Annotated in this window: 53 protein-coding genes, 1 tRNA gene and 1 pseudogene (2 of these 55 cut by a window edge); 16 read left to right on the forward strand and 39 right to left on the reverse strand. The window is 34.2% G+C overall.

The window, feature by feature from the left end:
- The 5 genes from I862_RS00525 to I862_RS00545 all read right to left on the reverse strand — a co-directional run.
- Positions 1-179 carry the 5' portion of a hypothetical protein gene (locus I862_RS00525; protein ID WP_038537707.1) on the reverse strand. 1,102 nt of this gene lie to the left of the window's left edge, so the window shows 179 of its 1,281 coding nt (coding positions 1-179); its start codon is at positions 177-179; its stop codon lies beyond the left edge, outside the window.
- A 119-nt stretch (positions 180-298) separates the two neighbouring features.
- A complete protein-coding gene (gene gstA, locus I862_RS00530) occupies positions 299-910 on the reverse strand; it encodes a glutathione transferase GstA (RefSeq protein ID WP_038537709.1) in 612 nt (203 codons plus the stop codon).
- 21 nt (positions 911-931) lie between these two features.
- Positions 932-2,098: a carboxylate-amine ligase gene (locus tag I862_RS00535; protein ID WP_038537712.1), complete on the reverse strand. Its 1,167-nt coding sequence runs from the start codon at positions 2,096-2,098 to the stop codon at positions 932-934.
- 186 nt (positions 2,099-2,284) lie between these two features.
- Positions 2,285-4,396, reverse strand: coding sequence for an esterase-like activity of phytase family protein (locus I862_RS00540; protein ID WP_038537715.1), 2,112 nt, complete (start codon positions 4,394-4,396; stop codon positions 2,285-2,287).
- 195 nt (positions 4,397-4,591) lie between these two features.
- A complete protein-coding gene (locus I862_RS00545; RefSeq protein ID WP_038537717.1) occupies positions 4,592-5,329 on the reverse strand; it encodes a M48 family metallopeptidase in 738 nt (245 codons plus the stop codon).
- Positions 5,330-5,627: 298 nt separating this feature from the next.
- Between I862_RS00545 and I862_RS08335 the strand changes: the two genes are divergently transcribed.
- The gene (locus I862_RS08335) at positions 5,628-6,587 is read left to right on the forward strand and encodes a bifunctional GrpB family protein/GNAT family N-acetyltransferase (protein WP_075260568.1); all 960 of its coding nucleotides are present in this window, start codon (positions 5,628-5,630) and stop codon (positions 6,585-6,587) included.
- A gap of 23 nt (positions 6,588-6,610) precedes the next feature.
- On the opposite strand, the gene I862_RS00555 is transcribed toward I862_RS08335, so the two are convergent.
- The 4 genes from I862_RS00555 to tig form a co-directional block, all read right to left on the reverse strand.
- Positions 6,611-7,216, reverse strand: coding sequence for an NUDIX hydrolase (locus I862_RS00555; RefSeq protein WP_158499231.1), 606 nt, complete (start codon positions 7,214-7,216; stop codon positions 6,611-6,613).
- Between the two features lie 193 nt (positions 7,217-7,409).
- Positions 7,410-8,714: an ATP-dependent Clp protease ATP-binding subunit ClpX gene (gene clpX / locus I862_RS00560; protein ID WP_052646266.1), complete on the reverse strand. Its 1,305-nt coding sequence runs from the start codon at positions 8,712-8,714 to the stop codon at positions 7,410-7,412.
- Positions 8,711-9,346 carry an ATP-dependent Clp endopeptidase proteolytic subunit ClpP gene (gene clpP, locus I862_RS00565; protein ID WP_052646563.1) on the reverse strand — a complete coding sequence of 212 codons (636 nt, stop codon included), beginning with the start codon at positions 9,344-9,346 and terminating at the stop codon, positions 8,711-8,713. Before clpP ends, clpX begins: the two co-directional genes overlap by 4 nt.
- A 74-nt stretch (positions 9,347-9,420) precedes the next feature.
- The gene (gene tig, locus I862_RS00570) at positions 9,421-10,758 is read right to left on the reverse strand and encodes a trigger factor (protein ID WP_052646267.1); all 1,338 of its coding nucleotides are present in this window, start codon (positions 10,756-10,758) and stop codon (positions 9,421-9,423) included.
- Between the two features lie 125 nt (positions 10,759-10,883).
- On the opposite strand from tig, the gene I862_RS00575 reads away from it, so the two are divergent.
- From I862_RS00575 to I862_RS00595, 5 genes are all read left to right on the forward strand, one after another.
- Positions 10,884-13,235, forward strand: a complete 2,352-nt coding sequence (locus I862_RS00575; RefSeq protein ID WP_038537726.1) for a heavy metal translocating P-type ATPase — start codon at positions 10,884-10,886, stop codon at positions 13,233-13,235.
- Positions 13,232-13,870 carry an HAD family hydrolase gene (locus tag I862_RS00580; RefSeq protein ID WP_052646268.1) on the forward strand — a complete coding sequence of 213 codons (639 nt, stop codon included), beginning with the start codon at positions 13,232-13,234 and terminating at the stop codon, positions 13,868-13,870. Before I862_RS00575 ends, I862_RS00580 begins: the two co-directional genes overlap by 4 nt.
- 72 nt (positions 13,871-13,942) lie before the next feature.
- Positions 13,943-14,149, forward strand: a complete 207-nt coding sequence (locus I862_RS00585; protein ID WP_038537730.1) for a hypothetical protein — start codon at positions 13,943-13,945, stop codon at positions 14,147-14,149.
- A 154-nt stretch (positions 14,150-14,303) separates the two neighbouring features.
- Positions 14,304-14,879, forward strand: a complete 576-nt coding sequence (locus tag I862_RS00590) for a hypothetical protein (RefSeq protein WP_038537733.1) — start codon at positions 14,304-14,306, stop codon at positions 14,877-14,879.
- A 549-nt stretch (positions 14,880-15,428) separates the two neighbouring features.
- On the forward strand, positions 15,429-15,944 hold the full coding sequence (locus I862_RS00595; RefSeq protein WP_038537735.1) for a hypothetical protein: 516 nt from the start codon (positions 15,429-15,431) through the stop codon (positions 15,942-15,944).
- 21 nt (positions 15,945-15,965) lie between these two features.
- On the opposite strand, the gene radC is transcribed toward I862_RS00595, so the two are convergent.
- Positions 15,966-16,670, reverse strand: a complete 705-nt coding sequence (gene radC, locus I862_RS00600) for a RadC family protein (protein ID WP_038537738.1) — start codon at positions 16,668-16,670, stop codon at positions 15,966-15,968.
- 3 nt (positions 16,671-16,673) lie between these two features.
- Positions 16,674-18,194 (reverse strand): acyl-CoA carboxylase subunit beta, encoded by a 1,521-nt coding sequence (locus I862_RS00605; RefSeq protein ID WP_038537741.1) that lies wholly within the window; start codon positions 18,192-18,194, stop codon positions 16,674-16,676.
- Positions 18,195-18,402: 208 nt separating this feature from the next.
- Between I862_RS00605 and I862_RS00610 the strand changes: the two genes are divergently transcribed.
- The 5 genes from I862_RS00610 to tmk are packed head-to-tail and all read left to right on the forward strand — an operon-like array spanning position 18,403 to position 23,189.
- The gene (locus I862_RS00610) at positions 18,403-20,052 is read left to right on the forward strand and encodes a hypothetical protein (protein WP_038537743.1); all 1,650 of its coding nucleotides are present in this window, start codon (positions 18,403-18,405) and stop codon (positions 20,050-20,052) included.
- Complete coding sequence (locus I862_RS00615; protein ID WP_038537746.1) at positions 20,049-20,693, forward strand: hypothetical protein; 645 nt, start codon at positions 20,049-20,051, stop codon at positions 20,691-20,693. The genes I862_RS00610 and I862_RS00615 overlap by 4 nt, the downstream gene beginning before the upstream one ends.
- Positions 20,686-21,834: a hypothetical protein gene (locus tag I862_RS00620; protein ID WP_158499232.1), complete on the forward strand. Its 1,149-nt coding sequence runs from the start codon at positions 20,686-20,688 to the stop codon at positions 21,832-21,834. The genes I862_RS00615 and I862_RS00620 overlap by 8 nt, the downstream gene beginning before the upstream one ends.
- 21 nt (positions 21,835-21,855) lie before the next feature.
- The gene (locus I862_RS00625; RefSeq protein ID WP_052646269.1) at positions 21,856-22,569 is read left to right on the forward strand and encodes an ABC transporter ATP-binding protein; all 714 of its coding nucleotides are present in this window, start codon (positions 21,856-21,858) and stop codon (positions 22,567-22,569) included.
- Between the two features lie 8 nt (positions 22,570-22,577).
- Entirely contained in the window at positions 22,578-23,189 is a 612-nt protein-coding gene (gene tmk / locus I862_RS00630; protein ID WP_038537752.1) for a dTMP kinase, read from the forward strand.
- A gap of 61 nt (positions 23,190-23,250) precedes the next feature.
- On the opposite strand, the gene I862_RS00635 is transcribed toward tmk, so the two are convergent.
- Positions 23,251-23,481 carry a ChaB family protein gene (locus I862_RS00635; protein WP_038537755.1) on the reverse strand — a complete coding sequence of 77 codons (231 nt, stop codon included), beginning with the start codon at positions 23,479-23,481 and terminating at the stop codon, positions 23,251-23,253.
- A 153-nt stretch (positions 23,482-23,634) separates the two neighbouring features.
- Between I862_RS00635 and I862_RS00640 the strand changes: the two genes are divergently transcribed.
- Positions 23,635-25,344: an ATP-binding cassette domain-containing protein gene (locus I862_RS00640; RefSeq protein ID WP_038537758.1), complete on the forward strand. Its 1,710-nt coding sequence runs from the start codon at positions 23,635-23,637 to the stop codon at positions 25,342-25,344.
- A gap of 545 nt (positions 25,345-25,889) precedes the next feature.
- Here I862_RS00640 and I862_RS00650 read toward each other — a convergent pair.
- The 13 genes from I862_RS00650 to I862_RS00705 form a co-directional block, all read right to left on the reverse strand.
- Positions 25,890-26,690, reverse strand: coding sequence for a BON domain-containing protein (locus tag I862_RS00650; protein WP_052646270.1), 801 nt, complete (start codon positions 26,688-26,690; stop codon positions 25,890-25,892).
- A 55-nt stretch (positions 26,691-26,745) separates the two neighbouring features.
- Positions 26,746-26,991, reverse strand: coding sequence for a BON domain-containing protein (locus tag I862_RS00655; protein WP_052646271.1), 246 nt, complete (start codon positions 26,989-26,991; stop codon positions 26,746-26,748).
- A 289-nt stretch (positions 26,992-27,280) separates the two neighbouring features.
- Positions 27,281-28,210 (reverse strand): NAD(P)H-quinone oxidoreductase, encoded by a 930-nt coding sequence (locus I862_RS00660; RefSeq protein WP_052646272.1) that lies wholly within the window; start codon positions 28,208-28,210, stop codon positions 27,281-27,283.
- 20 nt (positions 28,211-28,230) lie between these two features.
- Positions 28,231-28,539, reverse strand: coding sequence for a flagellar FliJ family protein (locus I862_RS00665; protein ID WP_148299451.1), 309 nt, complete (start codon positions 28,537-28,539; stop codon positions 28,231-28,233).
- 110 nt (positions 28,540-28,649) lie between these two features.
- Entirely contained in the window at positions 28,650-29,387 is a 738-nt protein-coding gene (locus I862_RS00670) for a nucleotidyltransferase family protein (RefSeq protein ID WP_038537769.1), read from the reverse strand.
- Positions 29,377-30,399: an aminoglycoside phosphotransferase family protein gene (locus tag I862_RS00675; protein ID WP_038537771.1), complete on the reverse strand. Its 1,023-nt coding sequence runs from the start codon at positions 30,397-30,399 to the stop codon at positions 29,377-29,379. Before I862_RS00675 ends, I862_RS00670 begins: the two co-directional genes overlap by 11 nt.
- Positions 30,374-30,874: a redoxin family protein gene (locus tag I862_RS00680; RefSeq protein WP_038537774.1), complete on the reverse strand. Its 501-nt coding sequence runs from the start codon at positions 30,872-30,874 to the stop codon at positions 30,374-30,376. The genes I862_RS00675 and I862_RS00680 overlap by 26 nt, the downstream gene beginning before the upstream one ends.
- Positions 30,861-31,610: a lipoyl(octanoyl) transferase LipB gene (lipB, locus tag I862_RS00685; RefSeq protein ID WP_199398808.1), complete on the reverse strand. Its 750-nt coding sequence runs from the start codon at positions 31,608-31,610 to the stop codon at positions 30,861-30,863. The genes I862_RS00680 and lipB overlap by 14 nt, the downstream gene beginning before the upstream one ends.
- A gap of 87 nt (positions 31,611-31,697) precedes the next feature.
- The gene (locus tag I862_RS08340) at positions 31,698-31,874 is read right to left on the reverse strand and encodes a hypothetical protein (RefSeq protein WP_158499233.1); all 177 of its coding nucleotides are present in this window, start codon (positions 31,872-31,874) and stop codon (positions 31,698-31,700) included.
- Positions 31,875-32,100: 226 nt separating this feature from the next.
- Positions 32,101-32,331, reverse strand: coding sequence for a hypothetical protein (locus I862_RS00690; RefSeq protein ID WP_148299452.1), 231 nt, complete (start codon positions 32,329-32,331; stop codon positions 32,101-32,103).
- A gap of 196 nt (positions 32,332-32,527) precedes the next feature.
- Positions 32,528-33,274 (reverse strand): bifunctional 2-polyprenyl-6-hydroxyphenol methylase/3-demethylubiquinol 3-O-methyltransferase UbiG, encoded by a 747-nt coding sequence (ubiG, locus tag I862_RS00695; RefSeq protein ID WP_038537780.1) that lies wholly within the window; start codon positions 33,272-33,274, stop codon positions 32,528-32,530.
- Positions 33,271-34,137, reverse strand: a complete 867-nt coding sequence (locus tag I862_RS00700) for an RNA polymerase factor sigma-32 (RefSeq protein WP_038537783.1) — start codon at positions 34,135-34,137, stop codon at positions 33,271-33,273. The genes ubiG and I862_RS00700 overlap by 4 nt, the downstream gene beginning before the upstream one ends.
- Before the next feature lie 117 nt (positions 34,138-34,254).
- Positions 34,255-34,863, reverse strand: a complete 609-nt coding sequence (locus I862_RS00705; protein ID WP_084173744.1) for a uracil-DNA glycosylase family protein — start codon at positions 34,861-34,863, stop codon at positions 34,255-34,257.
- A 286-nt stretch (positions 34,864-35,149) separates the two neighbouring features.
- Here I862_RS00705 and I862_RS00710 point away from each other — a divergent pair, with 286 nt between their 5' ends.
- On the forward strand, positions 35,150-36,616 hold the full coding sequence (locus I862_RS00710; RefSeq protein ID WP_038537785.1) for a hypothetical protein: 1,467 nt from the start codon (positions 35,150-35,152) through the stop codon (positions 36,614-36,616).
- A gap of 5 nt (positions 36,617-36,621) precedes the next feature.
- Here the strand turns inward: I862_RS00710 and dxr are convergent.
- The 14 genes and pseudogenes from dxr to I862_RS00780 form a co-directional block, all read right to left on the reverse strand.
- Positions 36,622-37,768: pseudogene (dxr, locus tag I862_RS00715) on the reverse strand (1-deoxy-D-xylulose-5-phosphate reductoisomerase).
- Entirely contained in the window at positions 37,768-38,478 is a 711-nt protein-coding gene (locus I862_RS00720; RefSeq protein ID WP_158499234.1) for a phosphatidate cytidylyltransferase, read from the reverse strand. The pseudogene dxr and the gene I862_RS00720 overlap by 1 nt, the downstream one beginning before the upstream one ends.
- Complete coding sequence (locus tag I862_RS00725; RefSeq protein WP_038537788.1) at positions 38,441-39,139, reverse strand: isoprenyl transferase; 699 nt, start codon at positions 39,137-39,139, stop codon at positions 38,441-38,443. Before I862_RS00725 ends, I862_RS00720 begins: the two co-directional genes overlap by 38 nt.
- Positions 39,140-39,212: 73 nt before the next feature.
- Positions 39,213-42,263, reverse strand: a complete 3,051-nt coding sequence (galU, locus tag I862_RS00730; RefSeq protein WP_084173746.1) for a UTP--glucose-1-phosphate uridylyltransferase GalU — start codon at positions 42,261-42,263, stop codon at positions 39,213-39,215.
- Positions 42,264-42,297: 34 nt separating this feature from the next.
- A tRNA-Leu gene (locus tag I862_RS00735) sits at positions 42,298-42,384 on the reverse strand.
- Positions 42,385-42,642: 258 nt separating this feature from the next.
- Positions 42,643-43,968: a hypothetical protein gene (locus I862_RS08480; protein ID WP_199398809.1), complete on the reverse strand. Its 1,326-nt coding sequence runs from the start codon at positions 43,966-43,968 to the stop codon at positions 42,643-42,645.
- Positions 43,969-44,101: 133 nt separating this feature from the next.
- Positions 44,102-45,505: a dihydrolipoyl dehydrogenase gene (gene lpdA, locus I862_RS00745; RefSeq protein WP_038537790.1), complete on the reverse strand. Its 1,404-nt coding sequence runs from the start codon at positions 45,503-45,505 to the stop codon at positions 44,102-44,104.
- Complete coding sequence (locus I862_RS00750) at positions 45,502-45,951, reverse strand: hypothetical protein (protein WP_148299454.1); 450 nt, start codon at positions 45,949-45,951, stop codon at positions 45,502-45,504. Before I862_RS00750 ends, lpdA begins: the two co-directional genes overlap by 4 nt.
- 29 nt (positions 45,952-45,980) lie before the next feature.
- Positions 45,981-47,162 carry a 2-oxoglutarate dehydrogenase complex dihydrolipoyllysine-residue succinyltransferase gene (gene odhB / locus I862_RS00755; protein WP_038537795.1) on the reverse strand — a complete coding sequence of 394 codons (1,182 nt, stop codon included), beginning with the start codon at positions 47,160-47,162 and terminating at the stop codon, positions 45,981-45,983.
- 29 nt (positions 47,163-47,191) lie between these two features.
- Positions 47,192-50,032 (reverse strand): 2-oxoglutarate dehydrogenase E1 component, encoded by a 2,841-nt coding sequence (locus I862_RS00760; RefSeq protein WP_038537798.1) that lies wholly within the window; start codon positions 50,030-50,032, stop codon positions 47,192-47,194.
- 140 nt (positions 50,033-50,172) lie between these two features.
- On the reverse strand, positions 50,173-51,444 hold the full coding sequence (locus tag I862_RS00765) for an APC family permease (protein WP_038537802.1): 1,272 nt from the start codon (positions 51,442-51,444) through the stop codon (positions 50,173-50,175).
- Positions 51,445-51,833: 389 nt separating this feature from the next.
- Positions 51,834-52,355: an Hsp20/alpha crystallin family protein gene (locus I862_RS00770; RefSeq protein WP_052646276.1), complete on the reverse strand. Its 522-nt coding sequence runs from the start codon at positions 52,353-52,355 to the stop codon at positions 51,834-51,836.
- A gap of 159 nt (positions 52,356-52,514) precedes the next feature.
- Positions 52,515-53,723 (reverse strand): cation:dicarboxylate symporter family transporter, encoded by a 1,209-nt coding sequence (locus tag I862_RS00775; RefSeq protein WP_038537805.1) that lies wholly within the window; start codon positions 53,721-53,723, stop codon positions 52,515-52,517.
- A 113-nt stretch (positions 53,724-53,836) separates the two neighbouring features.
- Positions 53,837-54,124: a hypothetical protein gene (locus I862_RS00780; RefSeq protein ID WP_038537809.1), complete on the reverse strand. Its 288-nt coding sequence runs from the start codon at positions 54,122-54,124 to the stop codon at positions 53,837-53,839.
- 65 nt (positions 54,125-54,189) lie between these two features.
- Between I862_RS00780 and tkt the strand changes: the two genes are divergently transcribed.
- The 3 genes from tkt to I862_RS00795 all read left to right on the forward strand — a co-directional run.
- On the forward strand, positions 54,190-56,175 hold the full coding sequence (tkt, locus tag I862_RS00785; protein WP_038537813.1) for a transketolase: 1,986 nt from the start codon (positions 54,190-54,192) through the stop codon (positions 56,173-56,175).
- A 72-nt stretch (positions 56,176-56,247) separates the two neighbouring features.
- Positions 56,248-56,907: a hypothetical protein gene (locus I862_RS00790; protein WP_148299455.1), complete on the forward strand. Its 660-nt coding sequence runs from the start codon at positions 56,248-56,250 to the stop codon at positions 56,905-56,907.
- Positions 56,908-57,091: 184 nt separating this feature from the next.
- Positions 57,092-57,671, forward strand: the 5' portion of a protein-coding gene (locus I862_RS00795) for a UvrD-helicase domain-containing protein (protein ID WP_038537819.1). It continues 2,603 nt past the right edge of the window; 580 of the gene's 3,183 nt are visible here — the first part of the coding sequence; its start codon is at positions 57,092-57,094; its stop codon lies off the right edge, out of view.

Consider the following 57,671-nt stretch of genomic DNA (forward strand, 5'->3'; position numbering starts at 1 on the left):
TCTTTAGCTTTTCTAAAATCTTCAATTAACCTATCTACATCGCTTTTATCAAAGCCGAGAATACTTTCCCTCATGCCGCGAGGTAGAATTGCTTTAACAAAGTTACGGACACGGCCAATGCTTTTCTCTTCAGGAATTTGAATAATTTTATTTTCCTTATCACCATCGCTTCTTTTCATGGATATACCCCCATATATCTAATATATATAAAGGTATATTAAATTTATTAATATTTAGTTAATTGAGGGATTAATAATAAAAAAAAGGTTATTTTGAATATTATTGAGATAAGCATAATTTATGCAATTAGCTTTTCTTCTTTTAAAGAGCGTTGAACCGGCTCTCTAGCTAAAATTCTCTTTTTATAATCGATAAGGGAAGGCCAGTCGGAAATATCCAGTCCAACGTGTGAAAGCCAAGTTAATATTACAAATAAATAGCCGTCCGGAAGCATATATTCCTCGCCGAGTAAATAAGTATGGTTCTCTAAGTGTTTATTGATAAAATCTAATTTTTTTGCTAATAAGGGTATGAAAATTTCATCCTTTAAATTTTCCGGAACTTGAGAATTAAATAATGGCGAAAAGCTTTTATGCAGATCAGAAGTGATAAAATTTAGCCATTCAAGAACCCTGTATCTTAGTAATTCACCGAGTGAAGGTAATAAGTTATATGCTTTATATGTGTCTGATAAATATTGCTGAATGACTACGTTTTCGGTTAATAATTCACCGTTATCAAGTAATAATGCAGGCACAGATCCCTTGGCATTAATAGATAGAAAGTCACAACCGCTTTCCGTAATCTTTGTGTTAAGGTTAACCGCTTCATAGCCACAATTAATACCGATTTCGTTGATTAAAATTCTTACTACAAGAGAGCATGAGCCTTTTGAATAAAATAATTTCATCTAAATTACCTTTGTTAAATTTTACCACTTAGGTTGGTTTGCATTAAATTCTTCAACATTTAATTTTACTACTTCAACTAATGAATTTGTAGTTTCAAATACATGTTTCTGCCTTTGTGAGCTGGTTCCGTTTTTGCATATGTTTTTAATATCTTCGAAATATTTTTCATATTTTAGTTTGGTAATATACGGTTCAATTTTATTGACCCACTCCAGGATATCATCTTTTAAGGGCTTAGTATCACCTTCGGTATTTGTTACATAAATTGCTTCCATACCATGTCTGATTACGCGCCATTTATTTTCTCTCAGTAACCACATCGGCGGAGCAGGGAAACTATCAACCCAAGTGCCGTTATCCTTAAACCAATGCGCAAGTGCATGAATGAAAGCAACTATAGCGGTTGCTTCTTTTAGGGTGGCGGTGCCATCACATATTCTAATCTCTAATGTTCCGTAGTTAGGGCTAGGTCTTAAATCCCACCATAAATCCTTAAATGATTTAATAGCGCCACATTTTTGAAATGTTTTACAAAGGTGAACAAATTTTCTCCAGTTCATACCTTGGTTCGGGAGTCCTGAGGTCGGCATTGATTCAAATATTGTCGGCCTGCATGATGCAAGTCCGGTATCCATTCCCTGCCAAAACGGGGAGCTAACTGATAAAGCCAGCATATGGGGAATAAAATGCATGAAAAAATTATTAAATTGCATGCATTCATCACCGCTTTGCATTCCCAAGTGAACATGTAAGCCGTATATAGCCCACCTTCTGGTTAACCATTGATTTCTATCAATTAGATCTTTATATCTTTCCGCAGAATAAAGTTCGGAATCCTCATAGCGGGCAAAAGGATGCGCTCCAGTCGAGGATAATAGGATACCCAGTTTATTAGTAACGGAAGACAAGATATTTACGGTTGATAACAAATCCTGTTCCAACTCGGTTACTGTTTCACAAATATCACTATTTATTTCTAAAAAACTTTTGAATATTTCAGGTTTGATTTTATGGAAATTGCTAAACTCTTTTAAAATATCATCTACTCTTGGGCATAAGTTATAATTTGAAGGGTCAATCAGTTGAATCTCAAGCTCAGCTCCGAGAGTTAGAGGTTTTGAAGGTTTGAAAACGAGTTCATTTTTATTAAACTTATGAGTAAAAAAGTTTTTAAGGTTAGTTAGCATAAATATTTACTCGTAATTTATTTGAAATAATAGATTAATACTAACCTTTAAGAATTTCAATTATTAAATTGAAATAATTTTATAAGCTTGTAAATAAAGTTGAAATTGCTCCGAGAAGGATTCAAGATTTTTAATAGATAAGAATGTATTTTATAAAAAAATACATTCTTATCTTGAAATCAGTGCTTAAAAAGTATCTTGGTTAAGTACATCATTATCGATGTTTACTTGTAGTAGGAAGTCTTTTTGAAATGCGGCTCTGTTAGAATCAGTCGCCATTAAAACTATAGTTTTATCAGGAATCTGTCCTTCAAGCACGGTTACTGCTTCAAAATTATCCGCCCAGGAATATCTGGCGGCATCTTCTTCGGACGATACCGGGTTAACTTCTAACAATTCAATCCCTGAGATTGTTTCACCGCCTTCAACACCCGCTAACTTGGAAGCGCTTATATACTTCAGTTTAATCCAGTATTTTTCCGCTGTTTTAGCAAAATTTCTCTCAAACATTCTTTCAAGGACAAGCAATCCTCCGGTGCTTAAAAAAGTCATCCCTGACACTCCATATCCTGGAGAGCTTTGGTAATTGAATTCTTTAAGATTATTCAAAGTATTATAGTCGCTATTTACCGACCATAAATAGGCTTCATGTATTCCGGTGCTTTCATCCTGTTTTGCTCTGCCGTATTCGCTTATTGCAAGAGCCATACCTTGTTTTGAAATACCGAAAGCTTCTATGCCTTCATTTTTCGGTAAAGTTTTAATATTATCAGGATAGACAAAACTTTGCTTCTTATAGCCGTTCTCAAAATCACAGCCTTTATAAACACTAAAATTTTCAATATTTAAACCTTCATGAGAAACAATACAATCACCATTATAAAAGGTAACTTCTTCAATATCTCTAAGATTATAAGGTAAAAATTTACCGTTTTCATCTTTAAAGTTACTGATTACGGAATCCTTAAATCCTGTTATCACATCACCTTCTAGTACCGGCTGAGTTTTGACATAAGCGCCGCGATCGGAGATAAGTACTAAATTTCCTTCGCCGTCAACCGTTGCACCAGAAAACTCACCGAACCATTTCTCTTCACTACTAAATGAGGAAGCTTTTTGAGCATAGCCGTGTAAAACATTATTCTTAACTATATTTACTCCCTCTTTTAACGCTCTTGCACCTAAATGAGTATAGAGATGATATTCATTAATATCACTTAAGGTAAAGTTAAAATTTATTTCATTTTTCATATCCTGCTTATTTAGCCTTAAAAATTTTCCGACATATGGTAAAAAACGGGAAGCCATCTGTTGAGCACTTTCCAAAGCCTGCACCGGCCTATCCCAAAGCTGGCTTAATAGTTTATAAGGGCCGTAAATTGCCGGTTCTACTATCCATTCCTGTAAGTGTTGAAAGCTTGGAATATAGTTATATTCACTCGGTGCGGTCATTTTATCTCCTATAGTGGTTATTATGTTTTCAGCATAATGAATTATTGAGGTCTTATCTTGCCGTAAATCACCAAAATTTTCATAAATTTGGTGGGTAGCAGTGATAACCAGAGCGAGGGTTAAAGGCACAGCAACCAAATTAACCCCGGGAGTAGCTGCTACTCCATACAAGACAGGTATAACCGTTGAACTGAAAAGATTCACCATAAAAGCAGATGCAGCTCCTTCTATTGTGCCCTTGATTAATGCTGTGCCGAAATTAGGTAACACTCTATACAGCTCTTCATATATAAGCTTGCCTGCTTCTTTATAATCCTGCTCTAAAAATTTATTTTTTGCAGAGGCAATTATGTCTTGATCCATATCGTTTATAAATACATGACTTATTTCGGAAATTATTCCCGCAGGTATTTCAATTGCATATATTTGAGTATCGGCCGATAATATTTTATTGGTCACTCCGGTATCTGTATTATATTTTGCGGCATATTCGTAAGTAAAGCCATAATAAGAGCCAGTATGTAAAAAACTTTTAGTACCAATATTTTTAATTGCTCCGAAAATTATCCCGCCTGTAAGTGGCATCTTCAAAAATTCCTTCGCAATATAACGCCCAGTATAGCTTAATACGGCGCTTGGTACATGAGAAGCTAATGCATCCTTAGCTAAAAACTCTTTAGGTTCAGTGGTGTTGCTGCACAACCCTTTAATAAACCAATTGGAATCGATAGTATTTCCGCAAGTGTTATATTGTAGGCTATTAAGGAAATTGGTACCCATGCCGATTAGAATATCAAAGGCAATCGTATCGGAAATTTTTTCGGCTAATATTTGTGGTATGCTCATAATAATATATAATAAGTTGGTAGTTTGCCGGTACAGTGAGATAATAAATAATTCAAAGCAACCAACAATTGCGCACAATTATACCATTAAATCTATTTAAATAAACTAAAAGAATGCCTATATTTAACTATAAACATTACTATTTAAATAACTTAGTGAAGAAAATATTATGTTTTATTAAATATGATTTATTTTTTATGAATGTTTTTTCGGTATATAATGATGTAACAAATTCCCGTTTTCTTTAAGCCAAAGATCAGCTTCCTTACATCTTGGGTTTACTTCCGCTAATAAACTCCAAAAACGCTGATTATGACTCATCTCAAGTAAATGACATAACTCATGTGCAACAACCGACTCAATTACGAAAAGCGGAGCGAATGCAAGCCTCCATGAAAACGATATTCTTCCTCGCGAAGAACAGCTGCCCCATCTGCCGCTCTGATCTCTTAAAGATATATTAGCATATTGTGCACCCAATTTTTTGCAGATTTCATCGGCATAAATATAGATTTTTTCTTTAAGCAACATTGAAAGATGTTTTTTGATTTTGCCTAACGAATTATTATCAATTTTTGAAACCAAAATTTTATTATTTTCAATTTGAACTTTCTTTGAAGCAGTGTAAGTCGCTTCAATAGTATGCGGGATGCCGAAAACCATTATTTCATTTCCTACAGGTACGGTAGATTGAAATTTTTTTAAATTTTCTCTAATCCATTCTTCTTCAGTCATTAAGAAGTTATGCGCATGCTTAATGTTTACTGATACTGGAGTGACAAGGCGTACTCCTCTAAGACCGACATGAATTCTAAGCTTTTTGGCACGTGCGCTTTGCCTTAACTTTACTTGTATAACATCAGAACCATTAATTAATTCAATCGTTTTTATTTGGTTCGCAACTAAGGGGGCAGTAATATTCTTTTTCTTCATGTTTATTTTAGATCAGTTAATTTATAAAAAGCGGTTTTAAAAGCAATACACTTCATGGTAAATGGCGAAATTAAGTAATTCAAATATATTTTTAAACCGATAAAAAATTATTTTGATAAGTATTACAATCTTATTAAGGATTAGCATAAGTTAAAATCCTCATAAATAGCCATGGCACAAACTTATATCTTTTTATTGAGCATTCTTCAATTAGCAAATATAATAAGCTTTTAAAATATATAGCTAACTGTTGCACTTAGTTAACTATAATATAAACGGTATATAAGCCGGGTAAACAATGAAAAGAAAGCGAAGAAAAGTAGAGGTTGTGGCTTATAAAGAAGAGTGGAAGAAGATATTTCATGAAGAAGCAACAAATATAAAAGAATTAATGGGTGAACTTATAACGTATATTCATCATATCGGCTCTACAAGCATTTCCAATATAAAAGCTAAGCCGATAGTTGACATAATGCCGGTAGTTAAAGACATAGCGCAAGTTGATGCTTTTAATATGGAAATGGAAGCTATGGGTTATAAAGCTTATGGAGAATATGGACTAACGGGCAGAAGATATTTTGCTAAATTTTCCAATCAAGAAGAGAATACAAGGGTAGCTCATGTACATTTTTACCAAGAGGGTAATCTTGAAGTAGAGCAGCATTTATTATTTAGAGATTATTTAATTTCTCATCCTCAGGATGCTCTTAGGTATTCCGAACTGAAAGAAAGCTTAGCTGAAAAATATCCTAATGACATTGATAGGTATAGAATGGGCAAAGATATTTTTATTAAACAAATTTTGAAGAAAGCAGGATTTATGCTTACTTATCTACGTGAAGTTAATACTGATAATGAATGGGAGCAATATCATACAATCCGTGAAACCGAGCTTTTTAATAATTCTGATAATAAATATGATAGAATGCACCCGAGCCTCAGCGACTCAAATAATTTGCATTATGTATTTTATAAGGGAGCCGATATAATTGGAGTTATTCAACTAGAGCAATTGACTTCTAAGAAAGTTGCTTTTCGCAATATAGCAATAAAAGGAAATTTTAAGAACCGTGGTTTCGGTAGTGACCTGATAAAACAGGCTGAAAGAATTGCAAAAAATAAAGGCTATAAATTAATTTTACTCCATGCTGCCAAGGAGGCTTATAACTTTTATAAGAGAAACGGATTTAGTGAGATGGAGTTTAAAGAAAAGGTTGAGTTTAACTTGGAATGTATTGATATGGGCAAAAAGATATAAACTTTATAGTATTAGCGCTAATACTATTTAGCAGACTTATTATCATTAATAATATTCTGCAAAGTATGTTTAAACTTTTTATCCTTTAGCATTTCGGCAAGGAATGAACGAAGTTTAATACATATGCTGTTGCCTTCGATATCATGCACATCTACACAGCTTTCTTTGTTGTGATTGTTTAAAAGATCTTCGGCTTTTATCCACATGAAGTCATCTTTCTCTTTGTGACTTAACACTTGAGAAGCATTGCGATTTCTAATTAAAATATCTTTCTCAGTATAAAATGGCGCTTCAACAAAGTTTATCATTACTTCACGATTAACTGATCTTTGATAACAAGCTTTACCGTTTTCAAGAATGTATTCACTGTCAAGCTTATAGGTTCCTGCTGTTTCTTCCTCTAATTCTCGTATACTTCCTTCTAAAAAAGACTCTGAACTTTTATTAGGTTTTAATTCAACACTTCCACTAAATTCCGAGTATTTACCAGAAGATACGGGGTCATTAACATCTTGTTTTTCTCTACCGATTAAAATATAAGCTTTACCTTTAGAATATGTGTATAACATTATTCCTGCGGTCGCCTTCGGGCGTCCGTCTTTTTTAAACATTTTAGGTCTTGAATGCAATATCCTCTCCTTTGAAGCTATATCATAAGAGCAGCGAAATAACAGATCACCTTGAGTTGCAAAAGCAAGGTTGTTATTAACTAGTATAATATAACATAGAAAGATTCTAATTAGTATATACATTTTACTTAAATAACCGATAGATACTATTAAAAAGATATATACTAAAGGTTATTTAAATAAAACTTTATCTTTACACGTCAGAATTAGCTTTTTTATCTATACGCTCAGTTTTTTTAGCAGTAGAAGCTTTTTGCGAGGCTCTAGAAGCAGGCTTCTCACTTTCATAAATTATAAACGGCTTAGAATTATTCTTTATAACTTCTTCAGTGATGATGACTTCTTTAACACCTTCAGCGCCCGGAACTTCATACATAAGTTCTAGAAGAGTATCTTCCATTATTGCTCTTAAGCCGCGTGCACCGGTTTTTCTTTTAATTGCCTTATTAGCTATTTCTTCTAAAGCTTTTTCTTCAAATTTAAGATTAATTTTCTCCATTTCAAAAAGCTTAATATATTGCTTAACTAAAGCATTTTTAGGCTTAGTTAAAATTTCAATAAGTGCTTCTTTATTTAAATTATTAATTGTTGAGATTACGGGAAGCCTTCCGACAAACTCGGGTATTAATCCATATTTCAATAAGTCTTCCGGCTCAACTTTTGTGAGTAATTCGCCGACATTTAGATCTTCAGGATTCTTTACATCAGCTCCAAAACCGATTGCAGAAGTTTTACCTCTTGCTGCAATCACTTTTTCCAAGCCGTCAAATGCACCACTACAGATAAAAAGAATATTAGTGGTATCAACTTGTAAAAATTCCTGTTGTGGATGTTTTCTGCCGCCTTGAGGCGGAACTGCTGCAATAGTGCCTTCTAAGAGTTTTAATAATGCCTGTTGTACTCCTTCGCCTGAAACATCACGGGTGATGGAAGGGCTATCCGATTTTCTGGAAATTTTATCAATTTCATCAATATAGACTATTCCTCTTTGTGCCCGCTCCACATTATAATCAGCAGCTTGTAATAACCTTAGAATGATATTCTCCACATCTTCACCGACATACCCCGCTTCGGTTAGCGTTGTTGCATCAGCTACAGCAAAAGGAACATCAAGGATTTTAGCTAAGGTTTGTGCAAGTAAAGTTTTACCGCAACCCGTAGGCCCTATAAGAAGAATATTAGACTTAGAAATCTCAACATCACTACTTGCGCCTAAGTTTGAAAGCCTTTTGTAGTGATTATGAACAGCAACAGAAAGAATCTTTTTAGCTCGCTCTTGCCCGATAACATAGTCATCCAATGTGATTTTTATATTTTTAGGTTTAGGTAATTCATTGCCTTGAGCAATTGTATTTCTGCTGTCTTCTTTAACTATATCCATACATAATTCGACACACTCATTGCAGATAAATACGGTAGGCCCTGCAATAAGTTTTCTTACTTCATGTTGGCTTTTTCCGCAAAATGAACAATATAATGTGTTTTTTATTTCAGTCATGATTCCCTATCCCCCGATTTTATTTCTTCTCCTGCTGAATCTTTTAGTGCTGTCCTTTCAGAAAGAATTTCATCTATTAAACCAAATTCTTTAGATTCCAGTGGAGACATAAAATTATCACGCTCCATACTACTTTTTATTCTACTTATATCTTGACCGGTGTGTCTAGCATAAAGTTTATGAAGCATCTCTTTTGTTTTTAAAATTTCTTTAGCGTGTATTTCAAAGTCAGTTGCTTGGCCTTGGAAGCCGCCTAAAGGTTGATGTATCATTATTCGTGAATTAGGAAGGGAATATCTCATTCCCGGCTCTCCACCGGTGAGTAGAACCGAACCCATTGAGCATGCCTGCCCGAAACAAAGGGTAGCTACTTTCGGTTTAATATATTGCATTGTATCATAAATTGACATACCCGAAGTCACAACTCCGCCCGGGGAGTTAATATACATAAATACTTTTTTATCAGGGTTCTCGGATTCAAGGAAAAGAAGCTGTGCAACGATAAGTGAAGCCATATTATCTTCAACTTGGCCTTGTACAAAAACAATACGCTCCTTAAGTAAACGTGAAAATATATCGTATGCTCTTTCACCTCTGGAAGTCTGCTCGACTACCATTGGTACTAAGCCCATGTTGATACTATCTTCAATTAAATTATTAAACTTTTTTCCCATAAATCCCATAGAACCCTTAGTAATAATATATATTAGTTTGCAGCTGTTAAATCCTTAGCATAATTTTCGAAAAACTCTTGAGAAGAAATCATCTTCTTATTAGTTTTAACTTTTGTTAAGATGAAATCAACAGCTTTTTCTTCAAGTAACGGACCTTTCAAACGTTCAAGATTTTCTTTCTTACTATAGAAGTCAATTACTAACTTCTCTTGACCGGGTCTTTGCATTGCTTCCGCATAAACTGCCTGCTGTAAATCGCGCTCTTCAACATTAATATTATTGTTCTTCGCGGTTTCTGCAAGTAATATGCCGAGTCTTACTCTTCTTGCTGCGATTTTCTTATACTCATCTTCAAGCTCATCAAGAGGCTTATTGAAGTTTTCAGGATTTTTCTCATGCTGTTTCTTGATTTCATTCCACATCATTTCAAAATCAAGTTTAAACATGCCTTCCGGCACTTCAAAGTTATATTTGCCGTCTATTGCATCAAATAAGAGTTTTTTAGTTCTAAGTCTTGCAACGCCTTCAAAATCGGCTTTAATTTTTTGCTTAATCATTTCATTTAGTTTCTCTAAAGATTCCAAACCTAATTTTTTAGCAAATTCATCATCAATATTATCAACTGCTTCCGGAGTTAACACCTCATTCACTTTTACATCAAATGTAGCTGCTTTTCCGGCTAGAGTTTTGCTCGTATAGTCGGCAGGGAAGGTTACGTTAACATCTTTAGTATCACCTTTTTTCACGCCGATTAACTGATCTTCAAAGCCAGGGATAAATTGATTAGAACCCAATTCAAGTCTAATACCTTCACCTTTTCCGCCTTCAAATTCTTCACCATCCACTTTGCCGATAAAGTCAATCATTACGGCATCACCTTTTTTAGCAGCATAAGAATCTTCGGCAGCTTCAAAGTTTTTGAAGTTTTTCAAAATATCTTCATGTGCTTTTTTAAGATCCTCGTCAGTAACTTCAATATCAAGTGTTTCGATTTCCAACTCATCCCAATTTACTGTAGGAACTTCAGGGAAGATCTCTACTTTAGCTTCAAAAACTAAATTTGATTTATCATCAAAAGATTTAACTTCCACATAAGGTTGCAGTGCAGGTCTAATATTATTTTTTGAAAAATGATCGCGTAATGCTTCATCAATAACTGTTTCAATGGTTTTGCTAAGTACTTGTTCCCCGATTCTTTTTCTTACGATCGGGAGCGGAACTTTTCCGTCTCTAAAGCCGGCCATTTTAAATGTCTTTGCTTGTTCTTCAATTTCTTTTTCTACTTTATCTAAAATCGGTTTTGCCGGAAGCGAAAAACTAAGCTTCCTATTAAGTCCGTTACTTTCTAAGGTTTCAATTGATGTAGGCATTATTGTATCTCTTTAATATGTTAACACTAATGTTGTTTATCTAAAATTAACTATCATAAGATAGTGCTTTTTATTTGATTGTAAACTATATATTTTAAACGCTAAAGCAAAACTTAAGGGGCTTGATGAAAAATAATAAGAAATGTTTACATTGTCAGCTTGACTTATCTAAGAGCCAAAGAAGTTTCTGTTGCTTCGGGTGTGAAGCCGCATATAATTTGATTAACAAATTGAATTTAAAAGATTATTATAAATTTTGTAAGAACATTTATAATACATCTCCTATGAAGGTCGAAGAAGTTAAGAACGAATTAAATTATGTTGAATCAGCTATATATAATAAAGATAAACAACAACATGAAATTAATTTATTAGTTGAAGGTGTGCATTGCGGGTCATGCATTTGGTTAATTGAAAGTACTCTAAAGCAACAAGGGGGGGTTAAACTTGCAAGGATTAATATATCTACTCAAAGGCTACTTTTGGCTTGGGAAGGAGAGGAGGATATAATATATAAGTACGTAGATATTATACAAAAGCTTGGTTATAAATTAATTCCTTTTGATTATAGCGAATTTGTAAATGAGAGTGATAAAAGAGAATCTTTTCTTTTAAAGAGTATTGCAGTTTCCGGGTTTGCCACCATACAGCTTATGATGATTGTTATGGGTATTTGGTTTGCCGAGCGTGAGAATTCCATGGGTGAAAACACCAGAAATTTACTACATCTTATCTCTATGATTGTAGCAGTTCCTGCAATATTATATTCCGGTTTACCATTTTTTAAATCAGCATTTGAGGCATTAAAGGCGGGGCGCAGCAATATGGATGTTCCGATATCTTTGGGTATTATAGCGACAACTTTGATAAGCATTTGGGAATTTATCAGAGGTGGCGCTTATACATATTTTGATTCGGCTGCAATGCTGATTTTTGCGTTACTGGTGGGAAGATACTTGGATATAAAATCCAGAAATAAAGCTAAGGAAAAAGCAAGAGAACTAATTTTAAGGCAAGCTAAAACCGTAACACTAGTTGAGGGAAATAAATTAAAATTGCTTCCGATAAGCAAAGTTAAAATCGGTGATATTATCCATGTAAGCGTCGGAGAAAAGATACCAGTGGATGGAGTCGTGGTTGAAGGTAGTAGTGAGGCGGATAATAGTATAATAACCGGAGAGACTCTTCCTGTTATTATTAATAAAGGAATGAATGTTTTTTCAGGCACGATTAACTTGCTTGCTCCGATTAAAGTTGAAATTAAAAAGCTTGGCGATTCAACTATATTAGGAGAAATTATTAAACTTATTGAAAATGCGGAGCAGGGTAGGGCAAAATACGTCAGAATTGCCGATAAGGTTGCCGGGCTTTATACACCGGCAGTTTTACTATTATCCGTATTAACTTTTTTAATGTGGTATTTACTCGGAAGTAAAATTGATAAAGCTGTTCTAAATGCGGTTGCGGTTTTAATTATAACTTGTCCGTGTGCGCTCGGGCTTGCCGTTCCCGTGGTGCAGATCATTGCTTCTTCCAGGATGATGAGCTTAGGGATCTTAATAAAGTCACGTGATGCGCTTGAAAGGTTGTCCCAAGTGGATACTATTATATTCGATAAAACCGGAACTTTAACACTTGGGGAGCCGAGTTTTATTAATCCGAATAACCTTAGCGAATTAGAGATAAACATAATTTCATCACTTGCTGCACAAAGTAAGCATCCCTTATGCAAAGCAATTTTAAAAGAGTTTAAGGGAGAAATTATCCCGCTTGAGGTAAATGAAGAAAAAGGAATGGGCTTGAAATCAAGCTATAATGGCGAAGCAATTAAACTCGGCAACAAAAAATGGTGTAATGTAAAAAATTCTGATGAGTATGATGATATTTATTCGGAAATGTGGTTTAAGCGGGGTGAGCGAGAACCTATACGCTTAAAGTTTTCTGATTTGATCCGAGATGAAGCTAAGAATGTCATTAAGGTGCTTAAAGATGAAGGATATGAAATATGGCTGCTTTCAGGTGATAGAAAAAAGGCGGTAGAGCACGTGGCACATTTGCTTAATATTAAAAATTATAAAGCGGAATGTAAACCCCAAGAGAAATATAATTTTATAGAGAATTTGCATAAAGCAGGAAAGCTAAGTGCCATGATAGGTGACGGATTAAACGATTCTCCGGCTTTAAAAAGGGCTCATGCTTCAATGTCTCCTTCTTCTGCGATTGATCTTTCACAAAATATAGCCGATATAGTATTCCAATCTAACTTAAAAGCTATTTTGCAAAGCATAAATACTGCTAAAAAATCAAATGTGCTTGTAAAGCAGAACTTTATTATATCGTTTATATATAATATTGTAAGCATACCTATAGCGGCTTTTGGGTTTATAACTCCTCTTTTCGCTGCTATAACTATGTCAGTTTCTTCTATATGCGTGATACTTAATTCGCTTAGATTAAATAAAAAGGATTCTATATGAACTTAATAAAGCCGAAAGCAATAATTTTTGATTGGGACAATACTTTAGTAGATACATGGGACATAATCCATGCAGCGCTTGGGTATACTTTTATTGAGTTCGGTAAAATTCCTTTTACTTTGGAGGAATGTAAAATTCATGTTCATAAGTCAATGAAGGATTCTTTCCCGACTATATTCGGTGATATGTGGGAGGAAGCTGCAAAAAGGTTTTATGTGCATTATCTGAATAATCATTTAACTCATCTTAAATCATTGGATAATACCATAGATACTCTTAACATGTTTCGCGAAAATAATATTAAAATAAGCGTGCTCAGCAATAAGAGGGGGGACATACTGAGGAAAGAAGCGGAGCACTTTGGCTGGACTGAATATTTCGTTAAAATAATGGGCTCTTTAGATGCCGCCGAGGATAAGCCTTCCGCTATTCCGGCGCTTGAAATAATGAAGTGTATGGAAATTGATTCTCCTCAAGATGTGTGGTTTATCGGAGATAGCGTAGCAGATATGGAATGCGCCGAAAATGCAGGTTGCGTACCAATATTTTACGGGGCTAATGACGGTTTATATAGTTATTCAGCTGATAGCCATATAAATTTAGCTAAGCTTTTTAACTTAACGCATAAATCATAAGGATTTTTCTTGACGTATTAAAAATATATATGCATAATCCGGAGAAATATTTAGATTTATTTAGGGTGCAAAATGAAAGGTGGTAAAGGTTCTAAAAATAACATTGCTAACCGTGGAGCAAGTGCAAAAGTTAAAGAAATTAATGGTAAAAAAATAATTCCCGTCGCATACAGAGGAGCAAATGTCGGCCATGGTAATTTTATTGCCGGAATGTATGAAGATACCAAAAAATTAGTTCTGGATCCTAATGGTGTGCCGGTTCCTTATCAGTTAGTTTAACCCTATTCAAGTTTTCTGAATAGAAAGAGCATATAAACTATATAATAAAAGGATATGCTGCTAATAATATTAAAGTACCTATAAAAAGCTTTATTAATCTTTTATTAATCTTTTATTGCTAACCTAGCAGAATAAAGTAATTAACTTGTTCTGTATGTCTGCGATAGTTGAGAGGGTATTTAGTAAAGTTCCGGTTGAAAGTATAAAAACTCTTTCAACAAATGATATGGCTGTCGTTGCTTTAACTATCCAGAACTTCATGGATATAATGTTTGAAGAAATTAAAAAAGCAGGCTTTCTTAATTTAGAATTTTTAGAAAAGTCAGAGATGTTTTTACGTGCTGTTACGCCTAGCTATCTTAGAAAAGAGTTCGATACATTATTAAGTGTATTCAGCCAGATTGAGCAGGATTTTCATAAAACTAAATTTTACTATGGATTAACTGCTTTAAGACAGCTGTGCACACATGAAACGGATGAAGTTAAAGTATTATTAGACATTGCGGGGATTAAAATAGCTGATTATGCGCAAATAAATTCTTCACTAATAATATTTTCTACTCATTTAGTGGAAAATATTATTAAATTTGTGCAAGGAATGCGTAAATCAAATCAACATAAAAATACTCCTATTGACGAGCTCAAATTTAAAATTAATTCAAATTTTCAATATTGCCTGCTTAATACGGTTGCAGAAGTAAATATGACTATTAATAAGTTAAAAGCTTAAGGTAAAATTCCTTTTAAGTAGGCTATCTTTATAATTAGATATCATTTATTTATATTAAATTACTCTATATATACAGAGAGCATAGCTAATCTATAAAAAAAATTGAATTAAGTTTGCGTAAAATGACATAATCATTTATAAAGCGTATGCGCCATAAATGGTGGCTAGGTGCGTACTTCTACTATTCTTATTATCTAATTTTCAGCTGTAGGCTATATAGTCATATTAAGCTTAACTTATTGTAATTGAATAAAAGCATTAGATATTCAACTTAAATCACAATATATAGTCAATTAAGTTAAATACCATACACATTTATTTTGATAAGACGTTAATTACCTTAACGGCTTTATTTCTAAAATTACTTAAATAATAATAGCGCGCCCCTCCGCCCCCCTTTAGAGGGGCAGCGCTCATAAAAATTATTAAATAATTTTTATGTATCTTTACCTTATTATAAAGCGCCTAGGTTAAATAAATGTTATTGTATGAGTTATAACTTAATTTATTATACATATATCTATTTAATTAAATAGTGGCAATAAGTTTATGAAGCGTATAGATAAATGCATTGATCAACCAGCATTAGAAAAATGTGTTGATGAGCAAGGCCTTGGTGTTAAATATAGTTTAGATAACTCACTTACAACATCAAATGTTGAAATCAGCCTAAGGTTAATGGCCATCGATGAGTGTATAGCAAGTTATATAGAAAGAATAAATAATAAAAAAGAACTTATATATAGTATATTGGTTAGGCGCTTAAATTATAGTGAGCGTGATATAGTAAGTAAATTGAATGATATTTCTAATTATCCTTTGTATGAGAGTGAGATTTTTAGAAGCGCAAGACAGCAATTATGCCTTAGTCCTTTAAAAGTTACTTTAACTACCTGCTTATACACACTTACTGAACTTTTAACTGAACATAATATTCGAAAAAGTCATAATAATTTAAGTGAGCAGGAGATTGAGCAAGTATGTATTGGTATTTATGAAAAAAATGCAAATTACCGTCATGCCACAAATTCTAATGAGGGGGTGATGCGTAGTTTATCTTTGTAATTTTATACTAAAGAAGATTAACTAAATCAAACCACTGTTCTTAAAAGAGAAAGTTTTATCTTTAGAAATAATAAGGTGATCATGCACCACTATACTTAGCGGCTCCAGGGCTTTAATTATTTTATGAGTGATTTCAATATCCTCGGGTGAAGGGGAGGTCTCACCGCTTGGATGGTTATGAACTAAAATTATAGCTGAGGCTGAATAAGATAAGCTTTTTTTAGCTATTTCCCGCGGGTAAATAGCAACTCTGTCAACTGTCCCGGTTTGCAAAATTTCATCATGAATTAAAACATTTTTCTTATTTAAATATAATACTCTGAATATTTCGCAATTTTGAAAACCCATTGTGAGATTACAATAATTCAATACGGCATTCCAGTTACTTAAAATATTAACATGTTCTTCAGTAGCAAGAAAAAGTCGGGAAAATATATCCTGAAGAAGTTTTATTTGGTAGAGTAATGAATCACTTGCCTCAGACATATCTTTTATTGTCTCTAAATCTGCTGAGATTAAAGCCTTAATGCTTCCGAACTTATTAAGTAAAGCTTTTGCTTTCGGCTTGGTATCTCGCCTTGGATAGCAGTTAAACAAAAGCATTTCAATCAGCTCATAGTCAGGCAAAGTGCGAATCTGCGCCTTAAGAAATTTTTCTTTAACTCTCTTTCTATGCCCTACACAAATATTCAGCTCTTTTTCTTTACTTTTATCTTTACTGTTCATTTATTATAAAGGGAGGTTGTCATGTTTCTTCCAAGGTTTTTGAACTTTTTTTGTAGTAAGCATGGTAAGCGCTCTACATATTTTAAATCTTGTGTTAAACGGTCTAATAATATCATCTATAAATCCTCTTGATGCGGCAACGAAAGGATTTGTGAACTTCTCCTGATAGTCATTAATTTTCTTTTCAAGTTCGGCAGGGTTATTGGCAACATCCCTATGTAAAATTGCTGCTGCACCTTTAGCACCCATTACTGCTATTTCGGTATTCGCCCAAGCAAAGTTGTAATCCCCCCTTAAGTGCTTGGAATTCATAACTATATAAGCGCCTCCATAAGCTTTTCTGATAATAATTGTGATTTTGGGTACCGTGGCTTCGGCATAAGCATAAAGTAATTTAGCTCCATGTTTAATAATACCGTTATGCTCCTGATCTACTCCCGGTAAAAACCCGGGTACATCAACTAAGGTAATAAGCGGAATATTAAAAGCATCACAAAATCTTATGAATCTGGCTGCCTTCACTGAAGCATTAATATCCAAACAACCTGCAAGGTGCATCGGTTGGTTAGCAACGATCCCAACGGTTCTGCCTTCAAATCTACCTAGGCCGGTGATAATATTTTTTGCATATTCCGGTTTTAACTCAAAAAAATCACCTTCGTCAACGATCTTTTCAATAAGTTGTTTGATGTTATATGGCTTATTAGGGTTATCCGGCACTAAATTTTCCAATGACATTTCTACCCTATCGGCCGGGTCAAAAGAAGGCCTAACCGGGATATCGGTTTTATTTGAAAGCGGCAGAAAATTAAATAACCTTCTTGTCTGCTGCAAACAATCAAGTTCATTATTAAAAGCAATATCGCATACTCCGCTTTTTAAAGCATGAATAGAGGTGCCCCCAAGCTTTTCATGAGTTACGGTTTCATGAGTTACGGTTTTCACTACATCAGGGCCGGTTACATACATATAAGAGGTATCTTTAACCATAAAGGTAAAATCGGTAAGAGCCGGAGAATAAACCGCCCCGCCGGCACAAGGACCCATTATTAAAGAAATCTGCGGAATTACACCTGAAGCATCAACGTTCCTTTGAAATATTTCCCCATATCCGGCGAGTGAGTCAACACCTTCTTGAATACGCGCACCTCCGGAATCATTAATACCTATTATAGGAGCACCTAACTTTAATGCCGCATCCTGAACTTGGTTAATTTTCTTTGCATTAGTTTCACTTAAGGAGCCGCCGTAAACAGTAAAATCCTGGCTATAAACAAATACCAGCCTACCGTTAATGGTACCATGCCCGGCAACTACTCCATCACCTGAGATAACGTTATCCATCATACCAAAATGGGTGCAGCGATGTTCAACAAACATCCCTATTTCATCGAAAGAATCCGGATCCAGTAACAATTCTATCCTTTCTCTAGCAGTTAATTTTCCTTTTTCATGCTGCTTATCAATTTTCTCTTGCCCACCGCCAAACCTTGCAGTTCTGCGTTTTTTTTTCCAATACTTCAATAATTTTCATTAAAAATTTGCTCCAAGCTCACTTTAGGTAAAGGAAATTTAATACAAAAATTTGGAAATTACAACACGTTGCACGACACAAGTTAATACTATCAATAGATAAAACAATAGTTATATGTTTGAAGTTAAAATTAATTCTTTACCTAAATGGTTGATAGTATTACTCTAATTATGTGGTGGGTAATTTACTTGTGTTTTAATGTTAGAGAGGATTTTTAAAAAGCATAACAATATACATGTCTCTATTGGAGAAGAAGGTATAGCAGTTGCTTACTTTATAGGGAACCAAATTGCGAGAAAATTATTTATCAGAAGTACAAGTGATGCAGATACTATTGAACTAAGGAAAATATTATTAGGCGATGAAGAAGCTTCTTTACATCTTTATATTGATGTTCTAGACCAAACGTATATCCAACGAACCCTACCTGCAATCAGCGTATTCAATATTAACAAGCTTGCAGAGCAGCGTCTTGAGAAAGAAACCATAAAGACTCACTTAAAGAGCTTTTTACAAGTCGGCAGAACTGAAGTCGGCCGTAATGATTGGATTTATATGTTTATTTCTACTGCTTTTGAACCTCCAATTTCTACATGGGTTAAGTTTTTTGAGGAATACAGAAATATAATACAAGGAATCCATTTTTTACCAGTTGAGTTAAGCACTGTAGTTAAAAAGCTAAGAAAGAATCAGGTAAATAGTACTAATAAATTATTAAAGTTTAAAAAATTATTTTCTTTATTTAAAAATAAAGAAAATAGCGGAATATCTACCTGGGAAGTTTTGCTAACATTAAATAAATCAGGCGGGTTCAGGCAGGTAGTATTTCAAAACGGTAGAGTAATTTTTACCAGGCTTTTAAATAGCTTGATTGACCCGAATCCTGTGGTGATCGCAGGAGCTATTGAGCAGGAGATAATTAATTCTATTGAATATTTAAGAAGATTGTCTACCAAAGAGAAGGTAGAAATTTATATTAATATCCTTATTTCCAATGAAATTAAGAAAAATATTCGTCGTAATAAATTTAATGCAAAAGAAGTAAATATATATACACCCTATGAAGCAAGTAATATTTTAAAAATTCCACCTGATATAACTACTGAGAATGACCGTTTTTGTGATCCTCTAATTCTCTCCTTGATGCATCTTGATAAAAAAAGAGTTATTACCGTTCATACTGAAGAAACAAAAAAAGTTTATATTTATACCAAATTATTTAACTATTTTCTTACCCTGTTAAAGCTTGCAGTACCTATTTCTATAATATTTTCTTTAATTGCAGTATTTGATGCCTTCACGCTAAGTACTGAAATGAAAAATTTTCAATTTAACGAATCAAAATTACTTGCAAATTTAGATAGCAAAACAAACTTTAAAGCTAAGGAGCAAAAAAAGTTAGGTAGTGACGTTAATGCACAGGAAGTAGAGGAAATAGTCGAGTTATATGAGCAGTATAAACAATATAATACTAATCCTGTAGAAATATTGCAACAATTGGGAGAGATAAGGCCGGACTTAGCTAAAGTAAGTAGGATTAATATTTCTTATCAAGCTCCAAATTTAAAATATACTCCGCAATCTAACAATAGTTATGAAAAATCTTTAATAACTAAGTTTTCTTTTATAGGTAGATTTACGGTAACTTTCCAGAATTATGGCTCTACCTACGATGAATTAAAAAATAATTATAATGATTATGCAGCAGGGCTTACTCAAGTATTTAATAACTATAGTGTAAAAGTTTCTTCATTACCAGAAAGTTTCTCTTTTGAAGATTTTAAAAAGGCGCTTACCTTACAAATAGTTATACAAACGCCAACGCAAGATAATGGGCAGCTGAAATGAAATTAAGTAATTTAAAAGCATATTTTATTTCACAAGCATCTAAGCCTGGGGCAATTCTACTTGTATGTTTATTAATATTAGGCGGGGTATCTTATATGCAAAATTATTTTGCCGATAAATATTCTTTTCATAAACAAAAATATGATGATTTAAGATCTAAAATTTTTACTATTGATAATAATATAGCGAAAACTAAGGCTGCACAATTAACCTGGGAAAAAATAAAGAATAATAATTTTAATAAAATCGGGTTAAGGATTGAGGAAGCTAAAAAAGTGATTGATACAGCAAGTAAAGACCACTTTATTAATAACCTAAGCATCAATTTATCAAGCCCGGTTATAAGAAAGGACGTAATCAAAAGTAAGATAGGTTTAGAATATAGCGAAATAGATATAGGGTTAAGCAGCTACCTCGATACTGAAGTTTTTAATTTCATTGATGAGTTAGGTAAGAATATCCCAGGGTTGCTTAACTATACTTCAATAGATATTTCCAGTTTGGATCTAGATATAAATGATTCTTTGTTGCAAAATATAAAGCAAGGGGGATATAAAGATTTAGTGCAGGCTAAGATAAATATAGTTTGGCAGGATTTTATTAGGCTTAAAGAAAGTAATATTAATGATGAAAATGAATAAATTAGTAATTGTTTCACTGCTGCTATTAATTTCTGCAACCGCAAATGCGACAGAAAAAATTGGGGATAATATTCTGAATGATACACCCAATAATCCGGGTTATGTATCTATCCCTAATAATGATTCGACATCTAAACCGGCTGATACCTCTTATCCTTTTAAGGTCACTAAAAAGGTTGATATAAAAGAATATAGTTTACAAAGCTGTAAAGATTTGCCGCTTAACTTTTATAATTGCTCGGTGTCAATTTGTTATGAAAAAGCTCCTTTCGGTAAAATCTATCGTAAAGTTGCCGGAGTAGATAATGGAAAGTGTAAATATATTGAAAGAGTAGAAAACTTTGGAGGGATTAATTGTGCTTTTCCAAATGATAATTTAGTAGAAATTTCGAACTTATTAAAGAAGCATTATATAAGCTTATATGATAATAATGTCCAACTTAATGATGAAGAAACAAGCCGATTAAAGGAAATATATAAAGCTTATTGTGAAGTTTTACCAAGCAGTTCATTTACAAAAGTTATGATAATGAATAATAATTTAGGTAAAAATGAATTAAGCGAAATAGTAGAATTTACCAAACTTAATGCTAATCAAAATAAAGCAGTTAAAAGTGAAGCAAAGCCGATAACTCAAAATGATCCTGAGTTTAAAGAGGGAGAAATCCGCTCTATAATGTTTACTAACAGTGAAGCTAAAGGAATTTTAGCAGCAGTTGAAAGCTTTATCAACCTAAGTAAGTTAAAGAATCAAATTGCTAAAATAGGAAGTATAGAAGAAGCTAAAAAGGAGCTTACTTCATTTTATCTGAATTCGATAATATATTTTTCAAACCAGAGTTGGTCAGTATGGCTTAATAACTATAAGGTTCAAGAAAAATCACTTGGCGGGGTTTTAGTCGATAAGGTGAATAATGATTCTGTTGAATTTATATGGAAGACAGTTAATTTGGATGTGATTTCTCCAGAGTGGCAGTTAAGATTAATCAAAGATGGCGAGTATTATAAGTCTAAAGATAACAAAATCAAAATTAAAAATGATAAAGCAGGAAATGCGACAATTTATTTTATATTAAAACCTAATCAAACTTTCGTTGTTGATACACTTTCAATAATTGAAGGTAAAATTAGAAAGAATTAATTAAAGGGAGGAAGATTTATAGTGTTTGTACTTGAAGCAAAGGAAATTGAAAAAAAGTTTAAAAAATCCCAAGTATTAAATAATATATCTTTTAGTATAAGCCAGGGTGAAGTATTCGGTTTAGTCGGCTTAAATGGAATAGGTAAAACTACTTTAATTAAAATTATTTTAAATTTACTTCTTCAGGATAAAGGTGAAGTTACTATATTTTCAAATCCGAATACTGATCTAAAATCAAAATCCTTAATTGCTTATTTGCCTGAAAAGTTTAATCCTTCCCCTTTTTTAAAAGGTAGAGAATTTTTAGAGCTGTCAATGGGCTATTACGGTTTGGATTATAATTCACAAGAAGCTGAAATATTATGTAATCAACTAGGATTAAAATTTGAAGCATTAGATAGGAGAATCAGTAATTACTCTAAAGGAATGGGACAAAAACTCGGATTAATATCAGTTTTCTTAACTCGCGCTCCTCTATTAATTTTAGATGAGCCGATGAGCGGGTTAGATCCGAGTGCAAGAATAGCTCTTAAGAAGAAACTCATTTCCTATAAAGCAGATGGCAACTCAATATTTTTTAGCTCACATATACTTGCGGACATAGAAGAGATATGTGATAGAATAGGGGTAATCCATGAAGGAGGATTAATATTTGAGGGCAGCAGCAAGGAGTTTATTAGTAAATACCCGGCTAATAGTTTAGAAGAATCTTTTTTAAGTGCTATAAATTTATGAAGTAAAATATGTTTATTACGTTTGAAGGCGGCGAAGGTTGCGGAAAATCAACCCAGGCAAAATTATTAAAAGAATATCTTGAAAGTAAGAGTAAAAAAGTTGCGCTTACCAGAGAGCCGGGCGGTACGGAATTTGCTGAAAAGCTAAGGGAAGTATTATTATCGGGTGAAGGGATCTCTGATCCGTTAACGGAATTTTTGCTCCTTTCGGTAGCCAGAAGGGATCATGTTATTAATTTTATCAAGCCAAAACTCATGGATGGTGAGGTGGTAATATCAGATAGGTTCATTGATTCATCATTTGTATATCAGGGATATTTAAAGGAATTACCCTTAAATGTGATTGAGCAAATAACCGGATTGAGTATCGGTGATTTTATGCCTGATATAACCCTTTTTCTAAATATAGATCCTGGAATAAGTATGAAAAGAGTGTTGGAGAATAGGCAGGTTCAAACCTATTATGATAAAAAAGATATAAGTTTTCATACAAAAATTAATGATTCTTTTTTAGATTTAGCTAAAAAATATAAAAGCAGAATCAAGGTTATAGATGCCTCCGGTAGCCAAGAAGAAGTGTTTGAAAGGATAAAAAATGTGATTGACGAGAAGACCGAATAAAAAAATTATTGAGCAAATTTTTTTACTATTTCAAAATCTCGCGCAAAAATTAAATGCTTGTTTATTTATTTTCAACCCAATTACCGCTCTCATCCTTGTGGTATTTCTTTTTTACTGCGCTCCAGGCTACTTTATGAGATACTTCTTCCCTTGTTTCTTCGCCTCTCCGTTTATCAGAGTCTTGGTATTCTTCCCAAGCACTATCAAAAGCTTTTAAATAAATTTCCTGCGCTTTAATAGGGAGGTGATTTTTTACGCTATCGGGTAAGTCGTGTGTAGAATTATACGGCATATATTCTCCTAAAGATAATATTAGCTTAAGGCTTATAATTTAGCATTATTGCTTATTCCGTCAAGTTTTAAGCTTAAAAGATATATTAGTTGATATATTAGAAAATTAACATTATTTTGGCCTTTCAGTTTGCCAACCTAACAATTATTTATAATGCTAAACTTTTCAAGTAGCTTTCCTTCTAAGATGCTTACCTCTGCCCACGCTTATACAAAACCACTTGTCCTAACCCTTTTAGAGAACAAAATACCTGCCTGTATTTTCTTACTGAATATAGTCGGGTATATAGGTATATCTTATTATGAATCATATTATATGCATACCCTGCTTCAGGATATGGAAGAATATATAGAGGTATTTGCCCAATTCTCGGGCGGGAGTGCTAATGATGCATGCCTTAATCCTACATTAAATCTCAATGCAAATATGTTTTCCACGTTGGGTGAAACTGCATTGCGGGATTCAATTTTAGTCGGGATATTCGGTGCAGTAAAATATGTAGGTATGATGGCTCTTAAGCCTTTATTTTTAAGTGGTGCTATTCATACACTTACTTATTCTCTTCAATTAACAATTATTAATAAATGGTTGGGCGGCACAAAGAATAATCAGCTCGGAATTGCAATAATAAATCCGGAAATAGCACATGAAGCAAGGGAAATAATAACCACATATGCAGGAAATTATGTTGAGTCAATAGTAAAGCGCGGAATGATATTATTTGATATCCTTAATATTTCTAGAAAGCTCACTGAAATATACGGAATCAGCCAAGATTTAGAAATACAAGGTTTAGACTCGAATGCTATGGTTATCACGCTAGTCACTTGCTCAGTATATGCATTTATTAACTGCTTTTTAGCCGGGAGGGCAAAGGAATATGGTGATCGAAAACTTAAACTTACTCAAGAGCTCAATGCAAATATCATTTATAATACGCATAATGCCTTAAGTATTGAAACGAGGCAAGCAACTTCTCAAGAATACTTAAATTTAAAAAGTTTATTGGAAAAGGTTACCTTATCATCCTCAGGTGATTCACTGGTTAAGTCAGCAATCGGAGCAACCGGGTTGTTGTTTGCATATAATACTGATTATTTTGTTATTTGGGGTGCAATTGAAAGTGTAATAAAATATCCGCATCTTTACTTCGAGCTTAAAATAATCGGTAAATCGATAATGCAGCTAAGTTATAATATTTGGCAGGCATTTGAGAAGTTTTCATCTTCAACCGCCATGAGTTATACCTCTAATAAAATTATAAACTTTCTTAATTCGATAGAGGAGTATGAGGCTCTTATAGCTAACAGAAAAGATTTTAAGCTTAATGAAAGTAGTGAAAATAAACTTTCGGTAAACCTTTGCTTAAGATACCCGGATGCTAAAAACAGCATCAGCTATAAAATTCTAGTTAATAAAGTAGAGAAAACTTTTGAGCCGGGAAAAGTATACGGTATAATCGGTGAAAGCGGTAGCGGGAAAAGCAGCTTTTTTAATTCGTTAATCGGTATCAATCCATATACTACCGGCAAAGTAAGCATTACCACACGAAAGAATATTATTTATATTCCTCAAAAAGTTATCTTAAAAAATAATCTTAATTTTTTTGATACAATTTTTTATCCTAAAGTTCAGGAGGATTATATTGAATCTAAATATTATAATGATTTGAAGGGAGAAATTGATTTGTTGGTATCTGACCTAAAGTTAGGGGAGGTGTATGAAAGATCGAAGAGGATTAATAATTGGAGTGAAAGTTTAAGCGGGGGAGAAGAACAAAGGGTAGGGGTGTTGCAAGCTTTAGTAAGCTGCTATATTGCAAGTAAGGAATCTAAGGACGGCAATATAGTTTTACTTCCTTGATGAAGCGCTCAACTCATTGGATCCGAAGCTGCAACATAAAGTGTTTTCTGTTATACAAAACCGTACTAAGAAACTAAATTTGACAACCTTAAATATCGATCATTCAGATAAAGATGATTTGAATAAAAGGTATAATGAAAATATTGTGGATTTTAATCAACTCATTAAAGAAGATAAGGATAGGTCTTATATTATTTGACACTAAAGAATCTACTATAGAAAAAGCATATTGTAGTAAATTAAGTTATAAATCATACAATAATATTTATTTAACCTAGGCGCTTTATAACAAAGTAAAGATACATAAAAATTATTAAATAATTTTTATGAGCGCTGCCCCTCTAAAGGGAGGGGCGGAGGGGCGCGCTACTATTAATTCTATTAATTTTTAATAATAAATCATTAGGATTCTCTGAAGGCTTGTTTAAATAGATATGTAAGTTATTCAACTTAATTTACTATAACTATAAAACAGCAAAACAAAAGCCCACAATTTATTTCTAAATCATGGGCTTTTTATTTCCTATAAAATTAAGAGTAAATTGTTATTTAATTCTTAATTTAGAAACAACTTGCTTAACACCATCTTTGCTTTGTGCAATAGATTCTGCTCTTGCTTTCATATCACCATTCGGTACATCGCCGGTAAGTACTACTACACCGTTAGATGTTTCAACATGAATGCTTAAACCGTTAATTGCGCTATCAGCTAAGAAATCTCTTTTAATTGAAGCGGTGATTGCTGAATCAGATACAGCAGTCTTTACAGGGTGTTTTTCGCCGGTAATTTTTAATTTAGAATTAACTTTCTTAACACCGTCTCTATTTTGTGCAATAGATTCCGCTCTATTTTTCATATCTTCGCTTGGAACGTTTCCGGTTAAGATAACAACACCATTTTTGGTTTCAACATGAATGCTTAAACCGTTAATGTCGCTATCAGCTAAAAATTCACTTTTAATTGAAGCAGTGATTGCTGAATCAGATACGGCAGTTTTTACCGGATGTTTCTCATTTGTAATTTTCATTTTAGAAATAACTTTTTTAACACCGTCTCTGCTTTGAGCGATAGATATAGCTCTATTTTTCATATCTTCGCTTGGAACGTTTCCGGTTAAGGTAACAACACCGTTAATGGTTTCAACGTGAATGCTTAAACCGTTGATTGTGCTATCAGCTAGGAATTCACTTTTGATTGAAGTTGTGATTGCAGAATCCGGTACTAAGTTTTTAACGGTACTGCTATGATCTGTTGAGGTAGAAACTTTAGCATTAGCAATATTTGCTGTACCAAGTGCAACGATAGATGTAGCAATAGCTAGAGCTTTTAAATTCTTGATAATCATAAGTCCTCTTCAATTTAAATTAAAATATTATTATTTATGCATGTAATGCATAAACTTAGTCTTGGATAGTCAGATTGTTTTTAACTTCTCTAACATCATCAGTGTCTTTAACAATATTTATTGTTCTGTCCACTGCTTCTTGATTAGGCGCCTTACCGGATAAGGTGACAACACCCTGATTGGTTTCGATACTGATATTATAGGCACTTGCAATGCTGTCGGCTGCAAGTTTTGCTTTTATTTTTGTTGTGATAGTTGTATCACTTATAGCATCGCCTACTTTGCTGGTAATATTGTCCATGTTATACTCCTTTCTATTAAATAGTTTTGTGTTTTAAAAATAAACCCTAATAAATTGGATAAATAATAACTATATTATCTGATAAGTAGAAAATCACAAAAATGGTTTAAAATCAAATAAAAAATTCATATGAGGCGAAATTTTATTTATGTTTCAAGAATCGGAGGATGGATATATTGTTATATATCAGTATGTTAGTATGGGTACACGGATGCTTGTTTTTTTTGAGTTTATTGTGAAAATAAAGCGGGTTTTTCAAAAGCAAAGTATAAAAGTTTATAACAAAGAGCTAAAATTTAAGTATAATTTTACCTTTATGAGTTCTGCTCCTTATCTTATTATGAGCAATTTCCACTTCTTCAAATTTATAAATATCGTCAATAATTGGAGTAATTTTTTTTAAATAAACAAGAGGCATTAATACGTCTTTAACATTTTGAATATATGTTTCTTTTATATTCTCCGGTTTTGATCTTAATGTGGTGCCGATAATATTAAGGTTTTTCATTAAAACTGCCCCCATATTAATTTTCGCTTCGGAGCCGTCCATTACTGCTAAGCTGATTAACTTCCCGTATTTATTTAAGGATTTAATATTTTCCTGCAAATATTTACCGCCTAAAATATCAACAATAATGTCCGTACCCCCATTTTCTTTAATAAGTGCTGAAAAATTATTAGTAGTATAGTTGAAACAAAAATCAGCACCAAGTTTTCGACAGAAATCAAACTTACTTTCATTGCTTGTTGAGGTAAAAACTTTACATCCCAATGTAGCTGCCGCTTGAATAGCAAATGAACCTATGCCGCTTGAGCCGCCATGTATAAGAATATTTTTGTTTGCTTTAATTTTTCCGCAGTCAAATAATGCCATCCAGACGGTAGTCAAAGCTTCGGGGAGCGCAGCAGCTTGAATTAAATCAAAATCCTCTTCCAAAGAAATAACTTGGCCTTTTTTTGCACATACATATTCGCTATATCCTCCGCTCTCAAGAAGCGCGCAGACTTTTCGGTTCGTACCTTCTACTATTCCCGCAATTTCCAGCCCAGGCACATTATCACCGTTTGGAGCCGGGTAAAGCCCTTCTCTTTGCAGAATATCAGCTCTATTTATTCCTATTGAGCTCACTTTGATTAAAAGCTCGGTTTCTTTTGGGGTAGGAATATCGGTCAAAACTAATTTTAAGGAACCATCACTTTGAATTTGAAATTGTTTCATGTTATTACCACTCATAAAACTTAGTTAAACGTATCTTCCGGGGAGCGTTTAAAAATATTTAGTTCATCAAATTGTTTTAATTCTTCCTGTTTTTCTTTTTTCAGTTCTTGAAGTTTAAATCTATCAATAAGTATCTCATACTTGCGCTGCTCTTTAAAAATATCAACTATTTTATCATTAACTTGAGAAATCTCTTGTTTTACTAAGTTTATTTTTTCATTAATTTCAGTGGTTCTTATCTTTAATGATTTAAAGAAACCGGCATATTCTATGGTTGGATTACCACTTTGCGCAATGACATCCATCTCATCTTTTCTTTGTTTTTTCAATATCCTTTAAAAGTGCTTCATAAGAATTCAACCGGTTAATTAATGCAGATTTTTCAAGCTGTAAATCTTCGATTTGCTTTTTATAAATCTTAATTACTCTTAAGAGTTGCTTAATATTCATTTTTATTTTTTAAGTAAGCTTCAAGACTATTTAACCGTTCTAAAGTTCCTATGTCAAACCATTTAGAGGTTAGTTCCAACCCGTAAAATTTATATTTAGTATAATCTTCCTCAGTAGATTTAAACAATATCTCGTTCATAGGTAAGCGCTGCACCTCATAACCATTAAAAAATTCAGGTGATACTATATAGCTGCCTATAAAGATAAATTTGTTTTTAGACTCTGATCTAACTAGCTTGCCTGCTTCATTTAAGTTAAAATCTCCACTGTAAGAATAGCTGATATCCTGAAAATTTTTGAGTAAAAAAAATCCGTCCATTATATTAGGGTTCCAAGCTTTAATCAAATTTGAAAGAGGTGGAGTAGAATTTTCTTTATCCAAAAATATATCGGAATTTATAACTAAAAAAGGCTCATTTGCTATATTCCTCATCGCATTTAAAATACCTCCTCCCGTCTCTAACAGCTCTTCTTCGTGTGAAATTATAATTTTAATATCAGTAGATCTATATTTTTCCAAATGGGTATGAATTTGATCTGCAAGATAATGAGTATTAACTACTATTCTTCTAATTCCTACGCTATATAAATGGTCGATAGCATAATCGATAAGCGCCTTATCCCGGACTTTAATCAGTGGTTTTGGGGTGGTGAGAGTCAGAGGTTTTAACCTGTTTCCAAAGCCGGCGGCAAGCACCATTCCGACTTTTATTTTATTAGAATTCATACAGCTTATATTTTTCAAAAATTTCTTTTAAGGGTTCTAAAGTAGGGTGTTTCAGATTGTTTTTTATATGTTGCCAAACCCTTGGTAAATATTTTAAATATTTGTATTTATTATATTTTACATTAAGCCTGTGAAAAGCTCCAACTATTCTTAAATTTCTTTGCGCCCCCAAAACTGCATATATAAGCTCTAAATCCGAATGCTTCATGTTTTGGAAAGAGGAGAAATACTGTGCTTTACAAGCCTCAACTACTTTAGGACTTACATCTCTTCTTGCATCTTCGAGCAAAGAAACCAGGTCATATCCGGGCAAGCCCAACACTGCATCCTGAAAGTCCAGCACGCCGACTTTATGTGTGTTATTATTGTGTTTTATCCACATTAGGTTATCAGCATGGTAATCGCGGAGAGTTAAAACTAATTTATAGTTTTTTAACAGTTTATATAATTCGCTAAATATATTTAATATTTCTTTTGAAGCGTTTATTGCGGCCTTAGGCTCTAGTTTATGGTGAATATAAAATTCATTAAAAACTAATACTCCGGCATTTAAAAGTTTTTCATCTTGTAAGGGGAGAGAGATATCTACTTCAGCCTTTGTAATTTTAATTAATACATCGATTGCATGTGAATAGAGGTGTTGTTCCTGTTCAGAATTATTATCAATAAATTTTGTGAACGAATCATTTCCTAAATCCTCTAAAAGCAGTAATCCCTGCTCAAGATTTTCCGCATAAACGGCGGGTGCTTTTATCTCATGTTTAATGAGTAAATTTGCAACATTTAAAAAAGGAGTAACCGATTCAGGTTCTTGACTTGAATCCATTAAAATATAACTTTTTTCAAGGGTGATTATTCTATAATAATGCCGTTTTGATGCGTCGATATCTATTTTAAGCAGCTTATATGCTTTAATGCCGTAATCATGCAGAAACTTTTCAAGTTTAATGCAAAAATCAATATCATCTATCATGTGATTTTCAACTTTAGTTATTTGATTTGTAAAAGGCATGCCTTAGTTCTTCCTCCTTTATTTCTCCGCTGAATTTTATTAAAACTCGGTTATCCTTACTAACTATAAATGTTTCCGGAATTGAGGATATACCTAAATTTATAATTGTCTCTTCATCTGCATTAATTAAATCATAATAAGGATTACCTGCTTTTTGCAACATTTTATCTATATTTTCTTTGTTATCCTGCCAAATAATTCCGATGATTTTTACTTGTTTTTCTTTGCTAAGCCTAATTAACTCATAATGATTTTGCTTACATACCGTGCACCACGAAGAAAAAACATGCAGTATGTATTTGTTATTCGGATGAATGATCGGTTGATTGTTAATTGCTGATTTAAGTTTGAAAGCATCAAAATATAGGTTTTGAACATGCTGCTTATTATCCGGCTTAGTGTTTATTGTTTTATAGCCAAGTAAAGCGATTAATAATATAAAAAATGCGAGCGGAATATATTTACACATTTTCATAATTTTCACTTAGATAAAAATTAAAAGATGCACAAAAATGCTTTATAAAAATTTGGTCAAATTCAGCGAAGCTTATATTAATACCTAGATCACTTAATGAGGTAACCCCGTATTCTTTTATGCCACAAGGGATTATCCCGCTAAAGTTTGCTAACTCGGGGGATATATTAAAAGCAATGCCGTGGTAAGTCACCCAGCGTTTCACTCTAATCCCGATTGCAGCAATTTTATGGTCGATACCATCTTTTTTAGTCCATATCCCGATCAACCCTTCTTTAAGGAAAGTGTTTATTCCGATTTCCTTAAAAGTAGTGATAGCTGAGTTTTCCAGTCTTTTTATGAACTCTCTGATATCAGGTTGAGTTTGAATCTGCTTTAAGTTAATCATAAGGTAAACTACGCGTTGCCCGGGGTCATGATATGTGTATTTCCCGCCTCTGCCGGATTGATATACCGGGAATTTTTCTTCCAGTAAATCTTCTTTTTGCGCACCGGAACCTGCGGTATATATTGGTGGATGCTGCAATAACCAAATAGTCGAGTTTCTTTTTTGTTCGCTGATTTCCTGAGCTAAAAATTCCATTTTTGCTAATGCATCAGTATAGTTTATAAGAGTTTTAGAATAAATTTGATCAAGCGGGTAGGGCATATAAGTTTTAGCTGTAAGAATCATTATATTATGATATCCGAAGTATATTAAAAATAATGTTCTTGGCCAATATCTTTTTATATCCATATTTAAAATTTTAGCAGGGTAGTAAGCCTAATTTATATTAAGCAGCGAGGGATTCTATATATACCCCTATGTACTGCTGCATATTGGTTACCCTTCCCCAAAGGCTCCACCAAAATATCCTTCATCGTTATCTTTCTTCCCTGAAGTCGCTAAACACTCCCAACCTTCTGGTAATTCTTTATATTTCTTACCTTTTGTTGAACCAAGGTTGTCATATAATATAATACTAAATTTAGCATGTATAAAATAATTGAGTTTAGCCATTCAAGTCTCTTTCAATTTTAATAAATTAAATATCCTTGGTCATTATGGTTACTAATAAAATAGTTCCATTTATTATTCTTTGTAGGGCAAAAAACTAAAATTTCAGTTGGACCGCCTAATTTTGCAACAAAAGCCTAAATGATATTGCAGACACTTCTTTTTTTATTCCTATTTTTTTCATATATTCTTCTAGTATTTGTTATACCTAACAACTCCTCTATCTCATTTAAGGACATTCCTTTTTTAAATAGTTCTTTTTTAAGTCATAATACATTCTACCACGTATACAATTATCATTCGTATAATAACTATTCCCTACTTGGAGCCATATCTCTTTATCAAACTTACTTTCACTATATACTTCGTCGTTAAAATCAGATAACCGATGCCAGGCATAAGTTAAAGTTCCAATGATTATTGCTAAAAGTACAACTAAAATTATTCCTATTACTTTCAATGCATTCTTTATCCTGCTACCTATAGTCTTTGTAGCGACTAACTGTGGTTGTTGTGTTTCGTTCATGTTTTCTACTTAAATAATTATTAATCTTTTCAAAAAGCTAGCATGCTCTTTAATTGCTGCAAATTATCCTCATAATAATTACAAGTTGCTTAAATTCTCTCTATATTTTAATAAAGAACCAAGCTGATATCTATTCGGGCTTAGCGCCATATAACATATAATTTACGCTTATATCTTCGGATAAAGACCATATCTGACGAAGGGGATTATAACTTACCCCGACCGGGTCGCTATGTTTAATATTATTTTCACCCAAGCGAGAAATAATCTCTTCCGGAGCTAAAAATTTATTCCAGTCATGGGTGCCAACGGGAAGCCATCTTAAAACATACTCGGCACCAATTATAGCTAATAAATATGATTTTAAAGTCTTGTTTAGGGTGGAAATAAATATAAGCCCTCCGGGCTTTAAAACATTTAAAGAGGATTTTAAAAATGAATTAAGGTCAGCAACATGTTCAACCACTTCCATTGTAATTACTACATCAAATTTTTCATTCTCCTGCTCTAATTTTTCTATAGTCGTATGGAGAAAATTGATATTATCTGCTAGGTTATTTTTAATTTTGTGCGCATTAGCAATTTTTATATTTTTTTCCGTAACATCAATTCCAAGAATATCAGCTCCGAGATTCCCGAGCGGAACGGTAAGTAACCCGCCGCCGCAGCCAATATCCAAAATTTTTAAAGATCTTAAAGGCTTAGTTTTTTTGCTGACGCCAAAGTGTGCAATAATCTTATCTTTAATATATTTTATTCTGATCGGATTTAACTGATGTAAAGGTTTGAATTTTCCGCCTTCATCCCACCACTCGTTGGCAATCCGAGAAAACTTATCTACTTCACTTTGGTCAATTGAAGGTGAGGTAAGGTTCATAAAGCTGCATGACCTTGAATAACATCCAATTTCAATTTATCGAAAGCTTTTGCTTCAATTTGACGAATTCTTTCGCAGGATATACCGTATATCTTACTGAGTGTATCCAGCGTGGCAGGCTTATCTTGTAACATTCTTGCCCCGATTATATCCTGCTCGCGAGGTGTTAGTTTTTGCATCGCGTTAGTAAGTAATGCTTTTTTACGCCTTAAGTCATCATTTTCAAGTAAAGTAATTTCTTGATTAGGTGATAAATCCGGCAACATCTCGATAAGCTCTACGTCATCATCTTCATATGCTTGTCTATTTAATGAAATTGTAGAATTGCTCATCATGCCGTTCATCTCAATCACATCTTTGCGGTCAACATTCAATTCTTTTGCAATTGCATCAACTTGACTGGTATCTTTATCTTGGGTTGAGTGACTTAGTTTGTTTTTGATTCTGTTAAGGTTATAAAATAGCTTTTTTTTGGTGGCGGAAGTACCCATTTTAACCAAGCTCCAGGATTTAAGCACATAATCTTGTATATAAGCTTTTATCCACCAAATCGCATAGGTTGAAAATCGGTTCCCGTTATAGGGGGTATACTTTTTAACTGCATGCATTAATCCTAAATTGCCTTCCGATATAATATCAATAACCGGTAAGCCGTAGCCGCTAAACTTAATTGCAATTTTAGCAACAAGCCTTAAATGGCTGGTAACAAGAAAATGAGCTGCTTCCAGATCTTGTGATTCGTGCCATTTAACGGCAAGGTCATATTCTTCCTGTTCACTAAGAATAGGAAATTTGGCTATTTGCTGAAGATACTTTGATAAACCGGTATCGGAATGAATTATAGGTAAAGCCATTAATGACATAAAATGTACCTCTTTAAAAACGTGCCTTTTTCCAAATGTTTTTTTATTTATCCGGAATTAGTGTAAATAATATCATTTAAATTAATGAATGGCAAGTGGTGCTTAGAGTAGCTTTCTCTATAAATTTATAATAAAATTTTCTTTTTTCGGGAGTATTTTACCCACTATCTTGTTTGCTTCTGGAAGTAATTCTTGATTAAACCATTTATTTTTTTTAATCCATGTGTTGTTTCTCCAGCTTGGATGCGGTAGAACCAGAAATTCAGGAAGGTAGTCCTTCCAGGCTTGTATAGTATCGCTCATAGTATTCTTAATTCTGCGTTTTAAGTAATAGTTTTGCGCATAAGATCCGATTAAAAGGGTGAGCTCAATATTAGGCATTTGATCAATTAAGCTCTGATGCCATAATTTTGCACAATTTATATCGGGAGGGTTATCTCCCCCATGCTTATTAACACCTGTGTAATAAAAGCCGATAGGCATAATTGCTATTTTATCCTTGTTATAAAAATCTTCCCTTGAAAGGTTGAGCCAAGATCTTAAAGTGTCACCGGAGCGGTCATTCCAGGGGGTTCCGCTTTCTTGGGCTCTTCTCCCTGGAGCTTGCCCGATTATAAGCAGTTTCGCTTTAGGGCTTAATTGTAATATCGGTTTATAACTTTTCTTTATGCCGGGAATTGAAGAAACATAATCTTCAATCTCTAAAATTATTTCATTCAAATCCATAATTTTTGCAATCTCCGAAAGTAATTTTACCTACTTTAACTTCAAGAAATAATACATATTTTATTACAAAAATAAACTTTATTATACAAGCTTAATATTAGAATGAGGAACAAGTACTAGATTGCCATGAAAGTTCTTTATGTAGTTATGTAATATATAATACTAATAAAGCAATAATATAAAGTTAAGAAATATGTTAAAATAAAGGTTAATCTTAAGGTTATAGCTAAATTAATATAAAATATAAGTATTTGACACAAAATATAAAAAATAATAGACTGCCCAGATGAAATTACAATCTAATTGCTTTGATATGAATAAAAACTTTTTACAACATTTTAAATTTATTAGTAATACTGAAGGCCGTCGTGAAGTTAAAAAATATGGAAAGAACGGAGAAACTTATTTTGTTAAGGAAGTAAGCAACATTGTTATGAGTATAGCTCAACTGATTGAAAGCAAAGTAATGCAACATTTCCTAGGCAAAGCAAACGCTCCTTATGATTCCTTGGCTACCGATGGAAAAAAGGTTTATATATTGTCAAAAGAATTGCCGCTATTTCATAATTATGCAAAGCTTACGTATAATGCAGAAAATTATTTTCTTAAAGCTCTTAATAAAAGCCATATCATACCCGGCGGCAAAATGGAAAAGTTTATCTACGATTCATGTAAAATACCTGTTTTAGTAGAAGATTTTAAATGTAATAGCTACTCCAATACTTCTTTATACAAATCTGCCGATTCTAAATGCTATGCCTTGTATAACTTACAAAATATTGAACTTGGCTCTGCAATTCTTGAGTTTTTAGGAGATTATGATAGGCATAGAGGTAACTTAGGATTATTATTTAAAGATTCTGAGGAAAGTAATTCAGCTGCTTTAGTGAAAATCGACGGTGATTCAGCCATAGCATTTACTAAGCTTGCAGATCAATACCGTAATTTTTATAATAATATAGTTAATCCGCCTAAGCAATTTAATCTTCAATCATCATTTTATAGAGATACCTTCAGATATTGCTCCAAAGAAGATGTGGTTAAATCATTCGATACTATTGCGAATGAATCTATATCTACATTTGAGCGCATTACTAATGAGGTTTTAACTGAATTGAGGATTTATTATTCCGCTTCAGAGCTTTCAAAGCAACTTATAAATACAAATATAAATAAACTTGAAGCTGATTTAATTAACTTTTTTAAAGTTAGATTGGAGGCTATGAAGGATATCAAAGATTGCATTCCTACCGCTCTGGATGCTTATAAATGGGAAGCTAGCGATACTTATTTTAGCGAGAATTACCCCGCATATGTCAACCAAAATGCGGATAAAGTAGTGAACCCGGATAAAAATTGTGTAAGTATATTAAATAAACATTCAATTGATGTTCAAAAAATAACTAATGAAGCCTCATTATCGAGTTTTTGGGGCGAAGAGAAAATCGGAATTTTTAAGAACTTAAATTTATCCTTAGCAACATTAAAAAAGATTATTGATTTTGATAAAGATTTAGGAAATTTAGCAAAAGCTGCAATTGATGGCTGTAATAAGCAGCTTTTACAAGAGGTAAAAACTTATATAACCCATGATTTAACATTTAATGAGTATATCGATGGAAAGTTTATAGATATAAATATAGTAAATTATTATTCTGGTAATGACTGCCCCTCTGATTTTAAAGAAGTTTTTGATGAGATATTACCATCCAATCAAGTATCAAATTGTTATGAAGGATTTTGCCAAGTTTAAATTATTTATAAGGGAGATAAACTAAGATAAATTTCTTCAATAAGCTGCAAGGTATCTTGTAGGGTATTTAATTTACAAGGGTTAAATTTTTCTAAGGTGTTATTAACTATATGGTAAATATCTAAAAATTTAATTTTGCCTTGCAGAAAAGCATTAACCGCTACTTCATTAGCAACATTTAAGGCAATAATCTCGGATTGGCTTTTGCTTGCGGTAACGATTGCAAGTTTAAGCAGAGGAAACCTGATATAATCTGGTGCTTCAAAATGTAGTTTACTTAGCTCACTTAAGTTTAAAGCTTTGTGTTTAATATTTAAGCGATTGGGGTAAAATAATGCATAAGAAATCGGAACGCACATGTCGGGGTGGCTAAGTTGGGCTATAGTTGAGCCGTCAGCGTAATTTACCAACCCGTGAATTATCGATTCAGGATGAACTATTACATCTACTTTAGAAGGAGGAAGATCAAAAAGCTTACAAGCTTCAATAAGTTCTAAACCCTTATTCATAAGAGTTGCTGAATCTACCGAAATTTTGCCGCCCATCTTCCAATTCGGATGATTTACTGCCTCTTCGGGAGTAACATTCTCCATCTCTTTTAAAGTTTTATTTCTAAAGGGCCCCCCTGAAGCGGTTAAAGTTATGCCGGCTACTTTATCTTTCTGGGATAAATCAAGTGATTGGAAGATCGCACTGTGCTCGGAATCAACCGGTATAATTTGACTTTTATATTTATAAGCAGCCGAAAGCATTATTTCCGAGGCACAGATTATACTTTCCTTATTTGCCAAACCGACCACCTTGGAATTTTTAATTGCCGCAACGGTAGGTTCCAATGCGCTGATTCCCATAATGCCGGCAATTGTAACATCATGCGGCTTACCGGCCATCTCAATGAGAACATCTCTTCCTGCATGGATATTAATTTTTTTTGCCCGATAAGCTTGATTTTAATTCATTATAAAAACTTTTATTTTCAATAATTATGTCTTCTACTCCAAATTCCACTGCCTGCTCAGCAAGCAATTTAGAATTAGACCTTGCAGAAAGAGTTTTTACCTTAAATTTATCAGGATGCTCTCTTATGATTTTCAAAGTTTGGGTGCCGATAGAGCCGGTTGAACCTTGAATTTGTACTGTCCTTACATCCATTATAGACTACCGTTAACTAAATAATATACAGCAATAAAAACCGAAGCGGTTACTACACTATCTATTCTGTCTAATACCCCGCCATGCCCGGGTATAAGTGCGCCGCTATCTTTCACTTTAAAAACTCGTTTAAATCCTGATTCGGCTAAATCACCAATTTGGGCTACTATAGAAAGAAAAAAACACATTGGAAGCCAAGATGGTATATTTAATCCTGAAAATTTAATATATGAGCCACCGATTATGCATGAAAAAATAATCGCCCCTAAAGCGCCTGACCAGGTTTTAGAAGGACTGACTAGGGGCATTAATTTTGCTCCCCCGAATGCTATACCAAACACATATGCGCCTATATCCGATGCCCAAACGGTTAACAACAGCCATAATATAATATTTAAGCCGTTGTCAAGTTGCCTTAAATAAATTAGTGAAAGGCAGGGAAGGGCTATATAAAAAATACCAAGTAGGTACCATAACTTTTTATATTGTCTAAGCGGATTTGAATTTACGATATGCACCCATTCCATACTCATCAAAAGCGCAAGCAAGGTAATTAGCGAATTAAATAAGTAACCCCCTTTATATACCAGGTAAAGTATAACCGGAGCAAGTATTGCCGCTGATATAGTTCTGGGCAATAAATTTTGCTTTATATATCGTTCTTTTATATTATTATCTTCCATATCTTCTAGTTCTCTTATTATAATCATTAATTGCTTCATCCAGTTCTTTTTCACCAAAATCAGGCCATAATTTATTAGTAAAATAAAGTTCCGAATAAGATAGCTGCCATAGTAAAAAATTGCTGATTCTATATTCTCCTCCCGTTCTAATTAAAAGATCGGGGTCGGGTATATCATTAGTATAAAGGAACTGATCAAATTCTTCTTTTGCTATTTCTTTTATATTCTTGTTTTCTTGTTGTATATAGTGAGCAAAATTTAGTGCGGCCTGCCTAATTTCATCCCTGCCTCCATAGCTTAAAGCAATGATTAAGGTGAAAGTGTTGTTTATTGATTCCTTCTCAGCCTTATCGATTAACTCTTGGATTTCCGTTGAAAGATTGGTACGCTCACCGATAAATTTTACTTTAATTCCTTCCTTTATAAACTTGGAAATATTATTAATTAAATAATCTTTCAGTAAATCCATCAAATATTTAACTTCTTCCTCAGGCCTTTGCCAATTTTCAGAAGAGAATGCATATAATGTTAAATATTCCACTCCCATTTTCCGGCAAGCTTTAATTATTTTTTCAGCTGCTTCCGCACCCTTTTTATGTCCTAGATTTTTAGGCAGTAATTTAGCTTTTGCCCATTTGCCGTTACCATCCATAATAATTGCTATATGCTTAGGTGGTGTTAAATGCATTTAATTTCCTTATCTTACAAGTAGCTGGAAGTTATAAATTATTTATAATAAATTCTCAAGTTCTTTAGAACTCCTAAGATACTTCCAGATAATCTAAAAGCACTTTTTTAGTGCTTGTTTTTTCAAATGCTACTTGAGCGTTATCATCTGCAATAGAAAGAATAATTCCATAACCAAATTTTTTATGGAAAACTCTTTGCCCTCGTCTAAGTCTATCAGAATTAGAAGCGCTTGAAGATAGGAAAGAGGGGAGGGTACAATCAAAGGCTTCCTCTTTCTTAAATTGTGGTTTTAAACTTCCGAAGCTATTGATTATTTCAAAATGCTCTTTAGGTAATTCATCAATAAACCTAGAAGGTTGGTTATATTGATAATTACCGTAAATTCTACGGTTGTTGGCAAAAGAAATGTAGAGCTTTTCTTTAGATCTGGTAATCCCGACATATGCAAGTCTTCTTTCTTCTTCTAAGCCAAGCTGGCCACTCTCTTCAATTGATCTGCTGCTCGGGAAAATCCCTTCTTCCCAGCCGGGCAGGAAAACCGCCTTAAATTCTAAACCTTTAGCTCCGTGCATAGTCATGATGTTCACTACGTTTTCGTTAACGATACTATCTAAATCGCTTACTAAACTTACATGCTCTAAGAATTCACTTAAAGAGCTGTATTCTTCTAAACTTCGAATTAACTCCCTAACGTTATCCAGTCTTTCTCTCGCTTCTTCGGTTGCTTCCGTTTTCCACATATCTATATAGCCAGACTCATTGAGCATTAAATCAACTGTTTCGGTATGAGATAAAGTTTTTAATGTTTGCTTCCATCGATCGAATTGTTGCATAAGTTCGGCTAAGGATTGCCCGGCTTTACCTTTTAATTGCCCGGCATTTAAAAGCATTTTTACAGCAGCAAAAAGAGATATGTTTTTTTCTCTTGCTGAAATATGTATGTTTTGCAGTGATGCCGCACCGATTCCGCGCTTAGGAGTGTTGATAATTCTCTCGAAAGCAAGGCTATCATTAGGGTTTACTAATGCTCTGATATAAGCAATTGTATCCTTGATTTCAGCACGTTCGTAGAATTTCATTCCGCCTATAATTCTATAAGGTATTCTTTGGTAATTTAGACTTTCCTCAAAACTTCTGGTTTGGTAACCGGCTCTAAGTAAAATTGCTATATCGGAATAGGGTAAGGAATGAAATCTTTTTAATGAATCGATTTCATCTGCTATATATCTAGCTTCCTCCTTATCATCATAAAAAGAATTGAGCCTGATTTTTTCACCGTGTTGCTGATCAGTCCAGAGAATCTTTCCGTGCCTTTCCTGGTTAAAGGAAATCAACTTGGTTGCTGCACCAAGTATGTGATTGGTCGATCTATAATTTTGTTGCAGCCTTATAACTTTGGCACCGAGAAAATCCTTATCAAATTTAAGTATATTAGTGATTTCCGCTCCCCGCCAACCATAAATTGATTGATCATCATCTCCGACGCAACAAATATTATTGTGTTGCTGAGCAAGTAACCTAAGCCATAAATATTGTGAGATGTTAGTATCCTGATACTCGTCAACTAATATATATTTAAATTTTCTTTGGTATTCCGATAAGATTTCAAGATTACTATTAAAAAGTTCTATGTTGTATAATAAGAGATCACCAAAATCTACTGCATTTAAGTTTTTAAGACGATTTTGATATTCCGCATATAGCTCGCTTAAACTTTTGCTGCCGTAAAAATATGAATCATTATGGGAAACTTTATTATGAGTAATTGCTTTATCCTTGAGCCTACCGACTTGGTATAAAAATAATTTTGGGGAATGCTTTTCGGTATCAATGTTAAAATCATTGAAAATTTGTTTAATAAGACGCAACTGATCGTCCATATCAATGATAGTAAAATCCTGATTCAATCCTACTTCCTTAGCATGCCTTCTTAAAACTTTCGCAGCAATTGCATGAAAAGTACCGAGCCATAAACCTTCAACTGCAATACCGTTTAAGGTCTCGACACGGTGCTTCATCTCTTTTGCAGCCTTATTAGTAAAAGTTACGGCTAAGATTTGACTCGGGAAAGCATTTCTAAGATTTAAAATATGTGAAATACGAGTGGTAAGCACCTTAGTTTTACCGGTTCCAGCTCCGGCAAGAACTAAAAGAGGTCCTTCTATAGTGGTTACTGCCTCGAATTGATCTTTATTAAGATTATCGAGATGTTGCATTTTAGTTTCCTGGGATATCATTTTATTCGGCTTGCAATTTTTTTTGATTATTTCGGTTGCTTGCTGTTCGGATTCCGGATTATTTAAAGCGAACTCAATATTTGCTTCAAAGAAACCCATAGGTACTCCGCAATCTAACCTCTTACCTTGTAGTTTATAACCCCAAAACTCTTGATTTTGAAGCATTAATTTCATTGCATCGGTAAGTTGTATTTCACCACCGCTGCCTTTCGGGGTTTTCTCCAGGTAATCAAAGATGTTTGAATCCAGTATATATCTGCCGATTATTGAAATATTCGAGGGGGAATTTTCAGGTTTAGGTTTTTCTACCATATCCTCAATTTTTAATACCCTCTCGGAAGAATTGTTTCTTGTTTTTATAATTCCGTATTTGTGGGTTTCGTTGAGCGGGATTTCAGATACTGCAACAAGATTGGCTTGAGTTTGATTATATTGCTCAACCATCTCAGCTAACAAACCCTTTGAGTTAGGGGTGATAAATAATTCATCGGCAAGTAAAACAGCAAAAGGCTCATCCTGAATTAAGTTGCGCGCGCACCAAACAGCATGGCCTAATCCTAGTGGCTGTTGCTGCCTAATAAAAATAATATTTCCAGGGGGTGGTAACCAATCTCTCGTTAAACATAATGCCTCTGCCTTCTCTTTTTCTGATAGTGCTTGTTCCAGTTCAAAAACATTATCAAAATGATTATTAATTGCGCTCTTATTACGTCCCGTGATAAAGATAAATTCTTCAATTCCCGCATTAACCGCTTCTTCGAAAGCATGTTGAATTAGAGGTTTACTGGCAATGGGTAGCATTTCTTTGGGTAAAGATTTTGTTGCAGGCAAAAACCTTGTACCGAGTCCTCCGACCGGAAATACTGCTTTTCTAACTTTTTTCACTTTAATTTATACCTCTTGCGCAAAATAAAAAAAATGGTGCCCGAAAGAAGACTTGAACTTCCACAGCTATAAAGCTACTAGTACCTGAAACTAGCGCGTCTACCAATTCCGCCATCCGGGCTTTTTTAATTTAGGAATCTATGGTGAAATTAGATTGTTGTCAAATAGCAAAGCTTAGTAAGTAAAATTACTTTCTACAAAATTTACGGTTGTAGCTTTTGGTAGTACCATACACTGTCTTTCTTATTTAGGGTATTTATCTTCTAAAAAGTTTTAAAACCTTTATCATAATAAATATACATGGCATCACATGTTTACCCCGCAGAGGGAATTTCAGGGCTTATAGGGCAAAATCATACTTTTTTAATACTTTCTCTCTTTACCTACCTAGCCCTTTTTGGGTGGTCTGGCTAACGGCATTGGATATATTAGGAGTTGATGGAGTTTGAGAATTGCCCTGATTCTGTTGTGATACGCCGGATTGGCTTAGTTGTTCCCCTAGTTTTCTTATATCGTTTTGGTTAGTGGCACCCTGTTGTTGGCTTTGACCCTGTTGTTGGCTTTGACCTTGCTGTTGGCTTTGACCCTGTTGTTGGCTTTGACCTTGCTGTTGGTTTTGGCCCTGTTGTTGGCTTTGACCTTGTTGTTGGCTTTGACCCTGTTGTTGGCTTTGACCCTGTTGTTGGCTTTGACCTTGCTGTTGGTTTTGGCCCTGTTGTTGGCTTTGACCTTGTTGTTGGCTTTGACCTTGCTGTTGGCTTTGACCTTGCTGTTGGCTTTGACCTTGCTGTTGGCTTTGACCTTGCTGTTGGCTTTGACCTTGCTGTTGGCTTTGACCTTGCTGTTGGCTTTGACCTTGCTGTTGGCTTTGAGTTCTATCTAGGTTTTGATTCCTATCTAGGTTTTGATTCCTATCTAGGTTTTGATTCCTATCTAGGTTTTGATTCCTATCTAGGTTTTGATTCCTATCTAGGTTTTGATTCCTATCTAGGTTTTGATTCCTATCTAGGTTTTGATTCCTATCTAGGTTTTGATTCCTATCTAGGTTTTGATTCCTATCTAGGTTTTGATTCCTATCTAGGTTTTGATTCCTATCTAGGTTTTGATTCCTATCTAGGTTTTGATTCCTATCTAGGTTTTGATTCCTATCTAGGTTTTGATTCCTATCTAGGTTTTGATTCCTATCTAGGTTTTGATTTAAATTTTTATCAATTTCTTTACTTACATTATTAAATAAATATTTAGCAATATTTTGACTAATGTTAATTACTTGTTTTATTGCCTCTCTGCCAGCTATTTTATCTCCTGACTTGTTTGTAGCAATATCTGTAGCAGCTTGACCAGATTTACCTAATATCAAATCCGATATATTTTTAATGATTTTTTGAGTAGTACTTTGTTCATTGTTTTTTTGAGCAGCTTGCTGTGTTTCTAATGAGTTAGCCTTATTAGCTTTATTAAGTTCGGGCTTTATCTTATTTTCCGAAAGATCAGGTTTTGTTACTTGGATACTGTTTTCCTTAGCTACTTGAGGAGTATTTTGTTTTATTCCTTCTTCAGGTTTCTGATCATTTTTTATAGCATCTGAAGCTATATCTTTTTTACTACCCGTTACTTTATTAGTAACCATTTTTATCGCCGCTACAGCTAATCCCCCGATGACAGTGGTTAATATAGCTATAATTATGGGCTCTAATCCTGTCATATCAATCTTATCATAATATTACTAATTATATTAAGATTACATTAAAGATAGTTAATGAATAGTTAATGACCCTAAAAGATTATATTTTCTTAGTTAAGAGAGAATATTTATATACTCTCTTAACTTAATATAATTACATATGTATGGGTTTAAAGTAGGTAGCGAGTGCAGCTTCTTTAACCGCTTCACTTAATCCCGGGTGGCCATGGCTGGTTCTTGCTATATCTTCGGAAGCAGCTTTATACTCCATCCCGACTACCAATTCCTGAATTAGTTCCCCGGCACTGACTCCTATAATATGAGCACCCAAAATCCTATCGGTTTTTTTATCAGCAATCAGTTTTACAAAACCGTCGGTCTCACCGTTAGCTCTTGCGCGACTATTAGCAAGGAATGGGAATTTGCCGACTTTGTATTCAACTCCTTCAGCTTTAACTTGTTCTTCGGTTTTACCTACGGAGGCAACTTCAGGATAAGTGTATACTACACCGGGAATTGCATCATAATTTACATGCCCGTGTTGTCCGGCAATAATTTCAGCAACTGCGACACCTTCTTCCTCAGCTTTGTGAGCGAGCATTGCTCCTCTTACTGCATCCCCGATTGCATAAATATTTTTTACACTTGTTTCAAAATGATCGTTAATAGGAATTCTTCCTCTCTCATCAAGTTTAATGCCGATATTCTCTAAGCCTAAATTAGCAGTGAAAGGCTTGCGCCCGACTGATACTAACACTATATCAGCTTCAAGGGTTTCTTTCTTTCCATCAGTAACCGATTCAAGCTCTAATTTAACGGAGTTGCCATCATTCTTAGCTGAAAGAACTTTGGTGGAGAGTTTAAATTTGATACCTTGTTTATCAAGAATCTTTTGGAATTCCTTAGAAACATCGCCATCCATTCCCGGTAAGACTCTGGGAGCAAATTCAACTACAGTTACTTCAGCACCGAGTCTTGACCAAACCGAGCCCATTTCAAGACCGATATAGCCTGCTCCGATTACAACCAGTTTCTTAGGAACTTCAGTAAGCTCAAGAACACCGGTTGAAGATACTATTTTCTTCTCATCTATTTCTATTCCCGGGAGTTGCACAACATCTGAGCCGGTCGCTAAAATAATATTAGTTGCTTTAATTTTTTCAACTCCGCCGTCATTTAAAGCTACTTCGATTTCATTTTGGCTAAGTAGTTTACCATAACCCTTTAAATAGGTTATTTTATTTTTTGCAAATAATCCCTCAATACCTTTAGTTAGGCCGGAAACTACATTACGTTTTCTTTCCATCATTTTATCTAATGAAAGGCTAACATCTTTGACGTTAATGCCGTGCTCCTCAGCTCCATGTTTAAATTCATGATATTTATGTGATGAATGCAGTAACGCTTTAGAAGGTATACACCCGACATTTAAACAAGTGCCGCCTAAAGAACCTCTCTTTTCAATGCATGCAACAGATTTCCCGAGTTGCGCAGCTTTAATCGCAGCAACATACCCGCCCGGGCCGCCGCCGATAACAACAACATCAAATTCTTTCATAACTCTTCACCTTTTTTAATAACTTTTCTTTTTTTATGCTTGAAACTTCTAAAATGACAGCTGCCGCATTCGGATTCAACCAGGTAACGCTCATTTCTAACGCTTTCAGCGGCATTATTAGTCTTTTTTAACGGTTGAGCGACAGCAAAGCTCTCAATTATAGTCTCATTTACTTTGAAATAAGACCAATGTGATTTGCATTTAGGGCATTTATACATGTTTCTAATTGAAATAAAAGTAATAAATGCAACTATAGGAGCAATAACAACGGCACCTAAACCTAGCTTTATCAGATAATCCATAGTATGTGGAAACTCTGCAACTTCAAGAGTTATTGACGGAATAGATAACCCGAATAATACCCCGATCATTATAGCTTTTTTCCTTGAAGTAGCTTTTAAATTACTAGGTTTTATATTGCTATACTGATTTTGATTTTCCTGCATTTGCATAATTTCCGTACTGATTCAATATTTTATATATCAAATAGCAACTTCTCAGGGTTTTCAACCAGTTCTTTAATTTTAACTAAAAATGTTACTGCTTCTTTACCATCAATAATCCTATGATCATAAGAAAGAGCAACATACATCATCGGTCTTATTTCCACGTTACCGTTCACTGCAACTGGTCTTTGTATAATATTATGCATACCTAAAATACCAGATTGAGGAGGATTAATGATCGGGGTAGAGAGGAGTGAGCCATAAGTTCCGCCGTTGGTAATACTGAAAGTTCCACCCATCATATCCTGCATGGAAAGTTTACCGTCTCTTGCTTTTTTGCCTAAAGATGCAATTCCTTTTTCAACGCCTGCGAATGATAGCTTATCAGCATCCCTTAACACCGGGACAACCAGCCCTTGCTCAGTTCCAACTGCTACACCGATATCATAATAGTTTTTATATATAATATCATCACCTTCAATTGACCCATTTACTGCGGGTATTTCTTTTAACGCAGCAACACAAGCTTTAACGAAGAAAGACATAAACCCAAGTTTAATAGCATGTTTTTCCTGGAATTTTTCCTGGTAAAGTTTACGAATTCTAAATGCTTCGCTCATATCAACTTCATTAAAAGTTGTGAGAATAGCAGCAGTGTTTTGTGATTCTTTTAACCTTTGGGCAATGGTTTTACGAAGTCTGGTCATTTTAACTCTAACTTCTCTGTTCGAGTTATCTCCGCTTCCTGAAGTTATTGTCTCAGCTTGTTGAGGGAATAACACATCTTCTTTAGTTATTCTGCCGTCTTTGCCGCTACCTGTGATCTGATTTACGTCAACTCCTTTTTCTGCTGCAAGTTTGCTTGCCGCAGGAGATAAGATTTTATCACTAGAAGAAGCAGGGCTTAGAGAAATAGGTTGAGGAGCACTTTTCGGCGCTTCAGCTTGAGTAGGTTGAGTAGCTGCCTTGCTATTACCTTCGGACATGGTGCCGAGTAATTGACCTACCTTAACCAAGTCACCTTCTTTACTTTTTATTTCTCCGATTGTGCCGGAAGCAGGGGCATTAACTTCAAGAGTAACCTTATCGGTTTCAATCTCAACCAGTAACTCATCAACATTGATGAATTCACCTTCTTTTTTATGCCATTTAGCAATGGTTGCTTCAGTCACTGATTCACCAAGCGGCGGGACTACAATATTTACAGACATCTTAACTCCAAAATTTAAATTTAATAAGTTTAACCGAACACTTCTTCTAAAAGTTTTTTTAGCTCAATTAAGTGCAATTTCAAGTACCCGACCGCCGGTGAAGCTGAACGGGCTCTACCTATATATTGTGCACGTTTACATGAATGGCCGATATCTTTCAACACCTGCTCAATTCTAGGCTCAACAAAGTAAAAAGCTCCCATGTTTTCATGTTCTTCCTGGCACCAGAAAATCTGAGCATTATTGTACTTTTTAAGCACATCCGCAAGCTCTTTACTTGGGAAAGGATAGTATTGCTCAAGCCTAATAATTGCAATATCATTCGCCGCCAGCTCTTCTCTTTTCTCGGATAAGTCATAATAAACTTTTCCGCTACAGATAATTACTTTTCTAATATCGCTTGGAGAAGCAATTTGATTTACTTCATCAATCACAGGTTTGAATGTGGTTTCCTTATCCATTTCCGTGAGGCCGGAAACCGCATGTTTATGTCTAAGTAATGATTTCGGTGACATAACAATCAGCGGCTTTCTAAAGTTTCTACATAGCTGTCTTCTTAGAACATGGAAGTATGAAGCCGGGGTTGAGCAATTAACAACCTGCATATTATCTTTAGCACAAAGTTGCAGGAATCTTTCTATCCTTGCTGAGCTATGCTCAGGACCTTGCCCCTCGTATCCGTGCGGTAATAACAGTACTAAACCGTTCATCCTAAGCCATTTAGCTTCACCTGAAGAAATATATTGATCAATGATAACTTGCGCGCCGTTTGCAAAGTCACCGAATTGTCCTTCCCAAAGGGTCAAGGTATTAGGTTCTGTAAAGCTATAGCCGTACTCAAAACCCATAACAGCAAATTCTGATAAATTACTGTTATGAATTTCAAAAGAAGTTTTTTGATCTGAGCTTAAGTTATTTAATGGTATATATTGTGACTCATTCTCTTGATCAAATAAAACAGCATGCCTGTGTGAGAATGTTCCACGCTTAACATCCTGTCCGGTCATTCTTACATTGTATCCGTCATTAATTAAGCTTGCAAAAGCTAAGGCTTCAGCGGTTGCCCAATCTAAACCTTTACCGGCTTCCACACTTTGTTTTTTGGCTTGTAACTGTCGCTCAATTTTAGGGTTGATATTAAAGTTAGTCGGATAGCTACATAGTGCTGTTCCTAATTTTTGCAGTGTAGAAATTTCTACTCCTGTAACTTCTGGTACTCGGTTTTTATCAGCCGGCTTAAAGCCTCCCCAGTTACCCTGCAACCAATCCGCCATAGTCGGATGATAATTTTGTGATTTTTCATATTCTTCATCAAGGAAAGACTTAAAGTTCTTTTTATAAGTTTGATATTCTTCACTGCTAACTAAGCCTTGAGCGCCTAATTTTTCAGCATAAATTGCATCCGGAGTTTTATGGTTTGCTATGCTTTTATACATAATAGGTTGTGTAAAGAAAGGCTCATCACCTTCATTATGACCGTATTTTCTATAGCAAATAATATCAACAACTATATCTTTTTTAAACTTAGCTCTATATTCAGCCGCAATCTTTGTTGCAAATATTATACCTTCCGCGTCATCTCCGTTTACGTGGAAAATCGGGCAGGCTACACTTTTTGCTACATCAGAGCAATATCTTGAAGATCTAGCATCACTCGGGTTTGTAGTAAATCCGATTTGGTTGTTGATAATAATATGTATGGTTCCGCCTGTATGATAACCTTTTAATTGGCTTAAGTATAATGTTTCAGGAACCGAGCCTTGGCCTGCAAATGCTGCATCTCCGTGAATTAAAAGCCCTAATACCTCTTTTCTTTCAATATCGTTTCTTCTATCTTGCTTAGCTCTTACTTTTCCTAGCACTATAGAATTTACTACTTCCAAGTGCGAAGGATTCGGAGTTAAAGATAAGTGCACTTTTTGTCCGTCGATTTCAACGTCACTGGAAGTTCCTAAGTGATATTTCACATCACCCGGAATATCCATATCAGCCGGGAAAGCCAGCTCACCTTTAAATTCTGAAAGCATAGCATGATAAGGTTTGCCCATTACCTTAGTTAATGTATTAAGTCTTCCTCTGTGTGCCATTCCTATTATAACTTCTCTAACTCCGAAGTTTACGGAATATTTTATTGCAAATTCCATTGAAGCAATCGCTCCCTCACCACCTTCAATAGAAAATCTTTTTGCTCCGGGAAACTTAGTATGAAGATAATTTTCAAATACTTCAGCTTCAGTTAAATCAAATAACGCCTTCTTTTTTTCTTCATTGCTAAGGCTATAATCATTCCCGGCGCTTTCAATTTTATTTTGTATCCAATTTTTTTCTTCTAAGTTCTCAATATACATATATTCTATGCCGAGGCGTGAGCAATATTTAGAGGAAAGGAATGACAGAATATCCCTTAAGGTGGCTTTTTCAGCTCCAAGTATATTTCCAATATAAATTTCTTTATCTAAATCGTCTTCAGTCAATCCGTAAGTTTTATAGTCAAGCTCGGCATTGTATTCCGGCTTTTTAATCGAGAGCGGGTCATAATTTACATATAAATGTCCTAAAGTTCTGTAAGCTTCAACAAGTTTTACGGCAGCAATAGATTTTTGAATATCCTGAATGCTTGATGTAGCTGTTTCTTTTTTAGCAGGTTGTTCTTTTTTATCTTGATATCCGATTATAGTATTTTTTCTCGGCTGCCAAGGAGCAGCTGCAAAGGCTTTTTTTATTAATTCGGGAGAATCGCTTAAATTTTTAAAATATTCCTGCCAACTTGCATCAACGGATAAGGGATCTTCTATATATTGGTTATAAAGTTCTTCAATAAAAGGTGCATTTGCCCCGTAAAGAGGGGTGGTTAATTTTAACTCAGACATATGGTAAAAATATTTTATTTGATATGAATGTATTTTTTAATGATTACATCCAATATGTAAAGCCTTTTTAGCTTATGTATGATAAAAAATTTTAATGCAATAATCTAATATGGTAGTGAGCCGCATTAAAAACTACAAAATTATTTCTTTAAAAGATATATAGGAAGCCCGCTTAAAAAGACTGAAATTGATATGATTATCATTTCAACGCTACAGGCAAATAAAGCCCAACCACAGAACAATAAAGCAGCAATAGCTATTATATATGATATTAAGCTAGCCTTATCTCTAGCTAATATTTTAAGTAAACTTAAAATGCATATTGCATAGATAATTAAAAACACAGTGACTGAGTTATCAATTATCTTAGTAAACTGATCAACTAAATTATCATTTAAGGTAAATAGTATTAATGGCACCATACCAAGCGAAGCAGCTAAAATACTAAAATATGGAGATTCATTACTATTTTGCTTAGCAAAAACTTTCGGGAAGAGGCCATCTTGTGCTGCTCCTAAGGCTATCTGACCACTGACTAGAATCCATGCATTAAGCGTACCAAAGCAAACAATTGCAGCAGCTAGAGAAATAAAATAGTGCAGATTACCTCCAAATGCAAACTTAGCAGCATCAGCAAAAGGAGCTTTAGAGATTTTCAATTGCTCCATCGGAACTACACCCATTATAGCCAAACTGCATAGTAGATTGATTATAGCGACAGTAATAGTTCCAAAAATAATAGCGCGAGGGATAGTTCTTTTCGGGTTATCTACAGAGTCAGCCGGGGTGGTTGCGCACTCAACTCCGATGAACCCCCAGAAAGTTATAAGGGCGGCGGCATTTAATGCGCTTAAATTTGATGTACCGGATGTATTAAGAGGTATGAAATTCTCAATTTGAAAGTGTGGGATACAAGCAATGGGCAGTACTATTAAAGGCACCACTTTTAATACTGTAAATACTATTTCTATATACCCGGAAGCCTTTACGCCTTTTAAATTAATCCAAGTGAAAAACCAAAGTAGCAGTAACTCTAAAATAAGGCCGGTTTTAATATCAAACCCTCCGAACAATGAGCCAAAATACCCGATTGATGCAATAATCACTGCAGTAGTACTAGACCATGAAATAACCCAATATCCCCAAGCAACAAAGAAAGCTACATTTTTACCGAATGCTTCTTGAACAAAAACATGAGGTCCACCATTTTTTGGAAATCGTTTGGAAAGCTCTGCAAATGCAAGAGCGAGTAAAATAGCACCACAACCGGTAAAAACCCAACTAAAGGCAGCAATACCACCGAAATGCGCTAGGCTTGCAGGTAGCATAAAAATACCTGAGCCGACTTGGCTGCTAATTACAATTGAAACAAGTGACCAGAACCCGATTTTACGGGCGACAGAACTAGACATGAATAATCCCAGTAAACAAATTTAATATATAATGAAATAGGCTGATAATAATGAGAAAGAATAATAACACGCTGCAACTCAGCGTTTTCGAATAAGAAATTTACAGCTTTGAGTAATGATTATACTTAGTATATTCATATATGAATTTCGCATAATTTTTGGTTATTATACAGCACAGCTTAGAAACACTCAATAATTTATTTATCTTAAGTAGAGTTAGTAGGATATTAGGTGCCAGCTTTCAGTTGGTGGTCACATATGATAATTTTACCGCTAGTTTGTTAAGGCTTACAAACAAACTCATAAGAAAAAAACGGTGGGCGAAAGGTTGGGAGGAAAATTTATGGATAGCTTTATAATTATGCAAATAAAGCTATCCATTAGTAAATTTACTCACCTTTAATTTCTATTTTTTTAGTAGCAGGTTGAGCTTCTTTATTTTTCTTAATAGTTATGTTTAATACACCTCCCTTAAATTTTGCCTTTATGCTGTTTTCATCTATATCTTCGGGCAAAGATATGGTTCTTTGGAAGGTGCCGTAATATCTTTCATAGCGGTGATACTGCTCATCCTTCTCTTCTTTTTCTTCTTTTTTCTCAGCTTTAATCAGTAGCATTCCTTTATTTATGCTTAAGTCTATATCTTTTTCCTCAACTCCCGGTATTTCAGCCGATATTTTATATTCATTTTCAGTTTCTGAAATATTTATTTTCGGAGTTAGAAAATCAATATCCGCTATTTTTCCCCTTCCTCCGGGAAAAGTAGGCAAATAATCATTCAACATATCATTCATCATTCTTTCCATATCCGAGTAAAGTTTAGAAAAAGAAGGTTCTTCTCTCCTTATGCTCACTTGACTTCTTTTGCCGTTATCTTTAAGCCAATCCCAAGGTATTAAGCTTTTAGCCATATTATCCTCCGTAAATTTATATTCAAATAAGGGTGATAATTAATAGTTAGCCAGTATCAAAAAAATTTCAAGGCAAGATAAAGCAAAAAATATTAATAATCATTAAACTTATATAAACAAATTCATTCAATTATATATAAGCTTAAGTTTTAATTAAATTTACTGAGATTCAAACAGTGTAAAATGTTTTTTCTTAGAGGCGGGCTTATATATTTTGGAGAAAATTATAGAAAAAGCACCGTTACCTGTTACATTTACGGCAGTGCCGAACGGGTCAAGAAGCATATACACGGCTGTAATCAACCCGGTCATCTCTCCCGTAAAACCTAAATATTTTTCAAGCAGTGGACACATGATGATCAGTACCCCGCCAGGAACTGCAACCACGGCAAATTTTGCAAGCGCATAATAAAAGGCGAACTTCAACAATGCTGAAGAAGTAGGGGGTTGATAGTCAAAAGTTAAAAGAGTTGCGTAAGAAAGAATAATTAGTCCTAAGGCACTTCCGATAGTATGAATATTAATTGTTGCAGGAATTATGGTTTTAGCAATTGTAGAATTATTTAAATTCTTTTCAGTTGCAATAATAAGCATAGGCATTGTGGCCATACTGGAAATAGTACTAAAGCCAGTAATTGTTGCAGGAAAAACATTTCTTATATAGGTGAAAAAGCGCTTTAGGGAAAAATTTGAAGCTATCATATATAATAAAATTATATAACAAATTTGTGTCCCTACTATTACAAAGAATACGGGACTATATACTTTTAAAGATTTTAATAAAACCTGGTCTGCTTCAAGCTTGAATACAAAGCCTAAAATGAAAAGCGGAAGTAGAGGAACAAAAATCCGTTTTAAAAACCCCGTAGAGATTTCATTAAGCTTTTCAGCTATTTTTTCTGCCATAGAACTTTTTTTCAATGAGAAGAAGATACCGAATAAAAAGCCGCCTATTAAAGCAAATTCGGTGGGAATCAATTTCGGTATGCAAAACTCCCATAAAGGCTTAAGTTGAGTCGGATCATTAAATGAGTTTTGTATCGGCAGCTGTAATTTTGGTAAGGCAGTGAAGCTGATAGCGAACCCGGTACAAATAGCTATAAAATTGGAGATAAATACAGCTGAGATTAGTATTATAACAAATTTTATAATATTTGTTTTTAAAGAGAGCAGTGAAGAAAATAGAAAACTGAAAATAATTAAAGGAGTGATTAATATTAAAATACATTTCATAGTTAAGCTGATTGCATAAAAAAAACTTTTAATTTCAAGCGGAACAATACCGCCGAAAAATAAAGGTATTAATAAAACAAATAATAATATTAAAGGCAGCTTTATAGTTTTAATACTGCTTGCTTTTCTTAACATTAATCAACTCAAATCAACAACTATAAGAATTAAATATATAAGAAGTATAATATCTAAATCAATATTAAATATTAAAATTATTATATTTTTACAATATTAATTGAATACATTTTTTAAGAATTATTTTTACCTTGTTCAGGCTCATGAGCGCCGAGTCCTTCTTTGGCAAATTTTGCGGTAAATTTACCTAAAACTTTTCTGCCTCTCGAATCCGAGTGGTGTTCTTCCTCCCCTTTTTCAGAAGATGCATCCAATTCTTCTTCTTTAATACCCTTAGTATTGAGTTTCTCCTCCTCAATTTCGGTATGAGGAGTTAATTTAAAATGCCGGCTAATAAGTTCAGCCCCTATATTGAAAGCACTTTTCATTATTGATTGAGAATATTCTTTGTATTCGGCCATATTTATATTTTATCTCATCTTATTTTTATATTATAAGATATAAATAGTTAACAAATGGTAAACGTATGGGCTCTTCTTTAGGCGATTTTAATCTTTCACTTGCAATCAGATTTTTAAGTATGGATATGGTGGAGCAGGCCAAATCGGGACACCCCGGTATGCCTATGGGGATGGCGGATGTTGCAACCGTATTATATAAATATTTTTTAAAGTTTAATCCTAAAGATCCTGCTTGGGCTGATAGGGATAGGTTTATTCTTTCGGCGGGGCACGGATCGGCATTATTATATTCATTGTTATATTTAAATGGATACGAAGATATAAATGTTGAGCAACTTAAAAATTTTAGAAAACTCGGCTCTAAAACCGCAGGTCACCCTGAATATCATTTAGCTAAGGGTATTGAAACTTCTACCGGCCCTTTAGGGCAGGGCTTAGCTAACGGGGTAGGGATGGCGCTTGCCGAAAGAATGCTAAATGCCGAATTCGGTGATGAATTAGTAAGCCATAAAACCTATGTAATTGTCGGTGACGGATGTTTAGCGGAAGGAATAAGCCAGGAAGCAATCTCAATTGCCGGGCATTTAAGATTAAAAAACATCATCGTTTTATTTGATGACAACGGTATTACAATCGATGGCTCAACCAATCTTTCAACGTCAGATAACCATTTAAAACGTTTCGAAGCTTCCAATTGGAATGTAAAACAAATAGACGGTCATAATTACGATCAAATCAGACAAGCTTTAGAGATTGCACAAACCTCGGATAAGCCAATGTTTATAGCCTGTAAAACCAAAATCGGTTTCGGTTCTCCGACTAAGGAAGGTAAATCCTCCGTGCACGGCTCACCCTTGGGAGCAGAAGAAATTGCCGCAATCAGAGAAAAGTTTAACTGGCAATCTCCGCCTTTCGTGATCCCTGAGAGAATTTTAAATGAATGGAGAAGTATTGCTGCGCGAAATCTTGATGAATACAACAGATGGAATAAAGAATTTAATAATAATAACAAAAAAGATAAGCTAAAAAGTTACCTAAGCGGAGAGATTCCCCTATCATTCAAGCAAGGTTCGGAAGCTATAAAACGAAAATTATGCATTGAAGCGAATACCGATGAACCTAGCCGCAAATCCTCCGAACGCATAGTTGAATTAATGGCGGAGCATATAGAAAATATAAGAGGCGGATCTGCGGATTTAACTCCTTCAAATAACACAAAAGCGCGTAATCAAAGCTCTGTAACTCCCGGTGATTACAGCGGAAGGTATATCCACTATGGTATTAGAGAGCATGCAATGGCTGCAATGATGAACGGAATAGTGCTGCATGGAGGTTTTATACCGTATGGTGGGACTTTTCTGGCCTTTAGTGATTATTGTCGTCCTGCAATAAGGCTTTCCGCACTAATGGCTCTAAGGGTTATATACGTTATGACTCATGATTCAATCGGGTTAGGGGAAGACGGGCCTACTCATCAACCGGTTGAGCATTTAGCTGCACTAAGGGCTATTCCTAATTTACTTGTCTTTAGGCCGTGTGACGTCATTGAAACCTTAGAATGTTGGGATATAGCTTTAAATCAACAAGGCACCCCTTCCGTGCTTGCTTTAAGCAGGCAGAATTTGCCGCAATTGAGAAAAGAATATTTTAAAGAGAATCACTCCGCATTAGGTGCTTATGTAATAAAGAAAGAAGAGAATGAATTAAAGGTAACTATATTTGCAAGTGGTTCAGAGGTAAGTTTAGCGCTTGTTGTTGCCGGAAAACTTGAAGAGGCGGGGAACGGAACAAGGGTGATATCCGTGCCGTGTATGGATTTATTTAAAATGCAGGATAAGGAATATCAAGTTTCTCTCACATGTAATAATAGTTTAAAAGTTGCTATTGAAGCGGGTGTAGAGCAGGGATGGGAAAGGCTGATTGGTGCACACGGAATATTTATCGGCATGGAGAGCTTCGGTGAATCGGGGACGGCTGCGGAATTATTTAAACATTTCGGGTTTGATCCGGAAAATATTTTAAATAAAATAACTCCCTACTTAAAAAAATAATTTTTCGGGGACTTCCTATAAATAAAGTTACCGCATATATTGAGGTCATATATATTTCTATTGATTAATAATATGACCCGATTATCCGAATTATCAGCACTACTGATCTTATACTTTGTTATGCTTTATCCGGGCTTGACTTTAGCTTGTAATGGAAAATTTTTACACGACTTATCCATGGAAAACATGGTTTTTGAGCAAAAAACGGTGCTTACCTCAAAAGGTGAGGTAACGGGTAGTGAAGATTTATACAATGCTTTCACTTACAAGGGTAAATACTGTAATCATAATTCTGAAAAACTTTGGGATGAGGAATGTAAAGATGTTTCCTTTGAAATAGTGCATGGTAGCCGCTGGCGCGAGATAAAAGATTTTTATTTTAAGCTTAGAAAAATGCTTGAAGAAAACGATAAAGAAGCAATAGCCGATTCAATACTATATCCGTTGGAATTTTCAGTATTCCATGATTACCCTGATGCTTATAGAGCTTTTCGGTTTAAGGATAAAAAAACATTCTTAAAATATTATAATAGGGTGTTTCCTAAAAAAATCAGAGATGATATTTTAAAAGACAGTTATAAAGACTTAATAGATATAGGGGTAACAGAATCTATTAACTTGATAAGTAATATCAGCTTTTATCTTAAATGCGCCGATATAAAAGAAGATGAAAAAACCTGTAAAGATTACAATATAGGAATTAAACGGGTTACTCATAGGTTTGACAAATAGAAGAGTTAAAATATTTTTAGAGAACAAGTAATGGCGAATAGGACGACTGCTTGAAGTATCGAGTATCGTTTTTAAAGCTAAAAATATTTTTTGAGTCTAATTTAAACCTCAAAAATATAAAATTCATTTGCGCTTAAATTATTTATAAATAATATACCTAAAATATTGTTTATAACTTTCCTTAATGTTTGAGAGAATTGTTTCAGAAGTTGCTCTTAACCCGGAAGAAATTCAGGAGCTTGCTTCTGATCCCGCATGTTCAGTTTATCTTTCCGCTTCCGCAGGTACAGGGAAAACCAAAGTTTTAACCGATAGGTATTTAAGGTTACTACTGGAAAATACCGAAGCAAAGAAAATATTATGCTTAACATTTACTAACGCTGCTGCCGCTGAAATGCGCCAAAGGATAATGCAGAAGCTACAGAATTGGTCACTATGTAGCCAGGAGGAGTTAGAAAACGAGCTATTGAAATTACAGGGGAGCAAATCCCCGAACTTAATACAAAAAGCAAGGAAACTACATAATTATTTTGCTGAAGAAATTGATAGTGTAAAAATTCAAACCATCCATTCTTTTTGTTTAGATATCTTAAAAAAATATTCTACATGTGAAAATTCATTTTATTCATATGAAATTATTGAAGACCAGGTAAAGAAAAAATTTATAAAAACTGCTTTTGAGCAAGCTTTTAACAGTAATGCAAGTAGTGATCACAATTTAAAATCCTCCATTGAGTTGTTAATCTCGTTTTATGACTATGATA

It is taken from the genome of endosymbiont of Acanthamoeba sp. UWC8 (assembly GCF_000730245.1).
Lineage (GTDB): Bacteria > Pseudomonadota > Alphaproteobacteria > Rickettsiales > Midichloriaceae > Jidaibacter.

Excerpts from the sequence above, each read along its gene's own strand:
- ubiG (WP_038537780.1), bottom strand. The coding sequence starts at position 33,274 with ATGAACCTTACCTCACCTTCAATTGACCAAAGTGAAGTAGATAAGTTT.
- radC (WP_038537738.1), bottom strand. The coding sequence starts at position 16,670 with ATGAACAGTAAAGATAAAAGTAAAGAAAAAGAGCTGAATATTTGTGTA.
- I862_RS00575 (WP_038537726.1), top strand. The coding sequence starts at position 10,884 with ATGAAAAATAATAAGAAATGTTTACATTGTCAGCTTGACTTATCTAAG.
- I862_RS00675 (WP_038537771.1), bottom strand. The coding sequence starts at position 30,399 with ATGCCTTTTACAAATCAAATAACTAAAGTTGAAAATCACATGATAGAT.
- I862_RS00705 (WP_084173744.1), bottom strand. The coding sequence starts at position 34,863 with ATGGATTTGAATGAAATAATTTTAGAGATTGAAGATTATGTTTCTTCA.
- clpP (WP_052646563.1), bottom strand. The coding sequence starts at position 9,346 with ATGGGCTTAGTACCAATGGTAGTCGAGCAGACTTCCAGAGGTGAAAGA.
- I862_RS00710 (WP_038537785.1), top strand. The coding sequence starts at position 35,150 with ATGAAATTACAATCTAATTGCTTTGATATGAATAAAAACTTTTTACAA.
- odhB (WP_038537795.1), bottom strand. The coding sequence starts at position 47,162 with ATGTCTGTAAATATTGTAGTCCCGCCGCTTGGTGAATCAGTGACTGAA.
- I862_RS00590 (WP_038537733.1), top strand. The coding sequence starts at position 14,304 with ATGTCTGCGATAGTTGAGAGGGTATTTAGTAAAGTTCCGGTTGAAAGT.
- I862_RS00780 (WP_038537809.1), bottom strand. The coding sequence starts at position 54,124 with ATGGCCGAATACAAAGAATATTCTCAATCAATAATGAAAAGTGCTTTC.
- I862_RS00725 (WP_038537788.1), bottom strand. The coding sequence starts at position 39,139 with ATGCATTTAACACCACCTAAGCATATAGCAATTATTATGGATGGTAAC.
- I862_RS00635 (WP_038537755.1), bottom strand. The coding sequence starts at position 23,481 with ATGCCGTATAATTCTACACACGACTTACCCGATAGCGTAAAAAATCAC.
- I862_RS00545 (WP_038537717.1), bottom strand. The coding sequence starts at position 5,329 with ATGAAGAAAAAGAATATTACTGCCCCCTTAGTTGCGAACCAAATAAAA.
- I862_RS00650 (WP_052646270.1), bottom strand. The coding sequence starts at position 26,690 with ATGATTATCAAGAATTTAAAAGCTCTAGCTATTGCTACATCTATCGTT.
- I862_RS00640 (WP_038537758.1), top strand. The coding sequence starts at position 23,635 with ATGCTAAACTTTTCAAGTAGCTTTCCTTCTAAGATGCTTACCTCTGCC.
- I862_RS00750 (WP_148299454.1), bottom strand. The coding sequence starts at position 45,951 with ATGCAGGAAAATCAAAATCAGTATAGCAATATAAAACCTAGTAATTTA.
- I862_RS08340 (WP_158499233.1), bottom strand. The coding sequence starts at position 31,874 with ATGGCTAAACTCAATTATTTTATACATGCTAAATTTAGTATTATATTA.
- I862_RS00595 (WP_038537735.1), top strand. The coding sequence starts at position 15,429 with ATGAAGCGTATAGATAAATGCATTGATCAACCAGCATTAGAAAAATGT.
- I862_RS00580 (WP_052646268.1), top strand. The coding sequence starts at position 13,232 with ATGAACTTAATAAAGCCGAAAGCAATAATTTTTGATTGGGACAATACT.
- I862_RS00680 (WP_038537774.1), bottom strand. The coding sequence starts at position 30,874 with ATGAAAATGTGTAAATATATTCCGCTCGCATTTTTTATATTATTAATC.
- tig (WP_052646267.1), bottom strand. The coding sequence starts at position 10,758 with ATGCCTACATCAATTGAAACCTTAGAAAGTAACGGACTTAATAGGAAG.
- I862_RS00760 (WP_038537798.1), bottom strand. The coding sequence starts at position 50,032 with ATGTCTGAGTTAAAATTAACCACCCCTCTTTACGGGGCAAATGCACCT.
- I862_RS00540 (WP_038537715.1), bottom strand. The coding sequence starts at position 4,396 with ATGAGCATACCACAAATATTAGCCGAAAAAATTTCCGATACGATTGCC.
- I862_RS08335 (WP_075260568.1), top strand. The coding sequence starts at position 5,628 with ATGAAAAGAAAGCGAAGAAAAGTAGAGGTTGTGGCTTATAAAGAAGAG.
- I862_RS00610 (WP_038537743.1), top strand. The coding sequence starts at position 18,403 with ATGTTAGAGAGGATTTTTAAAAAGCATAACAATATACATGTCTCTATT.
- I862_RS08480 (WP_199398809.1), bottom strand. The coding sequence starts at position 43,968 with ATGACAGGATTAGAGCCCATAATTATAGCTATATTAACCACTGTCATC.
- I862_RS00620 (WP_158499232.1), top strand. The coding sequence starts at position 20,686 with ATGAATAAATTAGTAATTGTTTCACTGCTGCTATTAATTTCTGCAACC.
- I862_RS00765 (WP_038537802.1), bottom strand. The coding sequence starts at position 51,444 with ATGTCTAGTTCTGTCGCCCGTAAAATCGGGTTCTGGTCACTTGTTTCA.
- I862_RS00790 (WP_148299455.1), top strand. The coding sequence starts at position 56,248 with ATGACCCGATTATCCGAATTATCAGCACTACTGATCTTATACTTTGTT.
- I862_RS00775 (WP_038537805.1), bottom strand. The coding sequence starts at position 53,723 with ATGTTAAGAAAAGCAAGCAGTATTAAAACTATAAAGCTGCCTTTAATA.
- I862_RS00700 (WP_038537783.1), bottom strand. The coding sequence starts at position 34,137 with ATGTCATTAATGGCTTTACCTATAATTCATTCCGATACCGGTTTATCA.
- I862_RS00535 (WP_038537712.1), bottom strand. The coding sequence starts at position 2,098 with ATGCTAACTAACCTTAAAAACTTTTTTACTCATAAGTTTAATAAAAAT.
- I862_RS00720 (WP_158499234.1), bottom strand. The coding sequence starts at position 38,478 with ATGATTATAATAAGAGAACTAGAAGATATGGAAGATAATAATATAAAA.
- tmk (WP_038537752.1), top strand. The coding sequence starts at position 22,578 with ATGTTTATTACGTTTGAAGGCGGCGAAGGTTGCGGAAAATCAACCCAG.
- I862_RS00670 (WP_038537769.1), bottom strand. The coding sequence starts at position 29,387 with ATGAATTCTAATAAAATAAAAGTCGGAATGGTGCTTGCCGCCGGCTTT.
- clpX (WP_052646266.1), bottom strand. The coding sequence starts at position 8,714 with ATGACTGAAATAAAAAACACATTATATTGTTCATTTTGCGGAAAAAGC.
- I862_RS00660 (WP_052646272.1), bottom strand. The coding sequence starts at position 28,210 with ATGAAACAATTTCAAATTCAAAGTGATGGTTCCTTAAAATTAGTTTTG.
- gstA (WP_038537709.1), bottom strand. The coding sequence starts at position 910 with ATGAAATTATTTTATTCAAAAGGCTCATGCTCTCTTGTAGTAAGAATT.
- lipB (WP_199398808.1), bottom strand. The coding sequence starts at position 31,610 with ATGGATATAAAAAGATATTGGCCAAGAACATTATTTTTAATATACTTC.
- tkt (WP_038537813.1), top strand. The coding sequence starts at position 54,190 with ATGGGCTCTTCTTTAGGCGATTTTAATCTTTCACTTGCAATCAGATTT.
- I862_RS00585 (WP_038537730.1), top strand. The coding sequence starts at position 13,943 with ATGAAAGGTGGTAAAGGTTCTAAAAATAACATTGCTAACCGTGGAGCA.
- I862_RS00615 (WP_038537746.1), top strand. The coding sequence starts at position 20,049 with ATGAAATTAAGTAATTTAAAAGCATATTTTATTTCACAAGCATCTAAG.
- lpdA (WP_038537790.1), bottom strand. The coding sequence starts at position 45,505 with ATGAAAGAATTTGATGTTGTTGTTATCGGCGGCGGCCCGGGCGGGTAT.
- I862_RS00655 (WP_052646271.1), bottom strand. The coding sequence starts at position 26,991 with ATGGACAATATTACCAGCAAAGTAGGCGATGCTATAAGTGATACAACT.
- I862_RS00770 (WP_052646276.1), bottom strand. The coding sequence starts at position 52,355 with ATGGCTAAAAGCTTAATACCTTGGGATTGGCTTAAAGATAACGGCAAA.